The sequence below is a fragment of the Polyangium sorediatum genome, from assembly GCF_029946465.1.
GTDB lineage: Bacteria > Myxococcota_A > Polyangia > Polyangiales > Polyangiaceae > Polyangium > Polyangium fumosum.
On record NZ_JARZHI010000032.1, the window covers coordinates 57193 to 114440 of the forward strand.

48 protein-coding genes (2 of these 48 only partly in view) are annotated in these 57248 nt (G+C 69.3%); 22 read left to right on the forward strand and 26 right to left on the reverse strand.

The window, feature by feature from the left end; genetic code table 11:
* Positions 1-2993: the 3' portion of an ATP-binding protein gene (locus QHF89_RS29405; protein ID WP_136970046.1), read on the forward strand. It extends 481 nt beyond the left edge of the window; 2993 of the gene's 3474 nt are visible here — the last part of the coding sequence; the start codon falls outside the window, past its left edge; its stop codon occupies positions 2991-2993.
* Positions 2994-3017: 24 nt separating this feature from the next.
* On the opposite strand, the gene QHF89_RS29410 is transcribed toward QHF89_RS29405, so the two are convergent.
* Positions 3018-3839, reverse strand: a complete 822-nt coding sequence (locus tag QHF89_RS29410) for a TetR/AcrR family transcriptional regulator (protein WP_284721077.1) — start codon at positions 3837-3839, stop codon at positions 3018-3020.
* 70 nt (positions 3840-3909) lie between these two features.
* Between QHF89_RS29410 and QHF89_RS29415 the strand changes: the two genes are divergently transcribed.
* Positions 3910-4305, forward strand: a complete 396-nt coding sequence (locus QHF89_RS29415) for a VOC family protein (RefSeq protein ID WP_136970047.1) — start codon at positions 3910-3912, stop codon at positions 4303-4305.
* 9 nt (positions 4306-4314) lie between these two features.
* Here QHF89_RS29415 and QHF89_RS29420 read toward each other — a convergent pair whose 3' ends face one another.
* Positions 4315-4875: a hypothetical protein gene (locus tag QHF89_RS29420; RefSeq protein ID WP_136970048.1), complete on the reverse strand. Its 561-nt coding sequence runs from the start codon at positions 4873-4875 to the stop codon at positions 4315-4317.
* A gap of 38 nt (positions 4876-4913) precedes the next feature.
* Positions 4914-5780, reverse strand: coding sequence for a LysR family transcriptional regulator (locus QHF89_RS29425; protein ID WP_136970049.1), 867 nt, complete (start codon positions 5778-5780; stop codon positions 4914-4916).
* Positions 5781-5856: 76 nt separating this feature from the next.
* On the opposite strand from QHF89_RS29425, the gene QHF89_RS29430 reads away from it, so the two are divergent.
* On the forward strand, positions 5857-6459 hold the full coding sequence (locus tag QHF89_RS29430; RefSeq protein ID WP_136970050.1) for an RNA 2'-phosphotransferase: 603 nt from the start codon (positions 5857-5859) through the stop codon (positions 6457-6459).
* Here QHF89_RS29430 and QHF89_RS29435 read toward each other — a convergent pair whose 3' ends face one another.
* The 6 genes from QHF89_RS29435 to QHF89_RS29460 form a co-directional block, all read right to left on the reverse strand.
* Entirely contained in the window at positions 6460-7872 is a 1413-nt protein-coding gene (locus QHF89_RS29435; RefSeq protein ID WP_136970051.1) for a hypothetical protein, read from the reverse strand.
* 11 nt (positions 7873-7883) lie between these two features.
* Complete coding sequence (locus QHF89_RS29440) at positions 7884-8861, reverse strand: multiheme c-type cytochrome (protein ID WP_284721078.1); 978 nt, start codon at positions 8859-8861, stop codon at positions 7884-7886.
* A gap of 595 nt (positions 8862-9456) precedes the next feature.
* Positions 9457-10584, reverse strand: coding sequence for an RtcB family protein (locus tag QHF89_RS29445; protein ID WP_136970053.1), 1128 nt, complete (start codon positions 10582-10584; stop codon positions 9457-9459).
* On the reverse strand, positions 10581-10964 hold the full coding sequence (locus QHF89_RS29450) for a ribosome-binding factor A (RefSeq protein WP_136970054.1): 384 nt from the start codon (positions 10962-10964) through the stop codon (positions 10581-10583). Before QHF89_RS29450 ends, QHF89_RS29445 begins: the two co-directional genes overlap by 4 nt.
* Positions 10965-11970: 1006 nt before the next feature.
* On the reverse strand, positions 11971-13242 hold the full coding sequence (locus QHF89_RS29455) for an efflux RND transporter periplasmic adaptor subunit (RefSeq protein ID WP_136970055.1): 1272 nt from the start codon (positions 13240-13242) through the stop codon (positions 11971-11973).
* A complete protein-coding gene (locus QHF89_RS29460) occupies positions 13239-16409 on the reverse strand; it encodes an efflux RND transporter permease subunit (RefSeq protein ID WP_136970056.1) in 3171 nt (1056 codons plus the stop codon). Before QHF89_RS29460 ends, QHF89_RS29455 begins: the two co-directional genes overlap by 4 nt.
* Positions 16410-16537: 128 nt before the next feature.
* On the opposite strand from QHF89_RS29460, the gene QHF89_RS29465 reads away from it, so the two are divergent.
* Entirely contained in the window at positions 16538-17434 is an 897-nt protein-coding gene (locus QHF89_RS29465; protein WP_136970057.1) for a LysR family transcriptional regulator, read from the forward strand.
* Here the strand turns inward: QHF89_RS29465 and QHF89_RS29470 are convergent.
* Both QHF89_RS29470 and QHF89_RS29475 read right to left on the reverse strand, forming a co-directional pair.
* Positions 17431-18978 carry an alkaline phosphatase D family protein gene (locus QHF89_RS29470; RefSeq protein ID WP_136970058.1) on the reverse strand — a complete coding sequence of 516 codons (1548 nt, stop codon included), beginning with the start codon at positions 18976-18978 and terminating at the stop codon, positions 17431-17433. The two genes, QHF89_RS29465 and QHF89_RS29470, sit on opposite strands and share 4 nt — an antisense overlap.
* Before the next feature lie 94 nt (positions 18979-19072).
* Positions 19073-20662: a PAS domain-containing protein gene (locus QHF89_RS29475; RefSeq protein WP_136970059.1), complete on the reverse strand. Its 1590-nt coding sequence runs from the start codon at positions 20660-20662 to the stop codon at positions 19073-19075.
* Between the two features lie 110 nt (positions 20663-20772).
* On the opposite strand from QHF89_RS29475, the gene QHF89_RS29480 reads away from it, so the two are divergent.
* The 6 genes from QHF89_RS29480 (at position 20773) to QHF89_RS29505 (ending at position 27180) form a co-directional block, all read left to right on the forward strand.
* Positions 20773-21939: a hypothetical protein gene (locus tag QHF89_RS29480; RefSeq protein WP_136970060.1), complete on the forward strand. Its 1167-nt coding sequence runs from the start codon at positions 20773-20775 to the stop codon at positions 21937-21939.
* Entirely contained in the window at positions 21920-22957 is a 1038-nt protein-coding gene (locus QHF89_RS29485; RefSeq protein ID WP_284721079.1) for a hypothetical protein, read from the forward strand. The genes QHF89_RS29480 and QHF89_RS29485 overlap by 20 nt, the downstream gene beginning before the upstream one ends.
* Before the next feature lie 406 nt (positions 22958-23363).
* Positions 23364-23990, forward strand: a complete 627-nt coding sequence (locus tag QHF89_RS29490) for an RNA polymerase sigma factor (protein ID WP_136970061.1) — start codon at positions 23364-23366, stop codon at positions 23988-23990.
* A complete protein-coding gene (locus QHF89_RS29495; RefSeq protein WP_136970062.1) occupies positions 23987-24751 on the forward strand; it encodes an outer membrane protein assembly factor BamD in 765 nt (254 codons plus the stop codon). The genes QHF89_RS29490 and QHF89_RS29495 overlap by 4 nt, the downstream gene beginning before the upstream one ends.
* A gap of 66 nt (positions 24752-24817) precedes the next feature.
* On the forward strand, positions 24818-25960 hold the full coding sequence (locus QHF89_RS29500) for a choice-of-anchor L domain-containing protein (RefSeq protein WP_136970063.1): 1143 nt from the start codon (positions 24818-24820) through the stop codon (positions 25958-25960).
* Between the two features lie 11 nt (positions 25961-25971).
* A complete protein-coding gene (locus tag QHF89_RS29505) occupies positions 25972-27180 on the forward strand; it encodes a choice-of-anchor L domain-containing protein (RefSeq protein ID WP_284721080.1) in 1209 nt (402 codons plus the stop codon).
* Between the two features lie 5 nt (positions 27181-27185).
* On the opposite strand, the gene QHF89_RS29510 is transcribed toward QHF89_RS29505, so the two are convergent.
* Positions 27186-27629 (reverse strand): hypothetical protein, encoded by a 444-nt coding sequence (locus QHF89_RS29510; RefSeq protein WP_136970066.1) that lies wholly within the window; start codon positions 27627-27629, stop codon positions 27186-27188.
* A gap of 305 nt (positions 27630-27934) precedes the next feature.
* Here QHF89_RS29510 and QHF89_RS29515 point away from each other — a divergent pair, with 305 nt between their 5' ends.
* Both QHF89_RS29515 and QHF89_RS29520 read left to right on the forward strand, forming a co-directional pair.
* Positions 27935-31324 carry a protein kinase domain-containing protein gene (locus QHF89_RS29515; RefSeq protein ID WP_136970067.1) on the forward strand — a complete coding sequence of 1130 codons (3390 nt, stop codon included), beginning with the start codon at positions 27935-27937 and terminating at the stop codon, positions 31322-31324.
* A gap of 160 nt (positions 31325-31484) precedes the next feature.
* Positions 31485-32804, forward strand: a complete 1320-nt coding sequence (locus QHF89_RS29520) for a cytochrome P450 family protein (RefSeq protein ID WP_136970068.1) — start codon at positions 31485-31487, stop codon at positions 32802-32804.
* Positions 32805-32942: 138 nt separating this feature from the next.
* On the opposite strand, the gene QHF89_RS29525 is transcribed toward QHF89_RS29520, so the two are convergent.
* The gene (locus tag QHF89_RS29525; protein WP_136935866.1) at positions 32943-33344 is read right to left on the reverse strand and encodes a group II truncated hemoglobin; all 402 of its coding nucleotides are present in this window, start codon (positions 33342-33344) and stop codon (positions 32943-32945) included.
* A 93-nt stretch (positions 33345-33437) separates the two neighbouring features.
* Here QHF89_RS29525 and QHF89_RS29530 point away from each other — a divergent pair, with 93 nt between their 5' ends.
* Entirely contained in the window at positions 33438-34031 is a 594-nt protein-coding gene (locus QHF89_RS29530) for a hypothetical protein (RefSeq protein WP_136970069.1), read from the forward strand.
* Position 34032: 1 nt separating this feature from the next.
* Here QHF89_RS29530 and QHF89_RS29535 read toward each other — a convergent pair whose 3' ends face one another.
* Genes QHF89_RS29535 through QHF89_RS29545 form a run of 3 tightly spaced genes read right to left on the reverse strand, consistent with a single transcriptional unit; the run spans position 34033 to position 37446 of the window.
* Entirely contained in the window at positions 34033-34794 is a 762-nt protein-coding gene (locus tag QHF89_RS29535) for a hypothetical protein (protein WP_136970070.1), read from the reverse strand.
* Between the two features lie 47 nt (positions 34795-34841).
* Positions 34842-35801: an SPOR domain-containing protein gene (locus QHF89_RS29540; protein WP_342763975.1), complete on the reverse strand. Its 960-nt coding sequence runs from the start codon at positions 35799-35801 to the stop codon at positions 34842-34844.
* Positions 35797-37446 carry a hypothetical protein gene (locus QHF89_RS29545; protein ID WP_284721081.1) on the reverse strand — a complete coding sequence of 550 codons (1650 nt, stop codon included), beginning with the start codon at positions 37444-37446 and terminating at the stop codon, positions 35797-35799. The genes QHF89_RS29540 and QHF89_RS29545 overlap by 5 nt, the downstream gene beginning before the upstream one ends.
* A gap of 349 nt (positions 37447-37795) precedes the next feature.
* On the opposite strand from QHF89_RS29545, the gene QHF89_RS29550 reads away from it, so the two are divergent.
* The gene (locus QHF89_RS29550) at positions 37796-38923 is read left to right on the forward strand and encodes an STAS domain-containing protein (RefSeq protein ID WP_136970072.1); all 1128 of its coding nucleotides are present in this window, start codon (positions 37796-37798) and stop codon (positions 38921-38923) included.
* A 5-nt stretch (positions 38924-38928) separates the two neighbouring features.
* Here the strand turns inward: QHF89_RS29550 and QHF89_RS29555 are convergent, their stop codons facing one another.
* From QHF89_RS29555 to QHF89_RS29565, 3 genes are all read right to left on the reverse strand, one after another.
* Entirely contained in the window at positions 38929-40287 is a 1359-nt protein-coding gene (locus QHF89_RS29555; RefSeq protein ID WP_136970073.1) for a cytochrome P450, read from the reverse strand.
* Positions 40288-40351: 64 nt separating this feature from the next.
* Positions 40352-41212 carry a UbiA family prenyltransferase gene (locus QHF89_RS29560; protein ID WP_136970074.1) on the reverse strand — a complete coding sequence of 287 codons (861 nt, stop codon included), beginning with the start codon at positions 41210-41212 and terminating at the stop codon, positions 40352-40354.
* 121 nt (positions 41213-41333) lie between these two features.
* A complete protein-coding gene (locus tag QHF89_RS29565) occupies positions 41334-42527 on the reverse strand; it encodes a polyprenyl synthetase family protein (protein WP_284721082.1) in 1194 nt (397 codons plus the stop codon).
* Between the two features lie 498 nt (positions 42528-43025).
* On the opposite strand from QHF89_RS29565, the gene QHF89_RS29570 reads away from it, so the two are divergent.
* The gene (locus QHF89_RS29570) at positions 43026-44447 is read left to right on the forward strand and encodes a phospholipase C (protein ID WP_136970076.1); all 1422 of its coding nucleotides are present in this window, start codon (positions 43026-43028) and stop codon (positions 44445-44447) included.
* A 138-nt stretch (positions 44448-44585) separates the two neighbouring features.
* Positions 44586-45458, forward strand: a complete 873-nt coding sequence (locus QHF89_RS29575; RefSeq protein ID WP_136970077.1) for a hypothetical protein — start codon at positions 44586-44588, stop codon at positions 45456-45458.
* Positions 45459-45842: 384 nt separating this feature from the next.
* On the opposite strand, the gene QHF89_RS29580 is transcribed toward QHF89_RS29575, so the two are convergent.
* Entirely contained in the window at positions 45843-47120 is a 1278-nt protein-coding gene (locus QHF89_RS29580; protein ID WP_136970098.1) for an MFS transporter, read from the reverse strand.
* Between the two features lie 240 nt (positions 47121-47360).
* Between QHF89_RS29580 and QHF89_RS29585 the strand changes: the two genes are divergently transcribed.
* Genes QHF89_RS29585 through QHF89_RS29595 form a run of 3 tightly spaced genes read left to right on the forward strand, consistent with a single transcriptional unit; the run spans position 47361 to position 49167 of the window.
* The gene (locus QHF89_RS29585) at positions 47361-47690 is read left to right on the forward strand and encodes a hypothetical protein (RefSeq protein ID WP_136970078.1); all 330 of its coding nucleotides are present in this window, start codon (positions 47361-47363) and stop codon (positions 47688-47690) included.
* A 19-nt stretch (positions 47691-47709) separates the two neighbouring features.
* Positions 47710-48507, forward strand: coding sequence for a hypothetical protein (locus QHF89_RS29590; RefSeq protein WP_136970079.1), 798 nt, complete (start codon positions 47710-47712; stop codon positions 48505-48507).
* A 15-nt stretch (positions 48508-48522) separates the two neighbouring features.
* Positions 48523-49167: a hypothetical protein gene (locus tag QHF89_RS29595; protein WP_136970080.1), complete on the forward strand. Its 645-nt coding sequence runs from the start codon at positions 48523-48525 to the stop codon at positions 49165-49167.
* Between the two features lie 53 nt (positions 49168-49220).
* Here QHF89_RS29595 and QHF89_RS29600 read toward each other — a convergent pair whose 3' ends face one another.
* Positions 49221-50354 carry a hypothetical protein gene (locus tag QHF89_RS29600; RefSeq protein WP_136970081.1) on the reverse strand — a complete coding sequence of 378 codons (1134 nt, stop codon included), beginning with the start codon at positions 50352-50354 and terminating at the stop codon, positions 49221-49223.
* Positions 50355-50423: 69 nt separating this feature from the next.
* Positions 50424-51734 carry a cytochrome P450 gene (locus QHF89_RS29605; RefSeq protein WP_284721084.1) on the reverse strand — a complete coding sequence of 437 codons (1311 nt, stop codon included), beginning with the start codon at positions 51732-51734 and terminating at the stop codon, positions 50424-50426.
* A 24-nt stretch (positions 51735-51758) separates the two neighbouring features.
* On the opposite strand from QHF89_RS29605, the gene QHF89_RS29610 reads away from it, so the two are divergent.
* From QHF89_RS29610 to QHF89_RS29620, 3 genes are all read left to right on the forward strand, one after another.
* A complete protein-coding gene (locus QHF89_RS29610; RefSeq protein ID WP_284721085.1) occupies positions 51759-52400 on the forward strand; it encodes an RNA polymerase sigma factor in 642 nt (213 codons plus the stop codon).
* The gene (locus QHF89_RS29615) at positions 52397-53656 is read left to right on the forward strand and encodes a hypothetical protein (protein ID WP_136970084.1); all 1260 of its coding nucleotides are present in this window, start codon (positions 52397-52399) and stop codon (positions 53654-53656) included. The genes QHF89_RS29610 and QHF89_RS29615 overlap by 4 nt, the downstream gene beginning before the upstream one ends.
* A gap of 91 nt (positions 53657-53747) precedes the next feature.
* Positions 53748-54365: a hypothetical protein gene (locus QHF89_RS29620; RefSeq protein ID WP_136970085.1), complete on the forward strand. Its 618-nt coding sequence runs from the start codon at positions 53748-53750 to the stop codon at positions 54363-54365.
* A gap of 13 nt (positions 54366-54378) precedes the next feature.
* Here the strand turns inward: QHF89_RS29620 and QHF89_RS29625 are convergent, their stop codons facing one another.
* From QHF89_RS29625 to QHF89_RS29640, 4 genes are all read right to left on the reverse strand, one after another.
* Positions 54379-54795: a VOC family protein gene (locus QHF89_RS29625; protein ID WP_136970086.1), complete on the reverse strand. Its 417-nt coding sequence runs from the start codon at positions 54793-54795 to the stop codon at positions 54379-54381.
* Between the two features lie 95 nt (positions 54796-54890).
* The gene (locus tag QHF89_RS29630; protein ID WP_136970087.1) at positions 54891-55895 is read right to left on the reverse strand and encodes a sigma-70 family RNA polymerase sigma factor; all 1005 of its coding nucleotides are present in this window, start codon (positions 55893-55895) and stop codon (positions 54891-54893) included.
* A 51-nt stretch (positions 55896-55946) separates the two neighbouring features.
* Positions 55947-57233 carry a DUF1501 domain-containing protein gene (locus QHF89_RS29635; protein ID WP_136970088.1) on the reverse strand — a complete coding sequence of 429 codons (1287 nt, stop codon included), beginning with the start codon at positions 57231-57233 and terminating at the stop codon, positions 55947-55949.
* Positions 57234-57247: 14 nt separating this feature from the next.
* On the reverse strand, position 57248 holds a 1-nt sliver of the coding sequence (locus tag QHF89_RS29640; protein WP_136970089.1) for a DUF1549 domain-containing protein. 1763 nt of this gene lie beyond the right edge of the window; only 1 of the gene's 1764 nt is visible here; its start codon lies off the right edge, out of view — the gene reads right to left on this strand; the stop codon is cut by the window's right edge — 1 of its three bases falls inside, at position 57248.

The following is a 57248-nucleotide window of genomic DNA, read 5'->3' on the forward strand; positions in this document are numbered from 1 at the left end:
CGGTGTTCGCGCGGCCCGAGCATCCGCTCGTCCTGTTCCTCGACGACCTGCAATGGGCCGACGACGCGTCGCTGCGTTTCCTTCGTGCCGTCGCGGGGGATCCCAGCATTCGCAACACCCTGCTGATCGGCGCGTATCGTGATCAAGAGGTGGGGCCGGAGCACCCGGTCACCGAGGCGAAGGTCGCGCTCCGGCAGCGCGGCGCGCGCCTCGAAGAGATCGACCTTCCGCCCCTCGGGCCCGAACACCTGGAGGCGATGATCGCCGACGCGCTCGCGACGACCGCAGGGCCGGAGATCCAGGCGCTCGCGGCCGAGGTGCACCGGCGCACCCGCGGAAACCCGTTTTTCGCACGGGAGTTTCTCCGGTTCCTCGTTCAGGAAGGGTTCCTCGCGGAGGGCGCGGGCCCCGGGGCGTTCGTCTGGGATCTCGCGCAGATCCGGACGGCCCCATTGCCCGAGGACGAGGTCACCCTGATCGTCCGGGAAATGCGCAAGCTCCCGGCCGAGACACAGGCGACGCTGCAGATCGCCGCCTGCGTCGGCGCGCTTTTCGACGTGCACGATCTCGCGGCAGCGCGCGGCACCCCGGCCTCCGAGGCCCTCGCATCCCTCGCGGCGGCGATGGGGAAGGACCTCGTCATGCCCGTCGAGGCACGCAGGCGGGGCGACGCCGCGGACAGCGCGCCGATCCGGTTTCGTTTCCGGTTCCTGCACGACCGCGTACGCCAGGCCGCCTATGAGCTCATCGGCGAGGAGGATTTGCCGCGGATCCGGCTCCTCGTCGGGCGCCGCCTTTATGCCGACGCGCGCGCCCGCGACGTCATCGACGAAAAGCTCTTCGAATTCGTCGAGCACCTGAACGCCGGCGCCTCGCTGCTCACCGACGCCGCCGAGCGTGACGAGCTCGCCCGGCTCGACCTCGCCGCCGGCGCGCGCGCGAAGGCCCGGACGGCCTACGATGCCGCTGCCCGTTATTATGGTACAGGCGCGGCGCTCGCGCTTTCCGGCGCGGATCCGGCGCTCCTCTTCGCGCTCCACCTCGGCCGGGCCGAATGCGCCTACCTGCGCGGCCAGCTCGACGAAGCCGAGGCGCTCCTCGTCGCCTTGCCGGTCCCGCCGCAGACGAGCCCCGAAAAGGCCGCCGCGTGCCGGGTCCGCATGGCCGTCCGCACGACGCGCGGGCAGGCCGCCTCTGCCATTGATGTGGGGCTCGACGCCCTCGCGGCGCTCGGCCTCGACATCCCACGGGACGAGGCGACGGCCAAGATCCTCGCGGAGCAGGAGCACGCCCGGGTGCGCGAGCGGCTTTCGGCGCGGGGGCTCGAAGCGCTGGCCGAGGGCGCACCGCTCGAAGACCCGGACCAACGGGCCAAGCTCGAGATCCTCACGAACCTGCTCGCGCCGGCGAACCTCGTGCGGCCCGCGCTCTTCAGTCTTTGCGCGGCGATCCAGGCGAACATCTCGCTCGAATGCGGCCACGCCGACGAATCCATTTACGGGTACATGCTCTACGGCATGCACCTCGCCACGTCGCTCGGCCGTTATGCCGAGGCGGGGGCGTTCGGCAAGCTCGCGCTTCGGCTCGACGAGCGGCGCGGCAGCGCGGGCGAGCCTTGCCGCTTGAACTTCGTCTACGGCTCGTACGCCCATTTCCTCGAGCCCATCCCCGAAGTGCTCGGTTATCTCCGGAAAGCCTACCGCACGGGGCTCGCGACGGGCGATTACATCTATCTCTCGTACGCGTGCAGCCACATCGTGCTCCTGCGCCTCGCCCTCGGGGATCCGCTGAAGGACGTCGATGAAGAGGCCGAGCGGCTCCTCGCTTTGATGGAGCGGACCAAGGTCGCCTCGTCGATCGCGGTGCAGACGCTGGTGCGGCGGATCCTCGCGGCGCTCGCGGGGCGCACGCTCGACGTGCGCTCGCTCTCCGGGGACGGCTTCGACGAGGACACGTTCGTCGCCTCCCTGCGCGAGCGGGGCGTGCATTTCGCGCTCTCGTGGTACCGCGCGGCGCGCATCACGCTGGCCTTCCTGAACGGCGACGACGAGGACGCGCTCGTGATCGCCGGCGAAGGCGGGGAGGGGGCGTGGTTTTATTTCGCGACGGATGCCGTGTACCTGACCGCGCTCGCGGCCGCCCGCCTCTGCGCCGAAGGGGCGAGCCCAGCCGAGGCGCGGTACGCGACGTTCGAGCGAAACGCCACGCGTATCGCCGGCTGGGCGCAGGCCTGCCCCGCGAACTTCGCCCACAAGGAGCTCCTCCTCGCCGCCGAGCGCGCGCGGATCGCGGGAGATCACGCCGCGGCCGGCCCGCTCTACGAACGCGCCGTCGAGGCCGCCGAGGCGTCGGGGCTCACGCCCCACGTCGCGATCGCCTACGAGCGGGCCGCGACATTTTTCCGCGACCGGGGCGACGAGGCGCGCGCGCGGAGCCACGTGCATGGCGCGCTCGACGCCTTCGCACGCTGGGGCGCGGACGCGCTCGCCGAGCGCTTGCGCCAGGAGCACGCGGATCTGCTGCTCCACGAGGTGATCACGGAGAGCGAGGCGGAGGCGCGTGGGCGGCCGGTCGTGGTCGTGCCGTTCGCGCTCGGCGCGCTCGTCGCCGAGGTGGTGCTGGCCGTGGCGCCGGCCTTCGAGCGGACGCGCGACGCGCTCCAGGTCGAGCAACCGGACGAGCTCGGGTTCATGGAGACGGACGAGCCGAAGGTGCGCTGGCTCCTGCTCTGCGTCTTCGGCGGCCGGGCCTTGCGCCCGCGCCCCGGGAGCGTGTCGTTCCGGGTGTTTCAAGGGCGCGAGGGGCGCCTCGGGGACGTGCCCTGGGCCGGCTTCGAGGTGACGGACACGGACGACGCGATGGACGTCGTGTCGATGGAGGACGTCGCCTCGGTTTGCCGGCAGCTCGGGGGATACCTCACGGTCGAGCGTGGGGACTTCGGCGTTCGCGCCACGATCGTGATCCCGATGTTCCTCGTGGGCCCCGAGGGCTGACCCGGACGCCGCGGAGGCGCCCGCTCATCGCGCCTTCTTGGTTCGCTCGACGAGCCGACCGAGCCCGTCGAGGACCCGGTCCATGCCAAACCGGTACGCCGCGTCGGCCTGGTACGCGCCGCCCTGGGCCGCGCCTGCGGCCTCGCCGATGCGCGTCGCCCGCGGGAACGTTTGGGGGTCCACGACCCGGCCGAGCAGCTCCGCCTGGGCTTCCCACCACGCCGCGTCGGTCATGGCCGTGGCCTCGGGCAGCACGGCGGCGTCGGCGGCGCTGCGCGCGTTCGCCTGCACGAACCCGAGGACAAACGTGAGCGCCGCATCGACCTCCACGTCGGAGAGCCCCAGGCCGTCGAACGCCGAAAGCTCGTACTCGTACTTCGTGATCACGCCCGGACCGAGCGGCGGGCGGCTCGTGGACGCGTGGATCAGCCACGGATGCTTGGCGTAGAGGGCCCGGTTCTGGTTCGCGACGGCCGTCACCCGATCCCGCCAGCCGAGCTCGCCCCACGCCGGCCGGCCTTCGCCGAGGTACACCACGTCGATCATCAGCTCGAGCAGCTCCGTTTTTCCTCCGGGCACGTACGTGTAGACCGACATCGGCGACGCGCCCAAGGCCTGCGCCACCGAGCGCACCGTGACCGCGTCGAGCCCCTGTTCGTCGGCGATCGTGACGGCCGCCTCGACGACCCGATCCACCGTGAGCGACGGCCGCGGCCCTCGCGTCCGCGAAGGCGAGAGGGTGTGCCGCCACAGGAGCGAGAGCGTGCGCGCGGGATCCGGGTTCGCGGGTTTGTTCGGCGGCATGAAATCGGTCTCCGTCCCCTTGACCGGAACACCGTCCGACATACTCTGTACAATGTACGTAGTTGCCGTCCACCGTCACGAGGGGCCTCCCCCAGGATCGAGGAACACACGCATGCAAGCAACCACCGCGTCGGCGATTTCGCTCAACGTCAGGGATGTCGAGGCTTCGCGGGACTTCTTTGCCCGGCACATGGGGTTTTCCGCGGGGATGGCGGCGGACGGCTTCGTCTCGATGAAGCGCGAGGACGTCGGCTACCACCTCATCTTCCTGCGCCAAGGGCTCGCCTCGCTCCAGCCCGAGACGCTGAAGCACGCGCACGCCGGCGGCTTGATCCTGGCGTTCGTCGTGGGCGACGTGGACGCCGAGGAGGCGCGGCTGCGCGCCGAGGGCGTGCCCATCACGACGCCGCTCCAGACCGAGCCCTGGGGCGAGCGGTTTTTCCAGGTCACGGACCCGAACGGGCTCCTCGTGCAGTTCGTCCAGTGGATGACGCCGCCCGAGGCGTAACGGCCGCGCTCAAGGCAAGACGGTCACCACGACCCGCGACGAGAGCCCGCCGAAGCGCGCGAGCACCTGGCCCTCGCCCTCGTCGAAGGCCACCGCATACCCTGCGTTTTCCGGCGCGCAGGCCGCCTCCGCCCCTGTGCACGGCGGTGGCCTGCGAGGCCCGAGCGCGCCCGTGAACGACCAAGCGATGGGCGCGCGGCCGAACGAGAGGCGTTGCCCCGCGTCATCGAACGCCTGGAGCTCCATCACGAGCAGAGCGCCGCGCTTGGCGGCCTGGGTCGTGTCGACGTGGACGCGGCTCGGGCGGCGCACGTCGAGCACGACGACGCCCTGCGCGCAGGGGATCCGCACGCGGCCCGGGTCGACGGCCTCGTAGGTCTGCCCCGCGGGGTCGAAATGGATCGGCGCGCTCGGCCGGGCCTCGGCGACGCGGCAAGCGCCGCGGGCCGTGGGCACCTCGTCCCGCGCGCCCACGGCCACGAAATATACGGTCTCCGGCGGCTTGGCGCAGCCAGCGAGCGCGCCGAGCATCGGCAGGAGGAAGACGGTGCGGAGCGGGGCGCGGGGCATGAAGCGCGCGCGAGTATCGCTCGATCGGGACCCCAGGATCAACGTCGCGCCGCCGTGAGCAGGCGCCGCCACACGCGCTCGGTGCCGCCTTCGAGCGGGGCGTCGGCGAGGCGGATCGCGGCGTAGGTTTGGCTCGGCAACCCTGCGATCGGGCGCCCGACGAGGCCGGGCGGCAGGCGGCAGAAGTCGTTGACGACCGCGAGCCCGGCGCCGAGGCGCGCGAAGCGCAACGTGAGCGGCCAGCCGCGCACCTCGACGGCCACGTCCCAGCGCACGCCCGCGGCCCGGAGCGCCTCGTCGAGCGCCACGCGTTGCGGCTGGCCCTCGGGCGGCACGACGAGGGCGGCGCCTTCGAGATCGGCAAGCTCCACGCGTTCCTTGGCGGCGAGCGCGTGGCCCTCGGGCACCACGAGCATCTGCCCGACCACGGCGAGCGGCTCCACCACGATCCGGGGCGGCCGTGTCTCCAGCGGGAGCACGCCCACGTGCGCCTCGCCCGTGCGCACGGCCGCGAGCGTGCCCGCCGCGTCACGCACGAGCAGCGACAGCGGCGTGCGCGCATCCCGCACCGAGCGCTGCACGGCCTCGCCGAGGAGGTAGAGATACGCCCCTTCGCCCGCACAAAGCACCACACGCGCGCGTGGCCCTCCGGCGCGCAGGCCCTCGACGAACTCGACCTGCTGCGCCAGCGTTCGTCGTGCATACGCCGCGACCCGCTCGCCGGCATCCGTGAGCACGAGCGCGCGGCCGACGCGGCGGTAGAGCGGCGTGCCTACGCTCTCCGCGAGCTTCTGCACCTGCGCGTGGAGCGCGGGCTGCGAGAGGCCGAGGGAGCGGGCGGCGTGGGTGAAGTTCTTGTGTTCGGCGAAGGCGGCGAAGGCGCGAAGCCACGAGGTCTCGAGCATGACTATCCGAAAGGAGGATAGCTCATCCGAAAAGACGACTTCCGCCGATGGCTCGGTTCGCTACCCTCGGGGCCTCATGAACACTGTAGAGCTTAGCAAGACCCTCTCTTGGCTCCTCCGCCACGGGGCGCGTGAGGCCGGCGTATCGATGGATGCGGCCGGCTGGGTGCCCGTGCCCGAGGTGCTCCGTTACCTCCGCATCAGCCGCGCGGCCCTCGACGAGGTGGTCGCGACGAACAACAAGAGCCGCCTCCAGCTCGTCGGCGAGCGTGTGCGCGCGAGCCAGGGGCATTCAACCGAGAACATGCCCGTCACGATCGAGGCGCTGGAGGCCTCGTGGCGCCCCTACACGGAAGGCGGGAGCCTCTGGCACGGGACGACCGTCGAGGCGACGGCCCCCATTGCGCGGGAAGGCCTCTCGCCGCAGAAGCGCACGCACGTGCACCTGGCCCCGAGCCTCGAAAGCAAAGTCGGGAAACGCTCGGCGACCCCGGTCATGCTAGAAATATCGGCCGAGCGATTGCGCGACGCGGGGCAGGGCGTGTGGGAGGCGCAAAATGGCGTCGTGCTCGTGCGCCACGTCCCTGCGACGTGCATCGTGGACCTCGTCTGCACGACCCACGCGGCGCGGAAGGCCGAGGCCAGCGTTCGAGCGCGGTTCGGCTTTCGCCGGTCGTGATCACTTTCGCTTCGGCTTCAGGGGGATCCCGCGTGTTTTTTTCGGCGCGTAACAAAGGAGCTTGGGATCCTCGTCCTTCATCGTGGCCAACAGGTGCGCGACGACGGCCTCGCCTTGCTCCTTGCTCTTCACCGTGATGCCGAGGCGCCGCGCTCCTTCGAAAAACTCCACGAGGCCGAGGTCCGCGGCGCCCTCGAACGTGGAGAGCGCCTTTTGCGTGGTGGGGAACGTGAAGTCGGGGGCGTTTTGCGGCGCGACGTCGTAGAGGTACACGAACGGCGTCGGGCAGCCGTCCTCGAAGGCGACGCTCTTCGTCTCGCGGAGCTTCAAGACGGTCATGCCCGCGGACGCCCACAACGTGTCCTTTTCAAGGGCCATCGTGTCGAAGCTCGTCGGCCAGGCAAGGTGCGCGATGGGCGTCCATTGACCGTCGTCGAATCTGTGAATCGTTCTGCCGTCGCTCGCGTGGAGCTGTCCGTTCGAGGAGACGAAGACGTCCTCGAACGGTTTGTCGAGGCGCGGCAGCGGTTCGAACGTGCCGCCTCGGAAGCGCAGGATGGGGTTCTTTTTGCCCGCATACAGGAACAGATCGTCCCCGTTGCCCCGGAGGAGCTCGGACCTCGTGTCGATCTCTTTGATCCAGCCGCCGAGGTCGACGAGTCGCGACGTGCCGGGTTTGTCCCATACCTCCGCCGTGGGGCCCCTTTTCTCGCAGAGCATGCCCATGGTCACGAGCGTGCCCGTCGACGTAGCGGCCAAGGTACTGGGGACGACGGCGGGCAGGACACCCTGGTGGCCGAGGAAGCGAAACTCTTCGTCCTTCCTGCAGCCGGCCGCCTCGAAGGAGGTGAACTTGTAAACGACCCCAGGGCCGCGCGCCGTCTTGACGTGGAACCCCGGCTCATAGTCCATCGCGATGACCACCGTCGACGCGCCCGCGGCGGTCACGCCGGAGATCCTCCCGGGAGAGCCGCCGTCGCCCACGCGGAAGTGCACGCCTTTGCCGGTCAGCGGGAAATACGCGGGCTGGGGCGCGCGCCCCTCGTTGCTGTCGTAAACGACGTCGACGGCGTCGGGGAATCGGCCGTGCACGGAGACGATGTGGCTGCCTCCGAGGTGCTTGTTGTCATCGACGATCTTGCCGACCCATTCGATGCGCTCGCCGTCCACGATCCGGCCCACGCGCAGACCCTCCACCACGGCGAGCCCGCCCTCGATGCCGAACAAAAGCTCGGGGTGCGTCCCCTCGGGCGCGAACGGCTCGGCGGCGAGCGTGGGGAGGACCTTCGGCGCGGGAGGGCGCTCTGCCACGGGGTTCGTCGCGGCGCTCGCCGAGCTCTGCGGCGCCTCCTTTTGGGGCGCGGGCGGGGTCGATCGGTTGCAGGCCATCGACGACGTGGAAAGCAGGCTCAACAAAAGAGCGGTTATTTGACGTCCCACGGAATCTCCCCCGAATGCAGCAGGACCTCGGACTCGATCTTCGCGTCGGCCGGGTTCGTCCCGGTCCCGACGGTGGCGACACGCTGATAACGCACCCACCAGGAGAGGGTCCCGCGCAGCGGCGCCCCGGAGGGAGGCGTGAGGTCCAGGTCAACGACCCTCGGATCCCGGCCCACGCGGTCGTCCGCGGCGAGGTGCCGGCCGGGTTGCCCCGGGATGACGTGAAAATGCCGCGCGAGGTGCCGGACCTCGCGGCGGACGACGGTCCCGCGCTCGTTTTTCAGCTCGCAGCCGACTTCGAGGCGGCGAAACAGGTCCCCCGTGGGAAAATCATGCCCCGGCGCAGGCTGGACGAGCGTGACGCGGAAGGTATCGTCCTCGGCGCGTTCGGCCTTCACGTGCAGGTTGTTTCGCAACCAGGCGGGATCACGGACCTCGGCGAACGCATGCGAGCGGCGGCCCGAGACGCGCGGCATGTGGCAATCGGCGCACGCCTTCCCAGCCGCAGGCGAGCGCATGTGCTCGCGCGCCGTGGTCTGCATGAACTGGCCGTCGTCATCGCCCCTGCCCATCGGGAAACGGAATTCATGACAACCCGTGCAACCGCCGGTCTGGCTGAAGGCCGTCGAGCGGCGCAAAGGGTGCGGCGCGCGGGGCGTGTCGTCGCCGGGAGCGGCCGCAGCCAAGACAAAACCTTCTTCCGTGACGTGGCAAGTCACGCAGCCGACGCCGAGCTCGCTCACGGCCTTGGGCGGATCGATCCGAGGATCCCCCTCCGGCGCGTGGCAGCCGCGGCAAAAAGCCGTGGGCTCGATGACGAACGCCTTGCGATAAGCCGGATTGAGGTTCGATTGCTGATGATGCGAGCCCTGCCATTGCTTGGCCTCATCGGCATGGCACGCGACGCACGTCGCATTGAGCGTCACGGCCGCATCGAGCCGCTTGCGATAAGGGCGAGGCATGGGGACCGTCGCCAAAGCAGGCACGTCCGCCGCTGGCGCGACGTCCGCCGGGGCAGGCTCGGACGAGGCGAGAGCCGGAGGCGCCGGCACGGATGTCGCTTGCCCATCCGAGAGGACGTCCTCACGGATGCACCCAGCGAGGAGGCAAAAGGACATCCGCAGGGAAAGGCGCAGCATGGGAACGGCCGAGGTCGCTCCGTGACATATCACCTTTCCCGTGGTGCGGGAACCGTGCTGGCAGGCGCCTCGCCGGGGTTTCACCCCGGGCCCCGACCAGGGGTTGTCCACCCCTGGACCCGGACCAGCGAGGCGCTGGACCCGGGGTCGATGAACTGCGCGATGCGCAGTTCATCGAACAGCCGGTGGCAAGACCGGCGACGACCCCGCTCACCAGGGCCACAGCGCCGCAGGTTCAACCGGCGGCGTGCCCGTCGCCGGCTTGAAACCCACCTTCATGGTCTTGCCACCGGCCCGTTGGAAGAACTGCGCACCGCGCAGTTCTTCCAGCCTCGGTCCAGGCCGTGCCTGGTCCGGGTCGAGGGGCGGACAGCCCCCGCGGGGTCCGGGGCAGCGCCCCGGCGAGACGCCCCTCGGCTCACGCTGCCTTGTACACGAGCACCGGCTGGAGCCTGCGCACGATGCGGACGAGCTCCCGCTGCGCGCGCATCACCGCGGAGATGTCCTTGTATGCGCTCGGCGCTTCCTCGCGCAGCCGATCGGCGATGCGGTGGTCGAACCAGACGCCTTCGGCTTCGCGGAGGAGCTGCCGCTGCCCGATGCGCTTGCGCGCCTCGGAACGTGAGAGCGCTCGGCCGGCGCCGTGCGCTGATGAATCGAGCGCCTCGGGGTGGCCGCGGCCTTCGACGTGGAAGCTCTCGCTTCCCATCGAGCCGGGGACCACGCCGGGCTTGCCGGCCGGCAGGCCCATCGCGCCTTTTCGATGGACCCAGAGGTCACGCCCGCCGTGCGCTTCGCGCCGCACGTGGTTGTGGTCGACCTCCACACGCGAGCTCGGATCGGCCTCGATGCCGAAGAGCTCGCCGAAGAGGCCGATGGCTGCTTCGATCATGCGCGCCCGGCTCGCCCTCGCATACTGGGCGGCCCATTCCGCGGCGGCGAGGTAGGCCCGGCCGGCCTCGCTGTCCGCTTCGAGAAATGCGAGCCCGGAGGGATCCCGCTCCGCGCGCCCCTCGAAATGGTGCCGGATGGCCGGACCCATCGCGCGGGATCCCGAATGCACGAGAAGCCAGAGCGCCTCCTCGTCGTCGCGCTGCACCTCTAGAAAATGGTTTCCCCGGCCGAGCGTGCCGAACTCTAGCCGGCCCTCGCGCCGCTTCAGGGATTCGAGCGCGCCGTCGCCGATCGGCGCCTCCCGAAGCTCGTCCGGCAGCTCCGGCGCTGCTGCGGCCGGGTGCAGGACGTGCGGAATGTGCTGGTAAAACCCCGAAAGCAGCCGCGCCGCCCGGTCGCGATCCGCGAGCAGGTCCGCGTCTGCCCGGAGCCGCACGGCCACCATTCCGCAGCCGATGTCGCCTCCCACGGCGGCCGGCAAGATCCGCTGCGTCGTGGCCGTCACCGTGCCCACGCAGACCTCCTCGGCGACGTGCGCGTCCGGCATGACTGCGACGTGCACGACATCGAAGGTCCGCGTGAGCCTCGCGAGTGCCGCGCGAAGCTCGGCGCTTGTTCCGTCGGGGAGGAACGTCGCGACGTGTGCGGTCACGAAATACCTCCCGTCTCCGGCGGCAGCACGCGGAAGGTCAAGGTCGGCACGCGTTTCCGCGTGATCGCGCTCGCTACCTCCGCGCGTAGATACCCGGCCACGTTCTCCAGCCGCGCTGCCACTTCGTCTGGCGACGCGCCCCGCGGTGCCTGCACGATCACCGCGAGCCTCCCTGCGTCGGGGGCGGGCTCCACGTCGGCCACCCACACCTCGAGGAGGACGTCGTCCTCGATTCCGGCGAGCGCCTCGCTCACTGCTTCTTGCACCTGCCGGCAGAGCTGGCGCTCTTTGCGCTCGACCTTCCGGTCCTCCGCCGCTCCAAAAAAGGAATCTGCATCCCGAGCGGAGCCAGTGCGGCCCCGCGAACGATCTCTCGTCATTCCATGCTCCGACTGCGTGACGAACCCGTGCCTGCCGCGTTTGCTCGCGGCGCGCTTCGTTCGGTCCGGGTAGGAGCCTCGCCGGCGTCAGCGGGACGTCGGGGCGAGGCTCATCGTCGCAATCGGTCGCATGACGGGCCTCCTTCGGGAGCGCCAAGATGCACGAAGACCGGGAGAAAAGCAAGGGAGCCTGCGCGGGCGCTCCCATGTATTTCGACGCGTCCACCCACACGCCACGAAATGCGCCATGGCCGCCTCCTCGACGTATTCTTCACCCTCCAGCTCGCATGTTTGCCGCGCTGGGATGCGCTGGATGCCGAGCGCGAACGTACGCCGGTCGCGCGTGGCCTTCCCATTGCAGGCGGGACGCACGCGGGGCGGCGGGATCGCCGCCCGACGACGCGGGAGGCACGTCATGGCGCGTGGGTGGAAGCGCGGTGCGGTGACGCTCGGCATCTGGATGGGGTTGATCGGCGCGGCATTCGCGCAAAACGGAGCCGGCAGCGGCGCGGGGCAGAGCAGCGGGGCAGGGCAGGGGCAGGACGATATCGACAACCAGGGGACGCAACGCGGCCAGCCGCCCGGCACGCGCACCACCCCCTACGTCTGTCCGCCGGGCGATGAGCAACTGGGCGAGGGGTTGGCTTGCCCACCGGAGGGGATGCCCGGGTCGCCTCCCGGGCCGGGTGCGATACCTCCGCAGCCGGACACACAAGCGCCTCCCTCGGTCCCGAAAGCGCCTCCCCCGGTCCCGGACACGACTCCCCCGGGGGGATCGGCTCCCGGGAGCGGGGGATCGACGCCCGGGAGCGGGGGATCGACTTCCGGGAGCGGGGGATCGACTTCCGGGAGCGGGGGATCGACTCCTGGGACCGGGGGATCGGCTCCCGGGACCGGGGGATCGACTCCCGGGAGCGGGGGATCGACGCCCGGGACCGGGGGATCGACTTCTGGGGGGCAAAATGGCGCGCCCGGAGGCGGCGGCGGCCTCTAAACGGGCGGTTGGCTACTTCGGAGGGGGCGCGGGGAGCAAAATTTCGACCTTCGTCCCCTCGAGGAGCTGCACGTTCGCGAGCTTCACGATGCGCTCGGTCCCGTCGAGGCCGGTCGAGACGAGGATTGTCGCGCCCGTGTCGCGCTCGACCGTGATGGGCACGAAGCGGATCTTGTTCTCCGCGTCCACGACCGCCACGCGGAGCCCCTTCGCGTCGTTGTAGAGCGCGGTCGCAGGCACCTCGAGCACCCGGTGCGGCAAGGGCAGGGTGAGCGAGACCTCGGCATACATGCCCGAGAGGAGCTTGTTGTCCGGGTTCGGCACGCGCACCTCCGTGTTCATCGTGCGCGTCGCCGCTTCGAGCGCGCCCGAGGTGCGCGCGACCGTGCCCTCGAAGTTCTGCCCCGCGAACTCCCGCACGGAGACCATGGCCTTCGCGTTCGCCTTCACGCTCGGCGCGATGTCCTGCGGGACGCCCACGAAGACACGCACGGGGTCGGTCGCGGCGATGCGGAAGAGCGGCGTGCCGTTGCCCGACGAGACGAGCGCCCCCCGGTCGATCGACCGGGAGACGACCGTGCCCGCGAAGGGCGCGACGATCTTCGCGAACCCCTTCAGATCACGGATGCGCTGGATGTTCGCCGACGCCGACGTGATGGAGGCCTGCGCCACCGTCACGCTCGCCGCGTCAACCCGCGCTTGGCCCTGCCGCTGGTCGAGGTCCTCCTGCGAGGCCACGCCCGCGGGCACGAGTTTTTCGTACCGCGCGAGGTTCGACTTCGACAGATCACGGCTCGCCTCGGCCCGGAGCAGCGCGGCCCTGGCCTGCGTGAGCTCGGCGTTCGCCTGCGTGAGCTCCCGATCGAGCTCGGGCGTATCGATCTCGGCGAGGACCTGCCCCTCCGTGACCTTGTCGCCGATGTCGACGTTCCACTTGCGCACGTAGCCGTTCACGCGCGGGTAGACGACCGTCTCTTCGAGCGGCCGGATGCTGCCCGGCAGGACGAGCGAGCGATCACTCGACGTGGCCTTCGGCGTGAGGACCTCGACGCGCGGCGCCGTGGTCTCGGCCGCCTTCACGTCCGCTTCGAGCGCCGCACGGGCGTTCCGGCGGGGCAGGTAGGTCACGGCAAAGACACCCCCGAGCACGAGGGCGAGCGCCGTGCATGCGGCGATCACCTGCGTCCGGGAGAACGCCGCGGGCGGCGGCAAATCAAAACCGAGGTCGTCGGCTTTCGGGGTCGACGTGGGATCTTGGAGGGGATGCGACTCGTTGGGGCTCATAGCGACTCCGTCAGCGGATCCGTCATGGGCGCCTTCTTGCGGAGGATGCTGTACATCACCGGCACGAAGAAGAGCGTGGTTACCGTCGCGAGGAGGAGGCCGCCGATGACCGCGCGGCCGAGGGGTGCGTTCTGCTCGCCGCCTTCGCCGAGGCCCGTCGACATGGGGAGCATGCCGATGATCATGGCGAGCGCGGTCATGAGAACAGGCCGGAGGCGCGTCATGCCTGCGGCGAGGGCTGCTGACGTTGCGTCACGTCCGATCGCTCGTTGGTCGTTGGCGAAGGTGACGACGAGGATCGAGTTCGCCGTGGCGACGCCGACGCACATGATCGATCCCATGAGCGCGGGCACGCTCAGCGTGGTGCGCGTGAGGAAGAGCATCCACGCGATCCCCGCGATGGCGCCCGGCAGGGCCATCAGGATGACGAAGGGATCGAGCCACGACTGGAAGTTCACGACCATGAGCAGGTACACGAGCACGATCGCGAACAGGAGGCCGTAGCCGAGGCCGCGGAACGAGGAGTCCATGCTCTCGACCTGCCCCGTCACGGTGACCTTCGTCCCGCGCGGCAGCTCGCCTTTCATGCCGTCGACGAGCGTCGAGACGGCGCTCGCGACGGAGCCGAGGTCGGTGCCCTCGACGTTCGCCTGGACGTCGTAGGTCCGCGCCACGTTGTAGTGCGTGACGTTCACGGGCCCGGTGCCGCGCTGGACCTGCGCGACGTTCGAGAGGAGCTGAGGCCTCCCGTCGCCGGTCGAGAGCGGCGTCGCGTTGAGGGCGTCGACCGAGCCCACGGCGTACTGGGGCGTCTGCACGGCGACGAGATACTGCACGCCGCGTTTGTCGAGCCAGTAGCTCGGCGAGACCTGCCCGCTCGACGAGAGTGAGACCAGGATGTCGCTGGCGACGTCACGTTGCGTAAGGCCCATCTGGTCGGCCATCGTCCGGTCGACCTCGATGCGGAGCTGCGGCCGGCGCATGACCTGGGCGAGGTGGACGTCGACCGCGCCGGGGATCTGCTTCATGCGCGCGACGAGGTTCTCCGCGACGGCGTACGTGTCCTCCTCCTTGCCGATCGGCCCGACGACGCGGACGTTGATGGGGGCGGGGAGGCCGAAGTTCAGGACCTGCGTCGTGATGTCGGGCGGGAGGAAGAAGAAGGTGGAGTCGGGGTAACTCGCGTTGAGCTTCTCGCGGAGCTTCTGGACGTACGCCTCGGTCGGCGCGTGGCCCTTCTTCAGCGAGATCAGGATCTGCCCGTCGGCCGAGGAGATGAGCGCGCCCTCGCTCAGCGAGAGGTTGATGCCGCTCGCCGGGATGCCGATGTTGTCGAGCATCGTCTCGATCTCGCGCGCGGGGATCACCTCGCGGATCGTGTCCTCGATGCGGGCGAAGTGATGCTCGCTCTCTTCGAGGCGCGTGCCCGGCGCGCCGCGGACGTGCAGCTTGATGAGCCCCGCGTCGACGCGCGGGAAGAAGTCGCGTCCGAGGAGCGGGAAGAGCGAGACGGACGCGGCGACGAAGACGAGGAAGCCGCCCACGAACGCGACGCGATGCGCGAGCGCCCACGCGAGGAGCTTTCCATAGGACGTGCGCAGCCGATCGAAGGCGTGGTTGAACCGCACGAAGATGCGGCCGAACACGCTCTTCGGCGCCTCGTGATGACCGGGTGCGTGCTCCGCGGCCTCGCGCGCCAAGAGGAGCCGCACGAGCGTGGGCACGAGCGTTCGGGACAGGACGTACGACATGAGCATCGCGAAGACGACGGCCAGCGCGAGCGGGATGAAGAGCGACTTCGCCGCGCCCGTGATGAACGCGACCGGCACGAACACGATGCAGATGCACAGGGTGGAGACGAGCGCGGGGACCGCGATCTCCTGGGCGCCGTCGACGATCGCGCGGATGAACGTCTTCTTCTGGCCGAGGTTTCGGTGGATGTTCTCGATCGCGACCGTGGCGTCGTCGACGAGGATGCCGACGGCGAGCGCCATGCCGCCGAGCGTCATCGTGTTCAGCGTGTGGCCGAGGGCGTTCAGGATGATGATGGAGACCAGGATCGAGAGCGGGATCGAGAGCACGACGATGAGCGTGCTCCTCCAGCTCCCGAGGAAGAGCAGGATCATGAGCGCCGTCAGCACCGCGGCGATGAGCGCCTCGTGCACGACGCCCTCGACGGCCGCGCGCACGAAGAGCGATTGATCAAAGAGGAGCGTCGCCCGGAGGTCCTTGGGCAGCTTCTCCATCGTCCCCGGCAGCATCTCGCGGATGCGCCCGGCGACGTCGAGCGTGCTCGCGTTGCCGCCCTTCAGCATGGTCATGAGCACGCTGCGCTGGCCGCCGACGTGCACCATGCTTTGCTGCGGCGCATTGCCGTCACGGATGTTCGCGACGTCCCGCACGTAGATCGTCTTGCCGTCGACGGTCTTGAGCGGCAGGTTGCCGAGCTCCTCGAGCGCGGCGGGGCTCGAGTTCATGATGACGGGGTACTCATTTTCGCCCATCTTCGCCGAGCCGGCCGGCAGGATGACGTTTTGCAGTCCGATGACCGCGTTCACGTCGCGCGGCGACAGGCCCCACGCGTAGAGGCGCGCCGGATCGATGTCGACCATGATCTGGCGCTGCTTGCCGCCGTAGGGCCAGGGGATCTGCACGCCCTTGATGGTCGCGATGTCGGCGCGGATGAAGTTGACGCCGTAGTCGAAGAGCTGCTGCTCGCTCAGCGATTCGCTCTCCAGCGCGGCCTGCATGATCGGCACGTTGGAGGCGCTGTAGCGGATGACGAGCGGCGGCGTCATGCCCGGCGGCATCTGGCGGATCGCGACCTGCGAGGCCGCGGTGATCTGCGCCGTCGCGGCCTCGACGCTCGCGCCGGGCTGGAGGTACACTTTTACGATCGCGATGCCGGTGAGCGATTGGCTCTCGACGTGTTCGATGTCGTTGACGATGGTCGTGAGGAAGCGCTCGTAGTTGTTGACGACGCGCTTCTCCATCTCCTCGGGCGGCAGGCCGCCGTAGTTGAAGATCACGGAGATGACGGGGATGTCGATCTCCGGGAAGATGTCGGTCGGCATCCGGAGGATGGTGAACACCCCCGTGAGGACGATGAGCATCGACATCACGATGAAGGTGTATGGGCGCTTGAGCGCAGTGACGACGAGCCACATGTGCCACTCCCTGCGGCCCTCGGAAGACCTGCCCGGAAAAACGGGACGACCCGAGGGCCCGGGAAGCTTCCTGGGGTCGGTCGCCACGGTCCAATGCATTCCGGGGCATCGTCTGATACCCTGTGGGTATGGAACTGCGCCATCTGCGCTACTTCTTGACCGTCGCCGAGGAGAAACACTTCGGCCGCGCCGCGCGAAGGCTGCGGATGACACAGCCCCCGCTGAGCCGGCAGATCCAGGAGCTCGAGGCGGAGCTCGGGTTCGAGCTTTTCGACCGCGCGCGGAGGCAGGTGGAGCTGACGCCCGCCGGCGTGGTGTTCCTCGGTCGTATTCGTGGCCTCCTCGAAGGGCTCGATCAGGCCGTGCACGAGGCCCGGCGCGCGAGCGTCGGGGAGATCGGGCGGGTGGCCGTGGGCTACATCTCGTCGCTGGCCTACAGCGGCATCACCGACCTCTTGCGCGCCTTTCACGAGCGGTTCCCGAAGATCGAGATCGCCCTGCGGGAGATGTCGCCGCAGGCGCAGCTCGACGCCATCAAGGAACGCTCGATGGACGTGGGCCTCGTGCGTGGATTGGTCGACGACGCGTCGCTCGCCTCCGCGTGCGTGGGGCGGGATCCGCTGGTCGTGGTGCTGCCGGCCGGGCACCGGCTCGCCGAGCTCAAACGGATCCGGCTCGGGATGCTCGCGCACGAGCCGTTCGTCATCTTCCCGCGGCAACGGGGGCCGGCGTTTTTTGATCAGATCATGTCGCTTTGTCGCGACGCCGGGTTCACGCCGCGCATCGTGCAGGAGGCGCCGCAGCTCGACGACATCGTGAGCCTCGTCGCCGCGGGGTTCGGCGTGGCGATCATGCCCGGATCGATTCGCCGCGCCGGCCGCAAAGGCCTCGCCATCCGGCCCATCGTGGGCGCGCCACGCGCGACGCTTTACATCGTATGGCGCGCCGACGACACCGCCCCGGCGCTCCGGGAGTTCATCGGCTTCGTGCGGAGTACGTTCGTGAAGAAAAAGGCGGCCGATTAACGACGGACCGCGAGCGTCGGGAGCGCGATCGGCTGATCGAAGAGGACACGGCCCTTCTCGTCCTTGCAAACGAGCAGGATTTCGGAGCCCGCGCGATCGAGGTCGATGTCGATGAGGCCGTAATTGCAGCGGTCGACGACCTCGGCGACGAGGTAGCGATCCTTGCCGGCGATCGACTCCATCCACGGGTCGTTCGCGAGCGGGCTCGTGGTGAGCTCCCACCATTCGGGCCCGCGGCGGCCGTGCAAATAGCGGCCCTCCTGGTGGAAGAGGTTCGCCATGTGCAGGTCGCCGCTGACGAAGACGACGCCGCGGATGTCGCGCGCCTCGATTTCGCCGAGCAACCCTTCGAGCTCCTGGGGGGCGTCGCGGCGAAAGCATTCCCATTCCTTCGCGACCGCGGCGTCGGCCAGGACCTGCGTGGGCGAGGCGATGATCTTGACGGGCGCAGTGCTCCGAGCGAGGGATTCGACGAGCCAGACGAGCTGCGACTCGCCGAGCAAGGTATGCGCGGGCTGATTTCGGTACCAGCGGCTGTCGAGGAGGAAGAGCTCGGCGGGGCCCATGCGCACCGAGGAGAACACGCCGGCGGTCGCATTCGTGCCCCAGCGGGCATTCGCCCAGGAGCGGCGGAACGCGCGGAACGCCATGTCCTTGCCGGAGAACCGATTGTCGGCGTCGTTGGGGCCGAAATCGTGGTCGTCCCAGACCCCGACGGTCGGCAACGCCGCGACGAGGCGCCGGAACGAGGGATTGTTGCGGGCGCGGAGCTGGGCGAGCATCATGGCGTGCTCGCTCTGCCAGTCGAACGAATAATAATAGGTGTTGTCGCCGATCATCGCGAGGCAGGCCGGCGCGTCGCGCTCGATGGCCTCGAGGATGGGGAGATCGGTGTGATGGTAAAAGCAGAGGCACGAGCCGAACGCGATGCGCACGGCGCGCGTGTCGGGGGCCGGGGCGAGCGAGAGCGGTCGCGCGGGCGTTTTTCCGTGCGTGCTTTCGAGCCAGTACGTGTAGGGGACGCCGGGGCGTAGATCCTCGACGTGGAAGACCTGGCAGAGCCATTCGTTCCAGGCGGGCGTCCGGGTGATGCGGGAGACCTCGCCGTCGGACGTCGCGACCACGAGCGTGAGGGGCGAGGTGCAGCGGGCCTGGGCCCAGATCCACGCGCTATGCGGGGAGACCTCGCCGAGCATCGGGCCGGCGAGGAGGGGGCCCTCGGTGAGGCTGTTCCAGCCGCCGGGGAATCCGCCCCGATCCGCGGGCGCGAGCTCGAGCCGTACGCCGTTCCAGGGGCCACTGCCGCCTCCCTCCCAGGTGCCGCGGAACCCATTGGCGCCGCGATCGAATTCGAAGGAAAACGTCCCTTCGCTCGCATTGCCTTTCTGCACCCAGGTGCCGCGGAGCGAAGTCCCCTGGAGTGTGCCCACGACGGAGCCGTCCTGGTGGGTGTATCGGCCCGTCACCTTGTCGCCGCGCGCTTCGAGCCGCAGCGTGCCGAACGTGGTGGAATAGGATCCCGTGATGGGAAGCGGTGAATCCATAGGTCGTAAGCCCTCCCCTGTGCCGCAGTCTACCACCTCCGCGCGCACCGGGCAGCATGTTCCCGTCGCCCGCGGATGCCTCGGCGCGGCTGACTCAGCGGCGGCCGCGGGTGCGCGTGATCGCGTGCGTCACGCCCTGTTGCAGGCTGCTCAACGTCTTGATCCCACGCATGTCGACGCCGAGCTCGATGAGCGTGCGCGCCGCGGCAGGACGCACGCCCGTGAGCACGACCTCCGCCCCGAGCAGCGCCGCCGCCTGCGCCGCCTGCACGAGGCCCGTCGCGACCTCGGCGTCGATCTCGCGCAGGCCCGTGATGTCGAGGATGGCGACCTCGGCCCGATGGACGCCCACGCCGTCGAGCAGCGTCTCCAGCACGAGCGCGGCCCGCGCCGCGTCGATGGCCCCGACGAGCGGCATGAGCACGACCCCGCTCGCGATCGGCAAGAGCGGCGTCGACAGCGCCCGCAGCGCCGCGTGTTGCGCCTCGATGATGCGCTGGGCGAGCTCGGCCCGCTCCTCCTCGGCGTGCTTGCGCGAGGTGATGTCGAGGGCGATCCCGCAGACGGCGTACGGCGCCCCGCCCTCGTCGAAGAGCGGGAACTTCGAGACCATGTAGACGTGAACGCCGTCCTTGCCCGGGATGATCTCCTCGCTGTCGAGCGAGCGCCCCGCCGCGAGCGCTTCGAGGTCGTTGTCGCGGTTCTGCTGGGCGGCCTCGGGCGGAAGGAAATCCGCGTCGCGCTTGCCGAGGGTCCACCCGCGGGAGAAGCCGAAGAGGTCGTCGAATTGGCGGTTGACGAAGGTGAACCGGCCTTCGAGGTCCTTGACGAAAACGACGATGGGCGCGTTGTCGAGAATGGCCTGGACCTCGGCGCGGCTGCGCTCGAGCCGGTCCTGGTCTTCCCGGTGCTCGGTGACGTCGTAGCCGCTCGCCACGATGGCGACGGGGCGGCCCTCGCCGTCGAGCACGCGATCGACGTTCCATTGGAGGAGCCGGACCGTCCCGTCGCGCGCGATGACCGGGTTCTCGCCGTGCCGCGTCGGCTCGCCCGCGAGCACCTTGCGCATGTCGGCCCGCACGCTCTCGTGGACCTCGGGCGGCAGGAACGTGCCCACGTACTCCTTGCCGAGCGCCTCGTCCCGGGGACAGCCATAGATGCGCTCGGCCTCGCCATTCCAGTCGGAAATGTGACCGTCCGCGTCGATGATCACGATGACGTTGCCGATCGCGCCGACCAGGCTGCGGAAGCGCGCCGCGCCGTCCCGGCACCGCGCCGCGGCGACGTCGGCGTAGTGCCGGCCGACGGCCTCGGAGACGGTGTCGAAGCACGCCGACAGGCGCTCGATCCCCTCGGCCGTGAAAGGGAGCTCGGCGAACGCGCGGAGCGAAACGCGCAGCCAATGGCGCCGGCAGAGGGTGACCGCCCGGACGACCTCCTCGGGCGTCGCGCCCCGCCGCGCGAGATCCACGAAATGGGGCGTGAGCGCGCTCTGCTCCGCCGCGCCGGCGAGCACGCGGACCGTGGTCGCCGCGGCCCCCGCGACCCACGCTGTGGTCTCGGCCTCGCCTGCCTTCCCGAGGAACGGGATCTCTGCCGCTGCGTCCTGGGAAATCGCGGCGCAGACCTCACGCTCCTGGCTCGAAAGGAGCGCGAGATACGCGCTCGGCGTGCGATCGCTCATGATTTCAGCTCCAAGCAACCAGGCAACCAAACTCCCCCGAGGCCGTCAACTGCGAAGCGTTCGTTTCTTGCGGGGTCCAGGCGGGCGCAAGGGATGGTAGCGTGTGTCCCATGACCAGCATGCCCATGGCGCCGTCGCGACCTCTCGAACCGTCGCGCACCGGAGGCTCGAAAGGCGGCTTGGTCGAGTTTTTCCTCGTGGGCGGCATGACGCCGCTCCTGTTTCCCCTCTCCTGGCTGCTCCAGCGCGCCTTCGGGCTCGATCCCGCGGAATATGCAGTGGGCTTCCTCATGTTCCACGCGGCGTTCGTCATCAACGATCCGCACTTCGCGGTCACGTACCTCCTGTTTTACAAGGACGTGAAGGGCCGCGCGTTCGGCGGTGCCTTTCGCGGGGCGCAGCGGGTTCGATACCTCGTCGCGGGCTTCGGGGTCCCGCTGATCCTCGGCGGCCTTTCGATCGTGGGGCTCGCCACGCGGTCGGCGTTCACGTTGAGCTTGCTCTTCCGGCTGATGTTTTTCCTGGTGGGCTGGCACTACGTGAAGCAAGGGTTCGGCGTGTTCACGGTGCTCGCGGCGCGGCGCGGGGTTCGTTTCGCCCCGCGCGAGCGGCTCGTGGTCCTCGCGCACTGCTTTTCCGGATGGGCCTACGCCTGGGCGAGCCCGGCCGATCCAGGGCGGGAGGTCGAGGAGAAGGGCGTCGTCTACACCACCCTCACGGATCCCGTTTGGCTCGAGCACCTCACGCACGTGGTGTTTTTATCGACGCTGCTCCCGCTCGCGTGGATCCTCTTCCAGAAGTGGCGGCGCGAGGGGCGCCTGCCCATTCTGACCCCGCTCACCGCGCTGCTTTGCAGCATCTGGTCGTGGTCGGTCTACTCCAGCAAGGATCCGCTCGTGCGGTACGTCATTCCGGCGCTGCACTCGGTGCAATACCTGTATTTCGTCTGGCTGATGAAGGGGAACGAGGCACGGGAGCGCGAGGGCCCGCCCTGGTTCGAGCGCTCGGCGCGGACGCGCCTCGGGATCCTCGCGGTGTCCGCCCTCGGGCTCGGATGGCTTTTTTTCCACGGCGCGCCGACAGCGCTCGACGAGGCGCTCGGGCCGCGCGGCAAGGCCGTGTACGAGGACCTCGGGCCCACGCCGTATTTCGCGGCGCTCTACGCTTTCGTGAACATCCACCACTACTTCATGGACACCGTCCTCTGGCGTCGCGAGAACCCGGAGACGCGGTACCTGCAAGAGCCGGCCCTCGCCGATGAGCGGCGCGCGTCCTGATCGAGCGCCGGAGCGGCTCGCGCGCGCCGCGGTCGTCGCCGCCCTGCTGCTCGCAGCGCGGCCCTCCCAGGGCGAACTCGCCCCAGTCCGGATCGTATACACGGCCCCCGTCCGTTGCCCCGGCGCCGAGGACTTCCTCGCAGCCGTGCGAGCCGAGGTGCCAGACCTGCACGTCGCCAAGGACGGGGAGGTGGCGCGGACGCTGACGGCGAGCCTGTTCGAGGAAAACGGAGGGCGGCTGCGGGGGGAGCTGCGGATCGAGGTGCCAGGAGGGGAAAGCTCGCTGCGGGAGGTGTCGGGCGAGGGCTGCGAGGAAGTGATGGGGGCGCTTTCCCTGGTGACGGCGCTGGCGATCGAGGGAGGGCTCAACCAGCCGCTGGAACTGCCGCCGCCGCCACCCCCACCGCCTCCGCCACCACCTCCACCTCCGCCGCCGCCTCCGCCGCCGCCCCCGCCTCCGCCGCCGCCTCCGCCGCCGCCCCCGCCTCCGGGGGCCGCGCACCACGTCCAGGTCGGCGCGCAGGGGGCCGTCTGGAGCGCGCTCGCCCCCAAGCCCGCCTGGGGCCTCGTCCTCTTCGCCGAACGAGCCTCCTCTGGGCACGCAGGCCTCACGCCGGCCTTCCGCCTCGGCCTGGCCATCGCCCAAAGCCCCACCACCGAGACCGACGGCGGCACCGCCCGCTTCCGCTGGATCGCCGCCCGCCTCTCGGGATGCCCCTTCGCCTGGGCCGTCGGCCCCCTCACCGCGCGCCCCTGCGCCGGCGTCGACCTCGGCGCCCTCCAGGGCCAAGGCCTCACCATCGTCAACCCCCAGCAAGCCACGCGCCCCTGGCTCGCCCTGACCGTCGCAGGCCGGCTCCAAGCACGCCCCCTGCCATCCCTCTCCCTGGAAGCCGAAGCCGGCCTCGTCGCGCCCCTCATCCGCGAAATCTTCGGCTTCGAGGACCCACGTCGCATCATCCACGCCACGCCCGCCCTCGGAGGCTACGGCGCGATCGGCGCGGGGTGGGTGTTCTGAAGGCGCAGAGCTGGGGCTTTGCCCCAGGCCCCAGCAGGGGCTGTCCGCCCCTGCACCCGGACCAGCCAGGGGCTGGACCCAGGATCGATGAACTGCGCGATGCGCAGTTCATCGAACAGCCAGGGGCAAGACGGGCGACGACCCTGGCGTCCAAGACAACGACCCTGGCGTCCAAGACAACGGCGACGTGTCGCTGCGTGCGAGAACGTCCATGGTCTTGCCATCGGCCTGTGGGAAGAACTGCGCATCGCGCAGTTCTTCCCCCCGAGGTCCAGGGCTGGCCCTGGTTCGGGTCGAGGGGCGAACAGCCCCCGCGGGGCCCGGGGCAGCGCCCCGGCGCGACGCCCCCCGACGAGACCTGTCGTTTTCGTGATCGAAACGCGGCGCTCGCGACATCGGGGGGACGATGACGACCGTGGGGACCACGCAGGAGGGGGGCGAGGGGGTTGATTGGGCCCTGTCGTCGCCGCTCTCGGTGGCCCCGGTGGATGGGGAGGCGGCGGCGCGCTTCCGGGCGATCCGGGATGAGCATTTCGAGTTCGTCTGGCGCTCGGTGCGCCGCCTCGGCGTGCCGGATGCCGATGCGGACGATGCTGCGCAACAGGTCTTCATCGTGCTGAGCCGGCGGCTCGAGGAGATCGCCGCTGGCAGCGAGCGGGCCTTCTTGTTTGGGACGGCGATGCGCGTGGCCATGCAGGTGCGGCGAACCATGCGGCGTCGGGGCGAGGTCTCGCTCTCGGAGGACGAGGCGCAGGGGCTCCCGCTGGAGCCGCCGGAACCGGGGCCTGATGCCGAGGAGTTGCTCGCGCAGCGGCGGGCTCGTGTGATGCTGGACGAGGTGCTGGAGTCGCTGCCGCTCGATGTGCGCGCGGTCTTCGTCCTGTTCGAGCTCGAGGAGATGAGGGTCCCGGAGATTGCGAGCTTGCTCGGGATCCCGCTCGGGACGGCGGCGTCCCGCCTGCGCCGTGGCCGTGAGCTTTTCCAGGCCGAGCTCTCGCGGGTCCAGGCGCGCAAGAAACGGAGCATTCGATGACGGATCCCGAGCGACTCGTCGAGGGGGACGACCTGGGGGCGGAGCTCTTGCGCTCGGCCCGCACGCTCGACGCGAAGCATGCCCGCGAGCGGCGGGCTGCGCTGATTGGCGCGGCTGCGGGGGTCGGCGCGATGGCCGCGACGAAGGCGGCCTCGGCCGGGACGACGAAGGGCTTGTTGCAGGGCGCGTTCGCGAAATGGGTCACGCTCGTGATCGGCGCGTCGGCCCTCGGCATTGGGATCGCGGTCGGCGTCGCGGGAGGCGAGAGCGACGTCCCCGTGGCGGCGAGCCGATTTGCGCCGGCGTGGCGGGAGCGCACGTCCCTGGTCGCCGCCGCATCTCCCCCGGAACCCAGCGAAACCGCCGAGACGCCCCCCGAAGCCCCGCGCGCGCTCCAAGAGCCCGCGCTCACCCAACCGACGGCTCTGCCCAAAGGAAAACGTGCCCCCACGGCCCCGGCGCCGAGCGCTTCGACCGACCGCGCTGCGCGCCTCGCTGCCGAGCTCCAGGCCTTGCGCGTCGCGCGGGAGGCGCTCGCTTCCGGTGATGGCCCCCGCGCTCTCCACGCGCTCGACGATTACGCTGCGCGTTTCCCCCGCGGCCACCTCGCCCTGGAGGCCGAGGTCCTTCGGATCGAAGCGCTCTCCCGCGCCGGCGACGCTTCGGCTGCGGCCCGCGCCCGCCGCTTCCTCGAAGCCCACCCGCAGAGCCCTTATGCCGAGCGCCTCCGCGCCCTCGCCGGTGGCCCGTCGATTCCGTGATCGATTCGGTCCTCCCCGGCCATCGGTAGCGTCGGCCCCTCTTTCACGTCGGCCCAGGAGACCCCCATGCACAATCGACTTGCTCTTTCCACGTTGTCGCTCTCGTTTGCGTCCCTGCTCGTGCTCGCCGCGTGCGGCGGCACCGTCACGGCGGGCGGCGGCGACGACGGCGACGGCGGCACCGGTGCGGCCCCCGATCCCGACACCTCCAGCAGCAGCTCCGGCGTCCCGACCGCGGGTCCCGGCGGCAGCGGCGGCACAGGCGGTACGGGTGGTACGGGCGGGACAGGTGGGACAGGTGGCTCGGGCGGCGGGACGGGCGGCTCGGGTGGCGCGCCGCCCGAGGACTTCGGCCCTCCCAAGTGCGACGAGAACCTCGACCTCGACGACGCCGATCCGTACAACGCCGCCAAGGCGATCGAAATCTGCAAGACGGCGAACGGCCCGAATAGCTGGGGCCTCATCGAGGCCAAGTGGGTGCTGCCCGACGGCTCGGCCGTCCCGGTGGGCTACGAGGCGAACTACGCCCTCGGCCACGGCATCTACGACAGCTTCGGCGCCAACGTCGCCACGCGCAAAGGCGACCGCATGCTCGGCATCTCCAACGGCGCCGCTCGCCGCCCGACCGATCCCGATTACACGGGCCCGAGCGGCGGCTTCGCCAAGGGATACACGCACGCCTCGCCGGCCGGCTTCCCGAAGCCCTCGCCGGCCTGCCCCGGCGTCCTCACCGGCCAGCCCTACGACGGCGTCGCCCTCGAGGTCACGCTCCGCGCCCCGAACAGCGCGCAGGGCTTCGCCTTCGACTTCACGTACTACACCGCCGAGTACCCGGCCTTCACCTGCTCCACCTTCAACGACGCCTTCGTCGCCTTGCTCTCGCCGACGCCCGTGGGCCAGACCGACGACAACATCTCCTTCGACAGCCTGGGCAACATCATCAGCGTGAACAACGTCTTCCTCGACGTCTGCAGCAGCCCGAGCTGCGCGTTTGGCCCGGGGCAGCTCGCGGGCACGGGCTTCGAGAACAACGGCGCCACCGGCTGGCTCACCACCTCCGCGCCCATCACGGGCGGCGACACCTTCACCCTGCGCTTTGCCACCTACGACTCCGGCGACGCGGTCCTGGACAGCGCGACCCTCATCGACCACTTCCGCTGGACCACGCAGCCGAACAGCGTCGTAGGCACATCCCGCCCGATGGAGTGATCCTCTCGCTCATGCGCACGACGTCCGTCCCGCTCTCCCTCCTGCCGGCGCTCGCCGTCCTCGCCGCCGCCTGCGGCCAATTCGTCTCGCTCGGCGGCGGCAGCGGCAGCGGGGGAGCGGGCGGCGGCCCCGACCCGGGGGATCCCACAAGCAGCAGCACGAGCGACGGTACCTCCGTGACCACGAGCGCCACGACCGGGAACGGCGCCGGTGGCAGCGGCGCCGGCGGGGAAGGCGGGGCGCCGTCGTCCAGCGGCAGCGGCAGCGGCGTCGGAGGAAATGGCGGCGGCGTCGGTGGAAATGGCGGCGGCGTGAACAACGCGCCGTGCGACGACGACCTCGCGCTCGACGACGCCGATCCGTTCCATGCCGCGCAGGCCATCGAGCTTTGCACGCTCGCCGCGGGCCCGGACGACCCGGGCTTGCAAGACGCGCGCTGGGTGCTGCCCGACGGCACCCCCATTCCCCCGGGATACGACCTTCCCTATGCGCTCGGGCACGGCCTCTTCGATGGTTTTGGCCCGAACGTGCTCCCGCGGGCTGGAAAACGATTGCTCGCGCTCTCCAGCGGCGCCGCCCGCCGCCCCGGCGAGCCCGGTTATGCGGCCCCGATGGGCGGGTATACCAAGAACTACCATCACGCCCCGCCGGAGGGGTTTCCGAAAAGCTCGCCCGCCTGCCCCGGCGTCCTCACCGGCCAGCCCTACGACGGCGTGGCTCTCGAGGTGACACTACGCGCGCCGATCGGCACCGTCGGCTTCTCGTTCGATTTCAACTACTATACCGCCGAGTTCCCGTCCTTCATCTGCTCGTCCTTCAACGACGCGTTCGTCGCGTTGCTCTCGCCTACGCCGCCGGGACAAACCGACGGCAACATTTCCTTCGACGGCCAGGGCAACGTCATCAGCGTGAACAACGTCTTTCTGGATGTCTGCGCGTGCCAGGGCGGCCCGCCGTGCAGCGTCGGCGGCACGGTCTATCCTTGCAGCCTCGGCGCGGGCGAGCTCTCGGGCACGGGATACGACACGGGGCAGGGGCACGGCGCGACGGGCTGGCTCACCACCGCGGCGCCGATGCAGGGGGGCAAGACGTTCACCGTTCGTTTCGCCGTCTACGATTCCGGCGACGCCGTCCTCGACAGCGCCGCGCTCGTCGACCATTTTCGGTGGATCAGCACGGGCGAGCCGGTCGTGAAGACCTACCGGCCCGTGCCTCCTTGATCCGCCTACTCCTGGGCTTCGACCTCCTCCGAATCGAGGAAGCTCTCCTGCGTCCCGAGCGCCTCCTGGATGCTCCCGGTGTCTTCCTGGAGTCCGACCTCGCCAAGGAACCCGGCCTCGCCCTGACTTCCGGCCTCAGCCTGGCTTCCGGCCTCTTCCTGGATCGCGAGCGCTCCCTGGATCCCGACATCCCGCTGCGTCTCGATGCGCTCCTCGACGGCGCGCTCGATCTTCGCCCCGGCGCGTCCCTGGATGGCGTGCTCGATCTTCGTCTCGGCCTTCGTCTCGGCGCGCTCCTGGACGACGCGCTCGACCTGCGACGCGTGGTGCCGCGCGCGCGCCTTGTTCAGCTTGCCGAACAATCCGCCCGGCGTCCCCGCCGCCGCCGCGCCGGCCACCACGAGAATCGCCATTCCGAGACCCATTCCGATCGTACGACCCTTGTTCATACATGCCTCCTTGCGACGAGGACCACGCGCGAACCCTCTCGCGCCCGTTCCTCGCTGCGCCCCCGGTGCAATGCATATGCCCTGATCGTTGCCACCGTGCGGTACGCGCGGCGCCCGTTCCGTCACCACGTCCCCTCGGGGCCGTAGGACGATTGCCGCCCCACGCGTACTTCCTCGCGTGGGATCCGAAAAGTCGGAGATGATGGGCGTGCCCCATTACGAGCCCACGCCGGCCCGGGAGCACCGTTCGTATTGAAAGACGAGGCGCTTTCGCGGGGGCCTTCCCTCGTGGTACCGTCTCGGGCGTGAAGGGCGACACGGAGCGCGACGAGAGCCTGAGCCGCGAGGACGCGCCGACGAAGGTCGAGCTGCCGCCGCGCAGCGTGAGGCCGAGCGTGCCGCCGCCCGCGACCGAGACCTCCCTAGGCGCCACCATTGCCGGGCGGTATCGCCTCGAACGAAAGCTCGGCGTGGGCGGCATGGGCGAGGTCTTCCTCGCCCGCGACGCGTGGAAAAACATCCGCGTGGCCGTGAAGATCCTGCACCGCCGCATGGCGGACAACCTCACGGTCGTGAACCGCTTCCGCCGTGAGGCGCGCATCATGCGGGAGCTATCGAGCCCGCACGCCGCGGTCATTCATGATTTCGGACAAACCGACGACGGGGCGCTCTACCTCGTCATGGAGTACCTCGAGGGCGAGACGCTCGGCAGCTTGATCGAGCGGGAAGCGCCGCTCGCCCCGGCGCGCGTCACCCGCATCGCCCTCGATCTCCTCGACGTCCTCGCGGACGCCCATCGGCGCGGCGTCGTCCACCGCGACATCAAGCCGCAGAACGTCTTCCTCGCCGCGCGCGGGCCGGGCAAGGACGGCGAGCCCGTGGTCAAGCTCCTCGATTTCGGCATCGCCAAGCTCGAAGACCACGAGTCCACCGAGCTCACCGAGACCGGCGCCATCTGGGGCACGCCGCGCTACATGAGCCCGGAGCAGGCGAGGGGACAGCCCATCGATCGCCGCAGCGACCTCTATTCACTCGGCGCGATGATGTACCGCGCGCTCACGGGCGAACCTCCGTTCGAGGGCGCGAGCGTGGCCGAGCTCTCCTATGCGCTCACGCACAAGGCGCCCGTCCCGCCCGACAAGCGCCGCCCGGAGCTCGGCATTCCCCTCGAGCTCGGGCGCGTCGTGATGCGCGCGCTCGAAAAGGACCCGAACGCGCGGTATTCGACGGCCGCCGAGATGGCCGACGATCTCCGGGCGCTCCAGAGCGAGCCGGCGCCGGCGCCCGTGGCCGCGGCGGGGCGGCTCACGAGCCTCGGGATGCGCGGGTGGATCCTCGCCACGTGCCTCTTTGCCCTCGTCGCGGTGGCCGAGTTTCCTCGCGTCGCGCGCGCGACGTTCCCCGGATTCACCGTGGAGGCGGGCCTGCTCGTCTCGGCCGTCGTGGAGCCGACCTGGCCCGGGATCGAACGGGGCATCGAGCCCTACGACGCTCTGCTCGCGGTCGACGGCAGGCCCGTACGTCGGGGCAGGGACGTCCACGACTACGTGCATCGGCTCGCCCCGGGCACGCCCGTCACGTATACCCTCCGCCGCGACGATCACACGTACGACGTGGCGGTGCCGGTCACCCCCTTCGGCTGGGCCTCGCTCTTCAAGCTCTACGCCTCCGGGCTCCTCGCCGCGATTCTCTTCCTCCTCGTCGGCGGCGTCGCCGGCTGGAAACGGCCGACCTTGCGCCCCGTGCAGGCGCTCGTGGCCTTTACCAGCGCCGTCGGCCTCTTCCTCATTGCCTCCGTCGATTTCGACCTCGTCGACAGCGCCTTCACCTGGATCTATTACCTCGGCTGCTCGTCGACCGGCGCGGCCGAGGTCCACCTCGCGCTTGCGTTCTCCGGCCTCGGCGGCGCCACGCGAAAGCGCCCGTGGCTCCTCTGGATCCCGTATGTGCCGGCGCTCGCCTTGCTCGTCACGTGGACGACCGTCGGCGCCGATCCTGCCATCGGCAATGCCTGCACCCGCGCCGGCATCGGCATGATGCTCCTCGGGTTCCTCGCGCTGCTCGGCTCCTTCCTCTACACGCGCTTCCGCGGCCGGACGCTCTCCGCGCGGCAATCGGCGCGCTTCATGTTGTGGACCGCGGGCCTCTCCGTCCTGCCGAGCCTCGTGCTCCAGCTCGTGCCGATCAGCCTCGGCCTCCACACCTCCTCCGTGGCCGGCTTGAGCTGGCTTGCGATGTTCCCCCTGGCGGGCTTCCCGGCGGCCTTCGCGCACCAGATCCAGCGCCGGCAGATGTTCGACGTCGACGTCGCGCTCCGCGAGATCTCCCGTGTCCTCGCCATGCTCGTCGTCCTCGGCGCCGTCTTCGCCGCCGTGGCCTTCTCCTTTGGCGGCCTCGCGTATGCGTTTTCCGGCTCCGAGGGCATGTACCTCGGCCTCGGCGCCACGTTTGGGGTCGCTGCCGTCGTGGCGGCGGCCGAGCCCGTCTCGCTCCGGCTCCGCCGCCTCTTCGAGCGCCGCGCCGACGTCGACGCGGCTTCCGTGCTCGACGAAATGGCCGGCGCCGTGGCCAATGCCGCCACCGAGGACGAGGTCGTCACGTTGCTCGTCGACACGATCCGGCGCTGCTTCTCCCCGCGCACGACGCGCCTCCTCGAGCGCGGCGACGGCGGCATTTACTGGGCGCGAGCCCCCGGCGCGCCGCCCTCGCAATCCATGACCGGCCCCCGCTCCGTGACCGGCCCTCGCTCCGTGACCGGGCCCCGCGCGGACGTCGACGGTGATTTCAGCGGCGCGACCCGCGAGCCCGTGCATGGCACGCCCGTGGACGAGATTCGCCGCAGCCTCACGCGCCTCGGCCATTTCGACGCCCATGCCTTCCTGGTCCTGCCGCTCGACGGGGCCGAGGGCGCCGCCGGGGCCGCCGCCGCGCCGGCGTCCGTGATCGTCGTGGGCGCGCGCGCCGACGGCAAGGCATATTCCTCGTACGACGCCTCGCTCGTCGCGGGGCTCTTGCGGATCGCCGCGCTCCGCCTGCACGCGCTCGGCGAACGCGCGGACGCCGAAAAGCGTTTGCTCCTCGAACGATGTTTTGGCCCCGCGCGCGGCGAGACGGGCGCGCCGGGGGCGGAGCTCGTCGGGGGCGTGCCTGCGCGTGGCCTCGCCACGGCGCTCGTGCTTCGTTTTTCCGGGCTCGACATGGCCGCGGACCGCTTGCCGCCGCGCCGCTTCAAGGTCCTCGTCGACGAGCTCTCCGAGGCCACGGCGACGGCGGCGTTCACGATGGCCGGCACGATGCACGCCTTGCGTGGGGACGAGATGCTCTTTGCGTTCGGCGCGCTCGGCGAGGATCGGAGCGAGGTCGAGCTCGCCTCCATGCACGCGGCCCTCCATCAAATCGAGCAGACCGCCGAGATCGCGGCGCGGCACGGGGCGCCGTTCGTCCGCGCGCGCGTGGGCGTGGCGCGGGGCCTTCTGACGGTGGGCACCTTCGGCGCGCCGTTTCATTCGCATTGCATGATCCTCGGGGCGGCCGTCCAGGAGGCCACCGAGCTCGCGGGCGCTGCGCGGGACGGGGAGGTCCTCGTCGATGACGACGTCGCGCGGGCGGCCGAGGGAGCCGAGGCGCTCACGATCGAGACATTGCCGTCGCACCGCGGGATCCGGGCGTCGCGCGTCGCGCGCCGAGAGGCGTGACGCCGCGTCCGAGCCCTTCGCTCGGTTGCCAGCCCCTCCTTGATTTCCCGCCTGACGATTTCCCGTTGACGAACGACCTCCCTGCGTGGACGCGCCGCGCGCGACGCTTAGAATGGCTGGGCGACGCGAGCGCCACGCGCGTGCGCAGGCGGAGGACGTCATGCAAAACGGATCCAATGGAGAGCGCGAAAAGGCGACGGGGGCCGTGACGTTGTCGCTCGACCCGGGACGGGTCATCGAGGACTACGCGGCCGCGCGGGCCCAGGGCCCCGTCGTCGCCGTCTCCTTCGCGGACACGGACGCGGGCGGCGACGAAAGCGCGGCCAACCTGGAGGACTTCCTCACGCGTGAGCACCTCTTCGTGTCGCATTACGACGAGGTGCTCTCCGCCCTGGTCGATGGCCGCTTCTCTTCCGATCGACGCTCGGCCCTAACGCCGGAGCAACGCGACAAATTGCCGCCCGTCATCGAGGAGCTACGCCTGCTCTCGGAGAGCCTGCTCTCCAAGGATCCTCCGGATCATACGCGCCTGCGCAAGCTCATCCAGCCGAGCTTCTCGCTGCGGGCCATGGAGGTGATGCGCCCGCGCATCCAGAAGCTCACGGACGAGCTGCTCGACGCCGCGGAGCACGCTGCCGAGGCCCGCGGCGAGCGCGCGCCCGATCGCCGCATGGACCTCATCGAGGCCTTTGCGTATCCGATGCCGGTCACGGTGATTTCGGACATGCTCGGCATTCCGCTCGCGGATCGCGCGCAGGTAAAACAATGGACGGAGAACCTCCTGCGCGCCGACCGACGCCGCACCGGCGGCATGGATGCCGAGACGCTCGCGAAGTTGCGCCAGTTCACCTCGTATTTGCGGGACCTCTTCGTCCTCAAGCGCCAAACCCCGGCCGAGGACATGATCACGGACCTCCTGCGGGCCGAGGAGGCGGGCGATAAGCTCTGCGAGGACGAGGTGCTGTCGACGGTCTTTCTCCTGTACCTCGCGGGGCACGTGACCACCGTGAACCTGATTGGCAACGGGGCCTTCGCGCTCTTCCAGCATCCGACGGAGCTCGGCAAGTTGAAGGCGGATCCGACGCTCGCGAAGGGTGTCGTCGAGGAGACGCTGCGTTACTGGGGCCCGGTCGATTTCGTCACGGCGCGCATCGCCAAGGAGAACGTGCATCTCGGCGGGGCGTGCATCCCGAAAGGCGAGCCTGTCATGGTGGGCCTCGCTGCGGCGAATCGCGACCCGGCGCGCTTCTCGAACCCTGACGCCTTCGACATCACGCGCCAGGGGGCCGAGCGGCACGTCGCTTTCGGCAAGGGCATTCACCTCTGCGTCGGCGCGCCGCTGGCGCGGGTGGAGGGCCAGATCGCCTTCGACACCTTGTTCCGACGGTTCCCAGCAATGCGCCTCGCCGTGCCGCCCGAGGAGGTCCGCTGGGCCAAATCCTTCCTGCGGGGCCTGCGGGCGCTGCCGGTCCTCTTCTAGCGAACACCCTCTTTGGCATCGACCGCATCGCGGTCGATGCACCAAAGGTCCAGGGCTGCGCCCTGGTTCGGGTCCAGGGGCGAAGAGCCCCTGGTCGGGCCCGGGGTGAAACCCCGGCGAAACGCTCCAACTCCCCCCTCAGCCTGGCCGATTGCGCATGAAGTCGGCGACATCGGCCAGACGGCCGAGGAGAAACGTGCGGAGATCTTGCGCCACGCCGACCTCGTCCATGGCGGTCGTCATGGCTCGCATCCAGGCGTCGCGCATGGCGATATCGACGGGGACGCGGGCGTGACGCATGCGCAGGCGTGGGTGGCCGTTCTGCGCGATGTAATCTTGCGGGCCGCCGAGCCAGCCGATCAGGAACAATGCGAAACGATCGCGGCTGCGGCGTGAGACGCGGCCTTGCTCGTCGAGCTCGTGCAGCTTGGCGAGGGCGGGCTCGTCGCGGTCCATCGCATCGTAAAAGTGCTCGCTGAGGTTCCGGACGGCGGCCTCGCCGCCCATGCGGTCGAAGGGGGTCTCTTGGGGCTCGGACATCGGGGGGCTGTGTAGCACGCCGCGGCGGGTTGGATGAGGCGGTCGGGTGATCCGGGCTTGACGCGGGCTGCTTGGTGCGATGATCGTCGTTGGATGCATCGGTTCGCCTGCATCCTCCTCGGCCTCGTGGTCGTCATGCTCGCGCTGACCGGGCCGGCGCGTGCCGACGTCGTCGGCGCCAAGCCGTTGTTTTGCGCGCCGGGCAAGGTCGGCGTCTCCGATCATGGGGGCTCGCGCTGCGAGAAGAAGGCGCCGACGAACTGCCCATCGGGGTGGCGCGGTGAGATTGGCGGCGAATGTCGGCTCGCGACGTGCCAGAGCGACAGGGATTGCGCGGGGGACGAGACGTGTAGCGAGGTGACGGCCTGCGTCGAAACGAGGTCGATCTACAGCCGGCGCGATCCGAGCGGCCCGCCGCGGTCCTACGACGCGGCGCTCGGCATTTGTGGCCCGGGCGCGGCCTGCGATGCCCCGCGCCGCTGTGAAAAGCGTTCGGTCTGCGTGCGCACGGGCGAAGTGGCCACGGCCTACGTGCCGCCGCCCGGCCAGTACGAGGCGAAAGGCTTGCCTCGACGTAGCATCGGTTGTGGGGGCTGCGCGGTCGGCGAGGAGGGAGGCGCGGCCGCCGCGTTCCTGGTCGGCGCGGCATTCGTCTTGGCGAGGGCGACGCGGCGCAAGGCCAGGTAGATCAGGGGCGGCGACAACGAGGCACGTGCACGGTCTCGATGTATTTGGCGAGATCCGGATCGCCGTCGCGCTTCGAGAGCCTCGTGAGCTCCTTGGCGCAGGCCGCGGGCCCTGTGCTCGCGTCGCACTCGCCGCAGGCCCGGACCTCGGCCGCTTCCTCTGCCGTCAGGTTTTTTCCACGCTCGACGGGCGTCGCGCCGTCACAAGCGAGGAAGCCTCCCATGACCGGAATCTGCGCCCGCTCCGGGCTGCATTTGCAGGCGCGCGCGTGCGCGGCTTGGGCCTCCGCGGTCTGTTTTTCCTGCCGCGCCATCTCGGCCTTCGTCAGACACGCATACCCATCGTCCCCGATGTCTTTGGTCGCGCCGCAGGCCCCGCTGTCCGCGCACCCCATGGACATCTCCGCGTGGGCGACGCCGGTCACCTCGCCTCGCTGGAGCCTGTCGAACGCTTGCCGCGCGTCCGCGTCGCTCAACCTGCGCATGTAGCGGCGCACGATCGGGTCCTTCTCGGCGATCAAAGCGTCGAGGCAAGCGAACCCCATGCCGCCGAGGTAGGCGCACGCGTCGAGCCCTTTCGCATCGCTATGGGCGACGCGCTCGCGTACGAACGGCCCCGCGGCGGCCTTGGCGTCGCCCGTCGAGGTCGTCTTCGGCGTCGAGGTCTCGTTTTGCGCCGCCGGCCTCGCCCTGTCGGCCTCGGGTTTGGCGGGGCAACCACAGAGGGGGAGCAGAAACATCGAGGCGAGGACGAGCGCGCGCATCTTCCCAACGTACCGCCGGGCGGGGAATCGTGACAAGCCCTCGCCCGTCACCCCATCTTCGTGAACGACGCCTCGTCGATCGCCTTGCCTGCGGGCAACGTGCGCACGTATCCGCCAAAGCCCTTGGCGCGCAGCCCGACGAGCGCGGCCTCGGCCTCCTTGCGGCGCAAGAACGTGCCGACAATCACCCGATGCGGGCCCCTGGCCTCGGGATCACGGAGGACGTGCGCGGTTTGCTTGGTCGCGGGGAACCCTCCCTCCACGAAAAAGCCGTGTTCGCCGGCATCGAGAGCCGCCACGTGGCCTTTCACGGCGAGGGCGCGGCGCTTGCTGCCGGCGAAGATTTGCACGGTGTAGAGCGTGGGCTCGAGCGCGCGCGCCTTCCGCACCTTGGCGGCGGGGACCTGAAACACCTTCGCCACGGCGCGGAACGCCGCTGGCAGGTCCTCCGAGCCGGCGGCGATCGTCGTCACCGCGCCGCACGCGCCCTGGTCGCTCTCGCAGGTCGCCTCGTCCCACTCGATGGAGAGCGCCGCGCCCGGCGGCAGAAGGGCATGGATGCGCGCGCCCCAGCGAGCTGACTCGCGGGCGTGCTCGGGGTTCCATTCGGCGACGTCGAGGACGCGGCGGATGTCAACGCCGCCGATCTCGGCGTACCAGCCGTCCCAACAAGCCGCGGCGTCGCGCGTGGCGGTGGAGAGCAGGCCCGCGAGGCCGAGGGCCAGCAAGGGGCGAAGGACGGCGTGGAGGGAGCTACGCATGAGGGAACGAACGCTCCCGGGCGCGAGGCGTATTCCCTGCGCCGGCAGCGCGGGGATCGTGCCTCGGACGCTCTGCACCACGACCTGCAACCCCCGCTCGGCCATGAGCGCCGCCATTGTGCCGAACAGGGCGCTGCGCCCATAAGGGCTACGCATCAACACGACCGGCCCGGAAGCCTCGCCGTCGGGATGGTGGTGATCCGCGAGCAGGCGTCGGTCGACGCCTTGGGGCAGCGCCGGCTCAATCGGTCAGTCGGTACACACGGCTCGACGCATCATTGGAGAAGTAGATGGTCCCGGAGGGGCCGACGTCGACGCCGCTGAAGAAATAACTCGGTGGCGTCGCAGCGGGCGCCGGAAGCCCGGGGGACAATCCGCTCACCACGGTCCAGACCACGCCCGTGTCGGGATCGATCCTCGAAAGTCGCCCTGCGCCTGCCTCGACCACGAGCAAGGTGCCATCCAGATCGACCGCGAGCCCCTCCGGATTCGAAAGTCCGTATGCGACGAGGAGCGGCGACGCGAGATGGACGCCGTCGTCGATGAGCTGCCACACCGTACCGGACGACCAGTCCGCAGCCCAGAGATCGTCGCCCGCGGCCGCGAGCCCCGTCGGCACGGCGAGTGTATCCGTCAGCGTGATACGTGTCGCGCCGACCTGGAGAATCACCCGCGCGGCGCCGGGCGCGGCGCCATATTCAGCTACCACCAGGTGGCCCTGAAACTTGATCGCGTTCAGGGGTTGAACATAGCCCGGATACGTCTCCACCACCGCCTCGGCCGCGGGATCCCACACGGCGACGCTATTTCCGTACCACGCCGTGGTCAGGATATGATCGCCGTCCCGCGACGCCGTAATGGAGGGCGGGAGGGCTCCGGGCACGCCGGCGAGCGTCGGGGCGAACGCCGTTTGTTTGCCGGTGTCGCCGTCGAACGTACGCAATTTGATGAAATCGCCGACGAACACGGACTCGTCGCATCCGTCGGCGAGCACGGCCACGCCGCTGGGCACGATGGCGCCCCCGGGAACGAGGATCGTGCGCGAGCCATTGTAGTTGATCCGCGTGATGGTCCCGTCGTAGCCGTTCGACACCACGACACGGCCCCAGCTATCGAATGTGAGGTTGTCGTTCCCGAGCGGCAAGCGGGCCACGACGGACTTTGCCCCGGTGGCGACGTTGATCCGCAGGACGTCGCCGTTGATGTCGACCGCAAAGAGCCGACCGAAGGCGTCGAACTTGAGCGCGCTCACCTGGAAGAAATCGTCCGCGATCAGCGTGATGTCGCACTCGTTGTAGGGATCGGTGGCGTTTTCGCACGAGTCGACGTCGATGCTGATGATTTCCTTCCCCAGGGAGACAGGGCCGTAGAGCCGTCCATCCGGCCCCCAGTCCATTCCATTCACGAAGCCCAGGTTCGTCGTGATGAGCCGAGGCGGCGCGCTGAAGGTGGGGCTCAGCTCGTAAAGCGCATCGCCGAGGAAGGCCAGGGCCGTGAAGAGCCGATGGCCGTTCGAGAAGGTGATGGGGTTGACCCCGGGCGCCACCGATTGAAAGCTCGTCACGCCGTTCGGCTTACGCCGGCCAACCTGGCCGACGAGCAGCGACGTCCAATAGATCGAGCCGTCGGGGCCCAAGGTGAGATCGTCGGGGAATTGCACGCCGTCGGCCATCCCCCGGCGCGACAGGATCTTCCCGTCGAGCTCCCGGATCTTGACGATCTCGTTGCCAAACACGCTCGCCGCGTACAAATGGCCCAGCCCGTCGGATGCGAGCCCGTTCGCGCTATGGAGCTTCGCACCCTTCACGAGGACGTCGAGGTCCGTCGCATGCGCGACACCTCCGCTCGCCAAAGATAGGCCGATGACCATCGCAGGGATCGGTAGCCTCATGGGTAGACTCCTATGCAATGCCATGCGCCCAACGCATGCGTCATTGCACGTGGCTTTCCCCCACCACGCGTGCGCCACGTGCGCTCGCAACTGGGCGAATCTCCTGGGCATCAACAGGAGATGCGCAGCCCGAGTTGACTTGTCATTCTGCCACGGACGCGTGTTTACGCAAAGCTCTATTTTCGCGATATTTCAAGCGAGATATGCGTGGATGCATACACAGCGGAGTCGCTAAAGGCCGCGAACTGACAAATTTTTGACACGCAGTGGTTTTACTTACTGGTACGGGACCCAATGATGCTGCAAATTCCCTTTCAACGTTCGACGGTGATCGCTACAATCGGCGATCATGAGCCCCGCCCAGGTTTTTACCGACTTCCTCACCCACTGCCCCGAGCTCCTTTTTGTTGCGGATGGGGATAGCGAAGTGCTTTTCCTCACCGATACCCTCGCGCAGTGGCTCGGGCCAGAGGGCCGGAATGGCATCAAGCTCGTGGAGCGCGTTCACCCGGACGACCGCGACGCGTTTGCGGAGGCGTGGGCGCGGATCGGCGGTGATGCCACGCACACGCCCTTCGAATTCCGGCTCCAGGGGGCAAACGGAGCCTATCGAATCGTCTCCTGTCACGCGCGGCGCTCCTCGGCCGGCAAGGAGGTTCATGGAGCGCTGCGTGAGATCGACGTCGATCTACCCAACGCAAAGGCGCTTCAGCAGAAAGGCGCGATCCTCCGAATCCTCGAGGAGAACCTGCCGATCGTCGTGTGGGCGATCGATGCGAAGGGTACGATTACGCACCAAGCGGGCAAAGGGCTCGCGCAAACGGGTATCACCCCGGGTCAGTTCCTCGGGATGAACATGCTGGAAGCCTATGAAGGGCACGAGACCCTGGTGCCGGTGGAAAGCGCGCTCCAGGGGAAACTCGACCATGCGTACGCGGAGACCTACGGGAACTGGTGGGAGACCTGGCATGTCCCGGTACGTAACGGGCAGGGCGAGATCACGGGCGTGGTCGGCGTCTCCCTCGATGTCTCGGAGATGAAGCGCTCCGAGGTAGCGCTCAAAGAGAAGCTCGCGCTCATCGAGCGGCAGCAACTTGTCATCCAATCCCTCGCCACGCCGATCGTCGAGGTATGGGATCGGGTCTTGACCCTGCCCATGCTGGGTGTGGTCGATAGCGCGCGCGTGGCGCAGGTGATGGATCACCTGCTCGCGGCGGTAAGCGAAAAAGGCGCCCGGATCGCCATCCTGGATCTCACGGGCGTCGACATGGTGGACACCTCCACCGCAAATCACCTCATCAAGATCATCCAGGCCATCCGGCTCCTCGGCGCCGAAGGCATCATCACCGGTATCCAGCCCAGCGTCGCGGCGACGATGGTCACGCTCGGGTTCGACCTGGGGACGATCAAGACCCTGGGGACCCTTCGCGCCGCGCTGGAATTCTCGATCAAACACCTGCGCGGCGTGAAAGGGTAACTCCCTCACGCGGGGGGGGAGGAAATGGCCTCCGTCGCAGCCCGCGCGCCGGACGTTCGGGGGGTGATCCGGACGCGGACGCCCGCCGGAGGTCGCAACGCCAGGCCTCCCCACGGGTCGAGCCGTTGGCCCGGCTTCACCGACACGCGATAGTGCTGCGCCAGCGTGGCCAGGACGAGCAGCGCCTCCGTCTGCGAGAACGACTGGCCGATGCACACGCGTGGGCCGATGCCGAAGGGCAAGTAAGCGCCCCGCGGGATCTCCTTCTCCGCGTCCGGCGAGAAACGCTCGGGATCAAAACGCTCGGGATCGTCGAAATATCGCGGATCGCGCTGGATGATGTAAGGGGAGATGAAGAGGAAGCTCCCCTTTCGGATGCGATATCCGCCAATCGCGACATCCTCGACCGGCTCGCGCAGCGCGAGCACCCAGGCGGCAGGGTAGAGACGTAATGTCTCCTTCAAGACCATCGACGTGTAGGTGAGCTTCGGCAAATCCTCCGCGGTCGGCGCGCGCCCCCCGAGGACGCGATCGAGCTCCGCATGAAGCGCGGCTTCGACCGAGGGGTGCTGCGCAATCAGGATCCAGGCCCAGATCAGCGTGAACGCGGTCGTCTCGTAGCCGGCCGCGAACATCGTGACGAGATGATCACGCAGCTCCGCTTGCGCGATCGGGCACCCTTCTTCATCACGCGCGAGCATCAGCATCGAGAGCAGATCACCCCTGTCCACCCCGGACTTGCGCCAGTCGTCTGCGAAGCTCAGCGCGATGTCGGTCAGCGCCCGGATCATCTCTTTCTTTTTCCGGTTGTGCTGCGTCGGCAACCAGCTCGGCAGCGGCACCCACAGCTCCGAATCCTTCGTGAGCAATTCGATGGCGATCGGCAGCGCCTCCTCGGCGCGCTTGCTGATGTCCGTCGTGTCCGCGTTGAAGAGCGCCTCGCAGAGGTTCTTCATGGCGAGCCGCAACATTTCCGTGTCGATGTCGTACTCGCCGCCCGTCCCCCACGCCTTCATCGCCTCCTCGGCGTGGCGCACGAACATTCCGCAATAACCCTCGATCCGCCTCGGGGCGAACGCTGGCTGGGCCGCTCGACGTTGCCGCCTGTGATCCTCGCCGTTCGAGATGATCATCCCCTTGCCGAGGAGCGGCTCCACCATCCACCCTTGAATCCGGTTCTTCAGAAACTTCGCCGGCCGCCCCACGAGGACATCCCGGATATGGTCCGGGTGGTTCAAGAGGTAGGCGTGAAAGGGCCCCGGGCGGAAATGGACGACGTCCCCGTAGGTCCGGGCCGCGCGTATCAGGAAGGCCATCCTGTCCTTCCGGAACTCGAGCATGTTGCCGATCAGGGGGGGGCCCACGGGGCCAGGCGGATCTTCGAGCCTCAAGGAACACCTCGCTTTCGGAAGGTGGCAGCGCGCGCCGTCACAGGATCACGATCGCGCTCACGAGCAGCAGGCAATACCAGTACGTGAGAAACATATAGGTGCGGTGATCCGCGCTCTTCGAGCGGAGGAGGACCACGCGCGCGGCAATCACGAGCGCCACGAGGGCGAGCGTCCCCTCGCACACCCACGCTGCCCCTCGCGCGCCGGCAGGGCCCATCACGGCCCCGTGCACGGCGAACGGCAGGAGCGCGAACGCGACTCCGAGCAGGATCCGCGTCGCTTTCTCTCCGAATACGATCGGGAACGTCCGGCGCCCGATCACGCGGTCGCCCTCGACATCCCGGAGATCCTGAAGGGAGATCAGGGGAAAGATCACGACGGCTGGCAAGAGAATCCACCGCCACGCCGTGGGCGTCAGGGGGGTCACCATTTGCCACGCTGCACCGAGCTGCGCGACGATCCCGAGCGACATGCTGAGGTTTTTGAAGACCCAGCTCCGAGCGCCACCCAGGACGTTGCTGCCGACGATGAGGGCCTGCCAAAGCAGGGTATACGCGAACACCCCCAGCCACGCGCCTGCAATGCTGAACAAGACCATCACGACGAACCACCGCAGCCACGCGCCGCGCACGGAAACGGCGCCGACGACGAGAGGACGATGGGGCTTGTTTCGCCGGTCCTCCTCGATCGCGGTGATCTGATTTGGCAGGCAGAACGCGTAAATGTAGAGCCAAAAGTACAAGAGGCTCCGCACGAACACGGAGGGCAACTCGTCCCAGCGCGCTCCCTCGGATTTCCACGCCGCCAGGGAGAACAAAAGCGCCGGCGCGACCGCGGAAGACAAGTCTCCCACGACGAACGCCCAGCTCAGGCGACCTTCACGCAGGACATCACGCATGGCGCCACGTGCCCACTCGCTCGTGGTCCCCACAGCGCCAGAGATGCCTCCCTGATGGAAGCTTTTTGCGAGCAGCGGACGCATACGGGCCCTACCTTCCGTTCAACGATTCATGATCGGGTCAAGGAACCACGTCGGCAATGGCCTGATCTCCGCTCCTCGGGGCAAACCATGCTGCGGCTCCGACGTCCGTCGGCGCCGACGCCCCGGCGGGCGGCATCGCATGTGCCACAGGCGCGAGGCACCGGTCGATCCAGCCGGGGATGACCGCCGAAAACATGTGCGCCTGCGCGGCCTCGGCCGCGGCGCCGAGCCAGGCCGCTGTCGCCGCGAGCGCGCCGGACCATTGAAGCGCCGCGATGGCCTCGCTCACCCGCGCCGCGGTCCGCTCCTCTCGTGGAAGCGCGAACAGCGCTCGAAGGGGCGCCACGGCCTCCGCGGCTCCATGCTCGTACGCCCACAGCACCGGGAACGACAGCTTGCCCTCGACGAGGTCGCTGCCGCGGCCGTGTCGCCCCTTGTCGCCGATCAGGTCGAGGTAATCGTCCTGGAGCTGGAAAAGAAGCCCGAGCGCCTCGCCATAGTCGCCCGCGGCCTGCACGGTGGGCTCGTCCTGCTCCGCCGCCGCCGCGCCCGCGCGCAGGCACGCCGCGAAGAGCATGCCCGTCTTGCGCCGCGCCACTTCCTCCCAGGTCCGCAACGTGGGCGGCAGCGCGTGCGGGTGATCCTGCGCGAGCTGGAGTTGAAACTCCATGCTCTGCCCCTCGGCGAGGCGCACCATCGCCGCGGTCATCGTCTCGAGCAGCCGCGGCCCTGCCGGGGCACGCGCGAAGCAGCGGAAGGCCTCGAAAAAAAGCGCATCGCCCGCGTTGATCGCCTGCGCCTTCCCCCACCGGCGCCAGATCGCGGGCCGGCCACGCCGGTAGGCGTCGCCGTCTTGCAGATCGTCGTGAATGAGGGTGGCATTGTGGAGCAGCTCCAGGCCGACCCCCAGGTCCAGCGCCGCCTCGGCCCGCCCCCCCATATTCACGCAGATCCATACCGGCAAGAGCGCCCGCACCCGCTTGCCGCCGGTCATGAGCTGATACTCGATCATCTCCCGCACGAGCCCTGCGGCGACGAACCCGCGCCCGAGCCGCAGCTCGATCTCTTCGAGATAAGCACGCTGCGCGTCCTCGCAGCTCAGCGGAGCGAATGCCTTGGAAGCCGCCGACGTGAACGACCGTGTGGACACGATCCTCCGGCCAGCATCGTCGATGCGCTGCGCTGGCTCGGGGCTCGTCGTGCCTCTCGCGTTGATGAGGGCAAAAGCCATACGGCCTCCTGCTCTTCCGTCGAATTTTGGACACTTCTGGAGCTGCGACTGATACAGCCGAGAAGGGGACGCCCTGTGCCCCCGTCCATCGACGGAAGGAATGGCGCCGTCCGTTCTACACATAACAGTCGGCCTCGGCACTGTCGAGCAAATCTCGGCCCTGGTCGCATAAAACTATTATGTTGACAAACGACTTTGATAGTGGCTGGACGAAGGCGCAGCGATCCATGCTATCGATGAATCTCCGCAGGTGCGCACCACAAGGCCTCAAAAAGTCAAGCGCCAACTTCTCGATGGGTCACGACCTCCCGTGGCGCGAAGCGCGTGCCGAGCTGTCGCAGAGCCCGCCCGCGGACACACCTCTGTGTCAAAGAAGTGGTCTCTACAAATAAATCCGCGCGTAGGGGTCTGCACCGTCGCCGTGATAGGTAACGGAACGTTCCCGCCGCTGCTCCCGTTCTATGGATTTCGTCCCGCACATGGGCGATACTCCGCCGCATGCGCATCCCCCGGCCGCTCTTCGCCTTGGTGCTCGTTTCGTGCATTCCCGCGTGCACCTCACCGTCTTCGCCGCCGCCGACGGCGGCCCCGGAGCTGCCTGGCCCGGCCGAGTGGAATCGCGACGTCGTCGAGCCTGCGGATGAGGAAGCCGCGACGGCGCGCGAGAGCTGCGCCTATCGCGCGGGCGCGCTGCCGGCCGAGACGCAGGGGGAGAGCCACCCGGTCGGCGCGGAGATCCCGATCGATCACATCGTCGTCGCGATGATGGAAAACCGCTCCTTCGATCACTACCTGCAGAAGATCGGCGACGTGGGGATCGACGCCGACGTCGCGCCCGAGGGCTTCACGAACCTCGATCCCGACGGCAACCCGATCGCGCCGTTCCCGCTCGAACAGCACTGCTTCGTCGACACCGCGCATAGCTGGGGCGCCATCAAGCAGCAGATCGCCGGCGGCGCGATGAGCGGCTTCGTCACCACGAACGAGGGCGCGCACGAGCTCCCCATGAACGGCGATCTCAGCATGCTGCTCGGCCGACGCGCGATGGGGTATTACACCGAGGCCGATCTCCCCCTCGTGTACTGGCTCGCGAAAAACTTCTCGATCGGCGATCGGTACTTCGCGTCGGCGCCCACGGCGACCTGGCCCAATCGGATGTTCATGCACGCCGCGACCTCGTTCGGCCTCAAGTCGAACGATTTCCCGCAGGGCGTGACGTCGACGCTGGTCGATTCCCTGAACAAGCGGAAGATCTCGTGGCGCTTCTATTACGAGAACACGCCCACGTTCGCCATGTTCATCGAGCGGTATCTCGAGCTGAGGCAGGAGGAGAATCGCTTCGTGCCGATGAGCCAGTTCTTCACGGACGCGGCGGAGGGCAAGCTCCCGCAGGTCGCGTTCATCGATCCCGACGGCACGAGCAGCGGGCAGATGGACCACACCGACGAGCACCCCCCGACGCCGGCGACGCTCGGGCAGAACTGGCTCGCCGAGGCGATCGCCGCGCTCGTGGCGAGCCCGCATTGGAGCCGCTCGGCGATGTTCATCAACTACGACGAGCACGGAGGGCTGTACGACCACGTGCCGCCGCCGAAGGCCTGCGCCCCCGACGATCGCGAGCTCGACGACACCGATCGCGCCGTCTTCGAATCGTACGGCGTCCGTGTCCCGTTCTTCGTCGTCTCGCCCTATGCGAAGAAGGGCTACGTGAGCCACGACGTTTACGATCACACCTCGGTCGTTCGGTTCATCGAGGCGCGCTTCCAGATCCCGGCGCTCACCCATCGTGACGCCAATGCGCTCGCGCCGTGGGACGTCTTCGATTTCAAGTCGACCCCCGCGAAAGAGCTCCCGAACGTGCCGAACGTGCCCGTGGACGAGGCCATCATGAGCGAATGCAGGGCGCTCTGGGGCGAATGACGCGGACCTACGCTCCGCGCCGCTGAGCGCGACCCGCTTCGAGGGACGGCCCCGACATTGCAGAGGGCATCCGGCATGCACCCCGGCGGCGTGATCCCGCGCCATCCTGTGCCGGGCTGCGCCTTGGAGCTTGGGACCATGAACCAGACGAAGCGCATCGGATTGCTCGCAGCCCTCTTCCTCGTGGCCCTTGCCCCGGCCTGCAAGGGCGCGATGACGACGGGCGGCCCGGGGGAGGAAAACCCCGGCGGCGGAGGCATGGGTGGCACAGGCGGGTGCCAGGACCCCGCGCAATGCGCGTCGAGTTGTCCGGACGACGGCTCGTGGCCGAGTGGCCCCTGCCTGGTCGAGGGGGAGGTGTGCGGCAAGCTCGACGCTTGCGGCTATGGCACCCAGTTGGTGTGCGATAACGGGTCCTGGAGGTACGACATCTACGACCCTGCCGGGTGCGGGTGCGACTGCACGGAGCCCTGCCCCGAGGAGGTGCCCGTGCACGGGAGCGCGTGCGAGGTCAACTACACAGGGTGCCAGTACTTCAATCCGCTCTGCGGGGACAGCTTCATCGAAGCGTCGTGCAACGGCGAGACGTGGTACGTCAGCGACTACGCCTGCCCGATGACCTGCCCGGACACCCTGCCCGTCGAGGGGACCCCGTGCAGCGGATGCTGCTTGCAGAACCCATGCGCGTACCTCGACGCGAGCGGCTGCCCGGTCCAGATCGTCTGCGAGAACGACGTATGGGTCACGAGCCCCACGTCGTGCACGCCGAGCTCGGCCTGCGCCACCCTCGACATGAGCGAATGCGGGAACGCGCAGGGGTGTCGCTGGATGGACTTCGCCGTGTGCGGCGTCAAGCCGCAGGGGGGTTTCCCGCAGGGCTGTTATCCAGTGGACGACTGCGCCACGGACGCGGACTGCAACGGCGGGACGTGCGTGGCCGTCGAGGTCCACCCGTGCCCCGGCGGCGCTTGCAACGCCTGCATGGCACAAGCGCAGCTCTGCGTGCCCTGAGCGAAGGCCGGAACCGGCGCGCTTCGGCCGGAGAGAGCAAACACCCCGGGTCACCTTTGTGCCAGGTGCCGGCAGGAGACCGGGGACGGCCGGTCACTGCTGCGTGAGATCAAAAACCCGGTCGGCGAAGCGGACTTACCGCTGTGTAGATCGGCGTCTCCCGACCGGGATCACCGGTCTACACGTGTGTGGATCCCGCGGAGGAGGACGCGCCGGGCGGGTTACACCTGTGGGAGGTGCCGGCAGGAGACGAGGAGGAGCGGACCCCCGTCGTGTAGAGCCCGGAACCCGACCGGAAAGGCGAGGTGACCGTGGTGTGAGACGGCGCGACCGGACGGGGGAGGTGACCTTACGCGGATGCCGGCCCCCGAAACCGCTCAAATCCTATCCCTGCTTGTTCGTCGTCTCTCGGAGACCAGCGGCGATTTCCGGCAGGATCCCGAGCCGGACGTAGATCGGCCTCACCGCGCGTCGCAGCGCGGGCAGCTTCTGCAAGAAGACCGCCACGCCGATGAGCGTCACCACGCCGCCGAGCCGCACCGTCATCGGCGCGCCGAAACGCGCCCCGAGCCAGCCCGCCGCGAGGCTCCCGAACGGGACCATGCCGAAGAACGCCATCGTGTAAAAGCTCATCACGCGGCCGCGTTTGTCCTCGTCGACGAGCGTTTGCAGCAGCGTATTGCTCGCCGCCATCTGCACCATCATGCCGCCGCCGACGAGCACCATCATCACCATGGAGAGCGGCAGCCACCTCGAGAACGAGAAGGCGATGAGCCCCGCGCCGAAGAGCCCGCCGGCGATGACCACCGTCCGCCCGAGGCCGAGCACGCTGCGGCGCGACGCCAGGAGGAGCGCCCCCGCGACCGCGCCGACGCCCGAGGCGCCCATGAGGAGGCCAAGGGAATGCGGACCGCCGCCGACGACCCGCGCGGCGAAGACGGGCATGAGCACCGTGTACGGCACGCCCGTCAAGCTCACGAGCGCGAGCAGCAGCAGAATGGCTCGAATGGGCGCGAACGAGGCCGCATACCGGAAGCCGTCGCGCAGCTCCGCGAGGATGCGGCTGTGCGCCGATGTCGTCGCCGCGGGCGTGAGGCGCATCATGAGGAGCGAGGCGATGACGGCCAGGTAACTGACGGCGTCGATCAAAAAACACATTCCTTCGCCGACCGCCGCGATGAGCACGCCCGCCACGGACGGGCCGAGCAGCCGCGCGGCGTTGACCATGGAGGAGTTCAAGGCGATCGCATTCGGGAGATCTGCCCGTTCCTCCACCATCTCGACGACGAACGCCTGCCGCGCCGGCGTGTCGAACGCGTTGATGAACCCCTGGAACACCGAGAGCACGAGCACGTGCGCGACCGTGATCGTGTGGGTGAGCGAAAAAAACGCGAGGAGCGCCGATTGCACCATCGCGAGCACCTGCGTGACGACGAGCATGCGGTGGCGGTCCCAGCGGTCGACGAGCACGCCTCCGAACGGGGCGAGGACGAACGTCGGGATTTGCCCGGCAAAGCCGACGAGCCCGAGCATCAGCGGAGAGTCCGTCAGCCGATACACGAGCCAGCTCGTGGCGACGCGCGTGAGCCACGTCCCGATGAGCGAGACGCCCTGCCCGAAGAAAAAGAGCCGGTAATTGCGATGCAAGAGCGCCCGTCCCATGGCCCGCAGCGTCGAATCGACGGACGCCTTCGGGATCACGAGGCGACGACCTCAGGTGGAAAGGGGCGCGTCATGGGAACGCTCGCGGGGAGGGTGCCATGGCCCGGGGATCGGCAACAAGCGCGCCAGCCTGGCGGCGCTCCGGAGGGAGCGGAAACGGGCTAGACCCTGGTGGAAGGGGCGGGGATCTCGTACGTTCCGGTGCAGACGCTTGGCTCCCCCTCGGCGAGGAGATGCTGCATGAACAGACGCGTGCTCGGGACGTTGGGTTTCTCCTTGTGGACGCTCGCCGCGCTCGCGTGCGCCGGCGCGTCGCCTGGCGACGAAGTGCCGAGCGCCGCCTCGGCGGACACCACGTGTCAGTCGGACGCCGACTGCGTCGTCGTCGAGACCGCGTGCTGCGACCACTGCAACGGCGGAAAGGTTGAGGCGTTCAACAAGGCGCACGCCGACGCGCACCGCCCGCAAGGCTGCGCGGGTGTCGCGTGCACCCGCCGCGGATGCGGCGACGCGGTCGCCGAATGCGTCGACCATACGTGTCAGGCCAAGATCTTGCCACTCGGGTCCTGAGCGTCCGTATCCTCCTCGTATGTTTCGTCCTGCCCATGCGCTCGTGATGGCGACGCTTGCAGCGCCCCTCGTGGCGGCCTGCGGCGCGCCCCCGGTCTCGCCCGCGGCTCCCCGCGCCTCGGAGGTGCCCCCGGCTCCCTCGGTCGCGGCAGACCGCGCGGGGGAATGCGCCCGCCTCCAGGCGGTGCTCGACGCCGAAATGCGTGACGTGCCGGCCGTCGAGATTCGCTCGACGACGCCCATGCCGCGCGTGGAGGCGCTGATGCACCGGCTGGAGCGATCCTGCGACACCAGCGAGCACCTCGCCGACACGCTCCAAGATCCCACGCTCGCGACCGAGGCAAACGACTTCCGGCTCGCGACGGCCTATCTGCTGCTCACGACGGCGCACATCTTCGGGCTCGTGCACCGGGGCGAGCCGGACCTCGCCCCCTTCGATCGCGCGGCCGACGTCGCGGCGCGCCAGCGCGAACTCGTCTATCGAAGCGCGCAGGCGCGCTGCGTCGACGACGGGTCGCGCGACCAGTCGCCGGAATGGGGGGAGGCACTCGTGGCCACGTTGAAAGAGCTCACGCCCGCCGTCAACGTCTGTCACGCTCAAGAGAAGCAGCGCGCCTCCGAGCGCAAGACAGGGAAGCTGGAGCTCAAGCTCCACATCGCCACGGATGGACATGTCGAGCTGGTCGGCCCGATTGCGTACTCCGCGCTCAGCGCCGCGAGCCCGGAGCTCGTCCATTGCCTCGTTCGTGTGTTCGAGCCGATGCGATTCCCGCCTCCGACAGGCCGCGCCATCGTGGTTCTCCCGTTCGTCGAATAGGGGCCGGCGTCCCCGATGAGCCTCGATTACTATTTCCACGTCGAGACCCGTCGCTCCGGCGATTGGACCGTGCCGGAGGGGTTTCCCTGTTCACCCTACCGGTCCGAGCCCCTCGGGGAGTTCACCTGGCTGCGCGGCCGCTCCCCCCGGGCGCGGCTCTTTTGGGGCCCCTCCGCCATCTTCCCGTTCCAGCCGGGCCCCCCCGAGAGTCGCGCGCGGTCGGCCCTTTTTCGTTCCCTCGGCCCGGACTACGATTTCGAGGAGAACGAGCGACGGATCTGCTGGATCCCGTACGGCGATTTGATGGTCGATCTCTGGGACGACATGCAGCTCGTCTTGCAATGTAACGTCGGGAGCCGCGACGCAGCGCTCTTCGGCGACGGGCGAATGCCTTTCCCCGAGGACGCGCTCCGGGCGCGGGGCCACGGCGACTTCGAGATCGACGGCCTTCAAGAGGGCGAGATCGTGAACGCGCCGATCGACCGCACGCAGGGCAAGCGCCGATTCGAGATCGAGGTGCTCGCGCCGGAGGTGCGTGTCCCCGTGACCTTCGTCGCGTCGGTGCGCGCGTATCTCGGCGAGAGCCGCGCGACGGCGTTCCGGGACCTGCGCGCGCACGGTCGCGAGGACGAGCTGCGGGTCGTCTCCATGGTTGGTTGACAGGCGGCGGGCGGAATGGCTCGCGGTGGCGGTCGACCTTCTTGGAGAAACCCCTAAGCCGCCTTGCGACCGCGCGCTTCCCATTGCGTGAGCCCCTCCGCGGAGAGCTCGGGCGACAACATCCCGCGCGTGTGCATCTGGCGGATCATCCGTTCGAGGCGCGCCTCGTCGAAACGGACGGAGAGCGCCTCGGCCGCGCGCGCGAGGAGCTTGCGCTCCCGGAGCGAGGCGCGCTCGTCGACGGTCGCGCCAATCTCGAGCGCATGATAAAAAGGCGCCCGCGCCGGGGCAGGGACGTCGCCGAGCCGCGAGCACCAGCCGATCGGATCCGCGAGCCGCTCGTCGAGGCCGATCGAGATGTCGGTCTCGCAGCCGCGCAAGAACGTGAACAGGAGCGCCGTCTCCTCCGGCCGCAGCCATCCGTCGGCCTCGAAGAGGAACCACAGGCCTTCGAAGAGCCGATCCTTCACAGGCAAAAGGCGCTCGTCGGAGAGGACACGGTCGAAGGCGGCGCGATACCGCACGTACCGGAGGACGGTCTGGCCGAGCCTGCGCGTGGCCAGGTAATTCGTGACGGACGAGGCGACGATGCCGACGAACGGGACGAAGCTGCGGGCGAGGCTTCCGCCGAAGAGGCGCGCGGCGAGGCCCTGCGTGGCGCCTTCGAGGTCGGTGCGCGCGAGGCGCGCGAGCGCGGCGCCCGGGTGCTCGTGCTCCTCCGGGGCGTGCTCGGCGCCCTGCACGAGCTTGAAGAGCGCCCATACGTCGGCCGGGTCGTCCGGATCAAAGCGCACGCCGACGCAGCCCGCGAGGCGGCAGCCCGTGTACGTTTGCGTGACGAGGCGGAGCGCGGCGTCGAGCGCAGCGCCGAGCGCGGTCGCCGGGAGGGCGACGAGCGCCCCGACCCCTTGCGTGCCGGCCGTGAACAAGGCGCCGCCCGTGGAGACGAGGCCTGCGCCGGCGCCGGCGAGCGCGGAGAACATCGCGCCGCCCCGAAGGATCGCCTTGCCGCGCCCCGCTTCGGTCAAGCCCGTCGCCGCAGCAGGGCCCGCCTCGTCCGCGGCCTCGTTGTGGCGGCGAATCGTGGTCGAGACGAGCCGGAGAAGCAGCTCGTCCGCCCAGCCGATCTCGTCCGAACGTTCGAGCGGGAAGGGGAGCGCGGCAGGGGCCTCGGCGTGTGCGGTCATGGTCCGAGCGCCATTTCAAAAAACGTTCCCGCGCGGTCGACGTCGCGCCGGCCCGCGTGCCGCGCGTGTTCACGAGAACCGAACGGGGAGCACCACCGGCCCGCGAATCGCGATCGTCCGGTTGTACCGGATCTCGCCCGCGCCGAGCTCCACCCGCCGAAACCGCCGCGTGAGGACCTCCAGCGCGATCCGCACCTCCATCCGCGCGAGGAGCGCGCCGACGCAGGTATGGATCCCGTGCCCGAACTGGAGATGGCCCTGTGCATTGCGATCGATGTCGAACCGGTCCGGATCCGCATGCCGACGCTCGTCCCGGTTGGCCGACGCCACGAGCGCGAGCACCAGTGATCCCACCGGGATCGTCACCCCCGCGATTGTCACCTCCGCCGTCGTGATCCGCGGCAGCGCGTGGCTCGGCCCGTCATACCGGAGCATTTCCTCGACGAACGGAGCGGCGAGCGCGGGATCTCCGCGGAGCCGATCCCAAATCGCCGGCTGCGCCGCGAGGAGGATCATCGTGTTGCCGAGCAGGTGCGTCGTGGTCTCCAGCCCGGCGAGCAGGAGCAGCACCAGGAAATCAAGGATCTCGTCTTCCGTGAGAGAATGGCCGTCCACTTCGGCGTGGATCAGATCGCTCACCGTGTCGTCCGCCGGCGCCCGCCGCCGCGCGGCCACGACCTCGCGCAGGTACCCCGAAAGCTCGGCGATCGCGGTCTGCACCTGCGCGACGTGCGCGGCGCTCTCGGGCTCGGGTGCGATCGAGGTGATGTCGTCGGCCCAGCGCTTGAAAAACACGTGCAGCGAGGGGTCGAGGCCGAGGATCTCGCCGATCACGAACGCCGGCAGTGGGGTCGCGAAGGCCTCGACGAAATCGACCTCGCCCACGAGCTTCCCCGCGAGCTCCTCCGCGAGGCGCTCGACCTTCGGGGCGAGGCGGCGCGTCGTGCCCCCGCCGAACGCCCGGGTGACGAGGCCGCGGAGCCGCGTGTGCGCCGGCGGATCGAGCGCGAGCATCGAATGAACGAGCGGGTTGTACCCGATCCACGGGGGCTCCATGACCGCCTTGAAGCCCCGCGAGGAGAAGAGCGCCGGGTTCTTCAGGACGAAGAGGACATCGTCCCAGCGGCTCACCGCCCACATGCCGTCGGGATCGACCTGGCACACGGGGGAGGACGTCCGCATCGCGGCGTAATGAGGATACGGATTCGCTCGAAACGAGGGCGAAAGGATATCGATTCGTTCTTCCATCACGGCGAGCCTCCCCGGTCCGCGCCCGCGGACCACGCGCCCCCCTTCGAGCATGCCCCGCGCCAGCACGAGCCCACGACCGCCCCCATCAAAAAACGCGCGGCCGAGGAAACCGGCCGGCCCCTCGCGCATGATGGGAGCGAAGAAAGCTCTTTCGTGCCGAGCCCGAACCTCGCCCCCCCGGACGTCGAAGGCCTCCTCGCGCCCCTCGCGCGAAAGAGGCTCGTGGAGGACCGTCCGCCCCCGGGCGAGGCCCCCCAAGCGCGCGCCGCGGAGCCGACCCGGACGGCCACGCCGAGCGCGGTCGAGGCCCTCTACCGCAAGCACCACGGGCTCGTGTATCGGCTCGCGCTCCGCTACGGCAAGGGAAACGTCGCCTGGGCCGAGGACATCACGCAGGAGGTCTTCCTCGACCTGATGAAGGCGCTGCCGGCGCTCGACGACCACGACGACCTCGCGGGCTGGCTGTATCGCGCCACCACGAACCGCTGCTTGAGCCGCATGCGCCGGGATCGATTCCGCGCGCTCGCGCCGATCCGCTGGCTCTTCGGCGAGCACCAGCCCGAGCCGCAGCAGCCCGACACGCTGGTGATGGCCCGCGAGGATTTACGCCGCGCGATCGAGGCGCTCGACGCGCTGCCCGTGAAGGAGCAGGTCGCATTTTCGATGTATTGGCTCGACGGCAAGGAGCAGGAGGAGATCGGCGAGATCCTGGGGCATTCGAAGGGATACGTCTGCAAATTGATCCAGCGCGCCGTCGAGAGGCTGAAGAAGGACGGCTGGGGGGTTTCACCATGACCACACCCGCGCCGAACGATCTGCTCGCGCGGCTGCGCGCGGCCGACGAGCTGTACGCCGAGGTCGCGCCGGATCCGACGCTCGAAGCGCGGCTCGGCGCGCGCCTGCGGGGGCTCGCCGGAAAACCGCCGCGCGTGGCGTGGTCTTCGTCGCTCCGCGGGCTGGGGCGTCCTCTGGCCCTCGTTTTGACCTGCGCCGCCGTGCTTTTCCTGTCGCTCGACGACGACACGCCGCCCGTCCGCTCCGGGCTCGTCGCGCCGAACCAAACTGAATTCGCGGCCGATCCGGACGCGGCCCCGGCCGCCGATCACGCGCCGGAGACGAACCCACGCGTGGTTGGCCCGCGGCGGGCCCCCGCTCCAAGCGCTCCCGATGCCCGGCCGGTCGCGCCGTCGCCTTCGTGGCGCGCGCAGGATCCGTCTTCGCCCTCCGACGCGGATCCCGAGCGGGGTCCGCTCGAGCATCCTCGGCGCGGCCCGAGGCCCGACGTGCCCCCGGGTCCTCGGTCGCGCATGCATACGCCCGGCGAGGCCGGGGACACGGACGACGCCGAGGGGTTCGTGTTCTGGTCGCCGACGCAAGCCCTCTCCGGTGAATCCCGCGCGCCCATGTACGGCGCGACCGGCGGCGTGCGTGGCCCGACGACGAGCACGCCGAAGCCCCCGGGGCCCGTCGTCGATCCGCCTGGTCCGCAGGCCTCCTGCGCAACGCCCGAGACCTGGAAGGGGCGCGCCGAACTCGATTGCGACGAAAATGGCCTCGTCCTCGCCGAGATCACCTACCTCGATCCGTGCGGCGACGGCCTCTTCCGGAGCGCCGAGCACGAATGCGCCGAGCCCGATCCGGAGGTCGACGTATGCACGACCGATACCGTGGGCGACGGCGCCACGTGCCAGGATCCGAGCCTGCTCAAGGACATGGCCTCCCAGGCCTGTCAGCTCGCGGGGCAGCAGATGGTGGATTTTCAGTACACGGCCGGCGATTGCGGAGGGATGACGCGGCAGGCGAGTTACACGTGTTGCCCGCCGATCGTTGATCCGCCGCCGCCGCAACCCCCGCCGTCCGAACCCCCGCCGCTCGTCTGCCAAAGCGGCGCCCTCGGCGACGGCGTGACGTGCCTCGACAACGGTTTGCTCAAGGACATGGCCTACGCAGCCTGCAAGGAGCTCGGCCTCTCCCTCGCGGATCTTCAGATCGCGGGGGATTGTCCGGCCGGCCAGGCGTCGAAGGTCGGTTTTTCGTGTTGCGGGCCTTGACGTAAAAAAAGAGGAAACGCGAGGCCGCCTCGCGATTGAAGAAGAGCGGTTGTCACGACGGCGCCCCGCTGCGGGGCGCGCGGAGGTACCCATGCGTTTGTCGAATGGATTGCGGTCGCTCGTGGTCGCCTTTTTGGCGTCCGGTTTCGTCGCCTGCACGGCGGATGTGCAGCAGGGCAGCGGGCAGGAGATGGGGCAGGGCGCGCTCGAAGGAGACGGGAAAGAGAATGGCGACGGGAAGGTGAGCGAGGAGAGCCCCGAGGCCCCTACGCTGCCGTCCGGCTGCTTGCAGGGCACCGTGGAGAGCGCGACCTGCGAGGATCCAGGGGTCTTGAAGGATCAGGCTTTTGCGATCTGCCAGGAGAGCGGTTTCGTCTTCACGGTCTTCGAGTACCAGGGCGGCGATTGCGGCTGGCAGACCACACAAGCCCATTACGAATGTTGCCCGGTGCCGCCCACGCCGCCGGTCGATCCGCCGCCGCCGAACGAGCCGCCGCCGCCCGAGCCCCCGGCCATCTGCGCGAGCGACTCGATCGGCGACGGGATCACCTGCCAATCGCGGGACTTCTTCAAGCAAGCGGCGCACGACGCCTGCAACCAGGCGGGCTTGCAGCTCTTCGATCTGGTCCTCGACGGGGGGGATTGCAGCCCCGCCGAGGCCGTCAAGATGACCTATTTCTGCACGGCGGGTGGCTCGGTCTGCCCTTGAGCCCGCGACGAGATCACTTCTGGACCGCGGCGGGATCCATCCACATGACTTCCCAATGGTGGCCGTCGATGTCGTAGAAGCTCCCGCTGTACATGAAGCCGAGATCCATGGCGGGCATCGCCTGTGACCCGCCATTCTCCACCGCGGTCTTCACCATCTGGTCGACCTCCTCGCGGCTCTCACACGAGAGGCAATAGAAGGCCTCGGTGTCCGTGATCTTGTCGCTGATCTGCTTCTTCGTGAAATCCTTGAACTTCGACTCGACGAGGAGCATGAAGTACGCTTCCTCGCTCACGATCATACACGTCGCGGTTTCGTCGGTGAACTGCGGGTTGAACGTGAAGCCGAGCTTCGTGAAGAACTCGACCGAGCGCTTCAGGTCCTTGACGGCGAGGTTGACGAAGAGCTTGCGGGAACGGGTCGTGATCATAGGTGCCTCCATGCCTGTGGGTTTGGCGTATGGACCCCGCGGGGGGGCCGAACTCATCGGTCCACGAGAAAAAAATTTCGACCCGGCCGGGCCGGCTACGGCGCGAGCTCCAGCGGCAGGCCGAACCGCGGGAAAAGCGCCGCCGTGTCGAGGAAGGAGTTCATCGCGGTGATCCGGTCGCCCGAGACCTCCAGCACGATGAGCGCCCACGCCTTGTAGGGCTCGCCCGGCGCGTGCGGGGGACGGTACTGCCCGAACGCCGGCGAGCCACACGCCGCCGTCGGCACGAGCCGCGAGCCGCGGCACCCCGCGCCCCGACCGACGAGCCAGGCCAGGATGGAAGCATGCCCCTTCAGCCAGAGCGAGTACGGCGGCATCGAGAGCGTCGCGTCCTCGTGCAGGAGCGCGGCGAAGGCGTCCATGTCGTACCGCTCGAACGCGTCGACGTAGCGGTCGAGCATCGTCGACTGCACGTCGGCGAGCGGGGCCGGGGGCTCGCTGAGGTCGCGGGCCTGGAGCGTGGCGCGGGCGCGCTGCAAGGCGCTGTTCACCGCGGCGACCGAGGTGCCGAGGCTCTCGGCGACCTCCGCGGCCGCCCAGCCGAGGACCTCGGTAAGGAGCAGGATCGCGCGCTGCTTCGGCGGGAGGTGCTGGAGCGCGGCGACGAACGCGAGGCGGATGCTTTGGCGCATCGAGACGAGCTCGGCCGGGGTCGCGTCGTCGGGCAAGGCCCGCGCGTCGGGGATGGGCTCGACCCAGCTCGACGTGGGCAGGGTGCTGAGGGTGTCGTCGACCGTGCCGACGGGGCCACACTCCATCGGGCGGATGCGGCGTGAGCGATCGGCGAGCGCGTCGAGGCAGACGTTCGTGGCGATACGATAGAGCCAGGTGCGCAAGGACGAACGGCCGTCGAACTGGGAAAGACTCCGCCAGGCGCGCAGCATCACCTCTTGCACCGCGTCCTCGGCCTCCGAGACCGACCCGAGCATGCGGTAGCAATGCCCGGTGAGCGCGGCGCGATGTTCCTCGAGCTGTTGCGCCGTCGCCTGCGTGACGTCGAAGCCGGCGGCGTGCTTCCTCGGAGTCGAAAGGTCAGCCATCTCGGCCGTGTTTAACAGGCTTTCCGCCCGAGGACAAACCCCGATCGCCGTCTACAGCAAGATTTCGCGCACCACCTGCCCGCCGTCTGTAAGGGTGATCGGGCGGCCGCCCGGGGACGGGACCGTCTCTGACGGATCGAGTCCCATCGCCGAGGTGATCGTGGCAAACAGGTCGGCCACGGGCACCGGCCGCTCGACGACCTTTTCGCCTTGCGCGTCGGTCGCGCCGAGCGTGATCCCGCCGCGTACGCCGCCGCCCGCGAGCACGGCGCTCCACGCGGCGGGGTGGTGATCCCGCCCGCCCCGCCCATTGAGGCGCGGCGTCCGTCCGAACTCACCCATCCACACGACGAGCGTGCGATCGAGCTTGCCACGCTCGGCGAGGTCGCGGAGCAGCGCGCTCATGGCGGGATCGAGCACGCCCATCAGCCGCTTCGTGCGCTCGAAGTTGTCCTCGTGCGTGTCCCAGCCGTCGAGCGAGACCTCGACGAACGGCACGCCCGCCTCGACGAGCCGCCGCGCCGCGAGGCAGCCGCGCCCGAACGCCGTGTCGCCGTAGGCCTCACGCACGGCCGCGGGCTCGCTCGACACGTCGAACGCGGCCGCGGCCGGCGAGCGCATCATCCGCGCGGCTTGCGCGAACACGGCGCGCCGCTCGGCCACCGCGGCGCTCTGCGTCTCTTGTTCGAATGCGTCCTCCAGCATCGCGAGCGCCGCGCGCCGCCGATCGAACCGCGCGGCCGAGACGCCCGGCCCGTACGCCATGTCCTCGGGCGGCCGCCCCGGCTCGCGCACCACGAACGGACCATGCGCGCGCCCGAAAAACCCGCCGCCCGCGCTCGGCCCGCCGAGGCTCACGAACGCGGGCAGCTCCGCCTTGGGATCGCCGCGCCGCGCGCTCACCCACGCGCCGAGGGCCGGGTGATCGACGGTCGGATTGGGAATGTGCCCGGTATGGCCGAGCTGCCGCGCGCGCTCGTGGCTGCCTTCGCGGCTCGTCATGCCGCGCAGGATCGCGAGCCTTTGCGCCTCGGCGGCGACGCGGGGCAAATGCTCGCAGATCGACACGCCCTTCGCGCGGGTCTTGATGGCGCGGAACGGCCCGGCTTCTTTCGTGCCCGGCTTCGGGTCGAACGTGTCCACGTGGCTCGGCCCGCCGTTCATCCAGAGCACGATGCAGGCGTCCGCGCGGGGTTTTGTCGGGGCCACGTTCGCCTCGTCCGCGCGCGCCTCGGGCGCCGCGATCCACCGTCCAGCGAGCCACGCGCCGAGCCCTCCGAGCCCTGCCTGCAGGAGGCGCCGGCGATCGATCGTCACGGGTGTGTCTTGGGTCTCCATGGCGTCCTCCGGTTT

Bases quoted from the DNA above. Each gene is read 5' to 3' on its own strand.
- QHF89_RS29410 (WP_284721077.1), bottom strand. From the start codon at position 3,839: ATGTCGGACGGTGTTCCGGTCAAGGGGACGGAGACCGATTTCATGCCG.
- QHF89_RS29415 (WP_136970047.1), top strand. From the start codon at position 3,910: ATGCAAGCAACCACCGCGTCGGCGATTTCGCTCAACGTCAGGGATGTC.
- QHF89_RS29420 (WP_136970048.1), bottom strand. From the start codon at position 4,875: ATGCCCCGCGCCCCGCTCCGCACCGTCTTCCTCCTGCCGATGCTCGGC.
- QHF89_RS29425 (WP_136970049.1), bottom strand. From the start codon at position 5,780: ATGCTCGAGACCTCGTGGCTTCGCGCCTTCGCCGCCTTCGCCGAACAC.
- QHF89_RS29430 (WP_136970050.1), top strand. From the start codon at position 5,857: ATGAACACTGTAGAGCTTAGCAAGACCCTCTCTTGGCTCCTCCGCCAC.
- QHF89_RS29440 (WP_284721078.1), bottom strand. From the start codon at position 8,861: ATGCCTCGCCCTTATCGCAAGCGGCTCGATGCGGCCGTGACGCTCAAT.
- QHF89_RS29450 (WP_136970054.1), bottom strand. From the start codon at position 10,964: ATGACGAGAGATCGTTCGCGGGGCCGCACTGGCTCCGCTCGGGATGCA.
- QHF89_RS29455 (WP_136970055.1), bottom strand. From the start codon at position 13,242: ATGAGCCCCAACGAGTCGCATCCCCTCCAAGATCCCACGTCGACCCCG.
- QHF89_RS29460 (WP_136970056.1), bottom strand. From the start codon at position 16,409: ATGTGGCTCGTCGTCACTGCGCTCAAGCGCCCATACACCTTCATCGTG.
- QHF89_RS29465 (WP_136970057.1), top strand. From the start codon at position 16,538: ATGGAACTGCGCCATCTGCGCTACTTCTTGACCGTCGCCGAGGAGAAA.
- QHF89_RS29470 (WP_136970058.1), bottom strand. From the start codon at position 18,978: ATGGATTCACCGCTTCCCATCACGGGATCCTATTCCACCACGTTCGGC.
- QHF89_RS29475 (WP_136970059.1), bottom strand. From the start codon at position 20,662: ATGAGCGATCGCACGCCGAGCGCGTATCTCGCGCTCCTTTCGAGCCAG.
- QHF89_RS29480 (WP_136970060.1), top strand. From the start codon at position 20,773: ATGACCAGCATGCCCATGGCGCCGTCGCGACCTCTCGAACCGTCGCGC.
- QHF89_RS29485 (WP_284721079.1), top strand. From the start codon at position 21,920: ATGAGCGGCGCGCGTCCTGATCGAGCGCCGGAGCGGCTCGCGCGCGCC.
- QHF89_RS29490 (WP_136970061.1), top strand. From the start codon at position 23,364: ATGACGACCGTGGGGACCACGCAGGAGGGGGGCGAGGGGGTTGATTGG.
- QHF89_RS29495 (WP_136970062.1), top strand. From the start codon at position 23,987: ATGACGGATCCCGAGCGACTCGTCGAGGGGGACGACCTGGGGGCGGAG.
- QHF89_RS29500 (WP_136970063.1), top strand. From the start codon at position 24,818: ATGCACAATCGACTTGCTCTTTCCACGTTGTCGCTCTCGTTTGCGTCC.
- QHF89_RS29505 (WP_284721080.1), top strand. From the start codon at position 25,972: ATGCGCACGACGTCCGTCCCGCTCTCCCTCCTGCCGGCGCTCGCCGTC.
- QHF89_RS29510 (WP_136970066.1), bottom strand. From the start codon at position 27,629: ATGAACAAGGGTCGTACGATCGGAATGGGTCTCGGAATGGCGATTCTC.
- QHF89_RS29520 (WP_136970068.1), top strand. From the start codon at position 31,485: ATGCAAAACGGATCCAATGGAGAGCGCGAAAAGGCGACGGGGGCCGTG.
- QHF89_RS29525 (WP_136935866.1), bottom strand. From the start codon at position 33,344: ATGTCCGAGCCCCAAGAGACCCCCTTCGACCGCATGGGCGGCGAGGCC.
- QHF89_RS29530 (WP_136970069.1), top strand. From the start codon at position 33,438: ATGCATCGGTTCGCCTGCATCCTCCTCGGCCTCGTGGTCGTCATGCTC.
- QHF89_RS29535 (WP_136970070.1), bottom strand. From the start codon at position 34,794: ATGCGCGCGCTCGTCCTCGCCTCGATGTTTCTGCTCCCCCTCTGTGGT.
- QHF89_RS29545 (WP_284721081.1), bottom strand. From the start codon at position 37,446: ATGAGGCTACCGATCCCTGCGATGGTCATCGGCCTATCTTTGGCGAGC.
- QHF89_RS29550 (WP_136970072.1), top strand. From the start codon at position 37,796: ATGAGCCCCGCCCAGGTTTTTACCGACTTCCTCACCCACTGCCCCGAG.
- QHF89_RS29560 (WP_136970074.1), bottom strand. From the start codon at position 41,212: ATGCGTGATGTCCTGCGTGAAGGTCGCCTGAGCTGGGCGTTCGTCGTG.
- QHF89_RS29565 (WP_284721082.1), bottom strand. From the start codon at position 42,527: ATGGCTTTTGCCCTCATCAACGCGAGAGGCACGACGAGCCCCGAGCCA.
- QHF89_RS29570 (WP_136970076.1), top strand. From the start codon at position 43,026: ATGCGCATCCCCCGGCCGCTCTTCGCCTTGGTGCTCGTTTCGTGCATT.
- QHF89_RS29575 (WP_136970077.1), top strand. From the start codon at position 44,586: ATGAACCAGACGAAGCGCATCGGATTGCTCGCAGCCCTCTTCCTCGTG.
- QHF89_RS29580 (WP_136970098.1), bottom strand. From the start codon at position 47,120: ATGGGACGGGCGCTCTTGCATCGCAATTACCGGCTCTTTTTCTTCGGG.
- QHF89_RS29585 (WP_136970078.1), top strand. From the start codon at position 47,361: ATGAACAGACGCGTGCTCGGGACGTTGGGTTTCTCCTTGTGGACGCTC.
- QHF89_RS29590 (WP_136970079.1), top strand. From the start codon at position 47,710: ATGTTTCGTCCTGCCCATGCGCTCGTGATGGCGACGCTTGCAGCGCCC.
- QHF89_RS29595 (WP_136970080.1), top strand. From the start codon at position 48,523: ATGAGCCTCGATTACTATTTCCACGTCGAGACCCGTCGCTCCGGCGAT.
- QHF89_RS29600 (WP_136970081.1), bottom strand. From the start codon at position 50,354: ATGACCGCACACGCCGAGGCCCCTGCCGCGCTCCCCTTCCCGCTCGAA.
- QHF89_RS29605 (WP_284721084.1), bottom strand. From the start codon at position 51,734: ATGCGCGAGGGGCCGGCCGGTTTCCTCGGCCGCGCGTTTTTTGATGGG.
- QHF89_RS29615 (WP_136970084.1), top strand. From the start codon at position 52,397: ATGACCACACCCGCGCCGAACGATCTGCTCGCGCGGCTGCGCGCGGCC.
- QHF89_RS29620 (WP_136970085.1), top strand. From the start codon at position 53,748: ATGCGTTTGTCGAATGGATTGCGGTCGCTCGTGGTCGCCTTTTTGGCG.
- QHF89_RS29625 (WP_136970086.1), bottom strand. From the start codon at position 54,795: ATGATCACGACCCGTTCCCGCAAGCTCTTCGTCAACCTCGCCGTCAAG.
- QHF89_RS29630 (WP_136970087.1), bottom strand. From the start codon at position 55,895: ATGGCTGACCTTTCGACTCCGAGGAAGCACGCCGCCGGCTTCGACGTC.
- QHF89_RS29635 (WP_136970088.1), bottom strand. From the start codon at position 57,233: ATGGAGACCCAAGACACACCCGTGACGATCGATCGCCGGCGCCTCCTG.